Below are 55,184 nucleotides of genomic sequence, written 5' to 3' on the forward strand. Positions count from 1 at the left end.
TCCGGCTCGATGACCGACTCGGTGATCCACTCGGCGGTCACCGCGGCCTGCCTGTGGGGTCTGCCCGGTGTACGCACCCACCTGGTCGCCTTCGACACCGAAGTGGTGGACCTGACCTCCGACGTGGACGATCCTGTGGAACTGCTCATGAAGGTCCAGCTCGGCGGCGGCACCGACATCGCCCGCGCGGCGGCGTACGGCGCCGGACTCGTGGACCAGCCGCGGCGGGCCATCGTCGTGCTGATCTCCGACTTCTACGAGGGCGGCGATCCCCACCGGCTGGTACGCATCGTGCGTAACCTGGTCGAGCAGGGCAGCAAGGTTCTCGGCCTCGCCGCCCTCGACGAGCAGGCCAACCCCGCCTACGACCGGGAACTCGCGCAACGCCTGGCCGACGCCGGGGCGTACGTGGGCGCGATGACCCCCGGCGAGCTGGCGTCCTTCGTCGCGGAGCACGTGGGCCGATGAGAACGGATCTGCTCGGGCTCACCACAGACTCCCTCGCCGCGCTCACCAACCGCGGCCTGGTCAAGCGGGCGGGCAAGGAAGCCGCGCCGGACCTGCGTACCGACGCCGACGGGACCGTGCACGGCGACTTCGCAGGCGGACCGACCGCGAGCCTGCCACCCGGCGGGCTCGACGCGGCCCGCTGCACGTGCGGCGCCACCGGGGTCTGCCGGCATGTCGTCGGGGTGGTGCTCGCGTACCAGCACCAGCACGCCGGACCCGCCGCTGAGATCGCCGATCGCCTGCCCGCCGGGACCGCCGATGTGCCGCCTGCTGGGACCGGCGATGGCCCGTCGGCCGGGACCGGCGATGGCCCGCCCGTCGAGACCGGCGAACATTCGCAGGTTGAGGGCCGTGACCCCGAACCCCCCGCCTGGTCGCCGGGGCAGGTGAGCGACGACGAACTGACCGCCAGGATCGGCGCCCGCCTGATGGCCGCCGCCCGCCGTACCGAAAGGACTGGATACACCGCCCGCGTGCGCCGCGCCACCGCCACCGATCCCGCGCCGCAGGTCGAGCTCGCCACCGCGACCGTGCGTTTCCTGATCCCCGGCGACCTCGGCTTCGTCCACACCGACGCCGTCGCGGGCAGTCGCGACGACGTCATCGCCCTCGCCGTGTGGGCGTTCCGGGTAGCCGACGAGCTGCATCCCGGGATGCAGGAGGTACGGGTCGACGTCGGCGGCGAAGCCGGAACTGGTACCGGATCCGGGCTGGAGCGGGCCCTGGGGCTGGCCGGCGCGGTCCTGCGCGAAGGTGCGGCGCACCTCGGCCAGGGATTCGAAGCCACCATCGCCGACGTACAGCGCCATCTGGACGCCGCCGGATCGCGCTGGCCGCTGCTGGCCGTCGGCGACCTCGCCGAGCAGCTGGCCGCCTACCGCAACCGCAGCGCCCACTACCGTTCCGAGCTGCTCGCGAGCCACCTCGCCGAGCTCCACGCCCGACACCGGGCCGTAACCCGCCCCGACGCCACCCTCCGCAGCAGCGTGCTCGGCACCGCCGAGGCCGCCGAGACCCCGTTGCGCCGGGCCCGGCTGGAGAGCCTGGGCTGCCGGATCCGCAGCCTCGGCGACCGGCGGATCGCCGAGATCTACCTAGCCCACAGCGACAGCGCGATGGTCCTGGTACTCCGCCGCGAATGGGACGGCGACGACGACGGCGCCGCGCTGGCACGGCAACGCATCGCCGGCTCCACGCTGGCCGCCCTCGCCACAGGCAACCTCGTCACGGAATCGGCCGTCCGCAGCGCCAGCCGTGCCGTGCGGCTGGCCACAGGGCGGATCTCCAAGACGACGGTCAGCCCGTCGCGTGGCGACTGGGGTGAGCTCTCGCCGTCCCTGGTGGTGACCGACCTCGCCGCGCTCGGCCGCGAACTCGACGCCCTCACGCTCCGGCCCATCCGCCCGCGCGTCGAAGCGGAGCTGGTACGCGTCGTCGCCGTCTCCCAGGTGGTGGCCATGACCTACGCCGCCGGCGACCAGCGCCTCGACGCCCTCATCGCCGACCAGGCAGGCAACACCGCCACCGTCACCGCCACCCACACCGGTGCCGCCCCCGGCCGCCTCGACTCGCTGGCCGCCGTACTCGCCGGGGAGGAAGGCGAGCTGCGTTTCGTCAGCGGAGTGGCCGGCCGTACTGCGGGCGGTGTCGTCATTGACCCCATCGGCCTGGCTGCCGGCGGCCGTGTCGTCGTACCCGACCTGCAACCCGCCGGAGGCAGCGGCCGGCTCGCGGTCGCCGAGGACGACCAGCACGACCCGCTGACCGCCGTACTGATCGACACCCGCGGGCTGCTCGCAGAAGCGGCCCACCACGGCCTGTCCCACCTGCCGCCGACCTACGACGCCCGCCTCGACACCGCCGCGCGACGGCTGATCACGCTCGGGCTCCACCGGATCGCCCAGGCCGTTACGGCGTTCGCGGCGGCGCGGTCTCAGGACTCGGGCGAGGCGATCGAGCAGACCTGGATCGACGCCTACCTGCGCCTGGAGGTGGCCCTGGATCTGACCTGACCGAATCCTGTGGGGCTCAAGAACTCAAATGACTCCCGGCGCAGAGCCCTTCGTCCGATGGGAGGAAGGATGCAGGGGTGCCGGATGGCTGGTCCGGGTCTTCATAGCTACCTGGCGCACTACAACACGGCCCGACCCCACCGCAGCATCGACCAGTCGGCCCCAGCGCAAGCCGAAACAAGCCCTGTGCGGTGCCAAAACTCACCCATGGCATCTGATCTGGCCTTCTATCCTCGGCACACGTGTTTCCACGCCTGCTGTATCTGCTCATGGTCCGGCTGTTCGGCTAGTTGACGCTACTCTCGCGGGGCGACACCTCCAAGGACGTGGAGATCTTGGTGCTGCGTCATGAGGTCTGCGCCTGCCGATAATTACATCAGCCCCGGTCATGACTCTGCGAGGGCTTCGCGTGGCGTACGCGAGCTCCGGTCCCCCGGGGAGACGGGAGCGCGTACGGCAGGATGATCCGCTGTGCTCCTTCGCTTGGCCTACCTGACCGTCACAAACGCATTCGCCGCACTGCGGTTGCTCCCCATGGGCGATCGGGACAAGGACGTGGAGATACTTGCTCTACGTCACCAGATCACCGTCCTTGAACGTTAACTCGGTCCCGACACCAGAGTGAGATTCGCGCCCGAGGACCGAGCCTTCCTTGCCGCGCTCCTGACGTCGCTGCCCCGCGAGGTCCTGCGCCGGCTGCGGCTCCTCATCCGCCCGGACACGGTTCTGCGCTGGCACCGCGATCTGATGAGGGGAGATCCTCAAGCAAGCGGGGCTCGATCCGGCGCCCGAACGGGTCACCACCACCTGGGCCGACTTCCTGCGCTCTCAAGCCGACGCCCTACTGGCCTGCGATTTCATCGAGACCATCACCCTGAACGGACAGCGCCAGTACATCCTGGCGGTGATCGAGCACGCCACCAGGCGTGTCCGGGTGCTCGGCACCATCGCTCACCCGAGCGCGAGCTGGGTCATCCAAGCGATCAGGAATCTGGTGATGGATCTTGACGATGCGGGCTGTCGGGCACGCTTTCTGCTCCGAGACCGAGATGGGAAGTTCCCGGCCCTCATGGACGAGGTCCTCGCCGAGGTCGGCATCAAGATGGTGCTCACCGGTATTCAGATGCCGCGGATGGACTCGATCATGGAGCGGTGGGTGCAGTCCTGCCGCCACGAGCTTCTCGACCGCTGCCTGATCTGGAACGAACGCCATCTTCGGCACGCCCTGCGCGAGTACGAACACTTCTACAACCCGCACCGAGCACATCAAGCCCTGAACCAAGCAGCCCCGCTGCGCACCGTCCCCGATCCGATAACGGATCCAGAGCGAATCATCGATCTGAATGTACGCCGACGAGACCGGCTCGGCGGCGTCCTCCATGAGTACTCACAAGTGGCTTGACCTGCATGGATGGAATTTTCGGCAGGCGCAATGTGCGGGCTGAGGCTGGCACACCGTGGCACACGCCGAGCGTCAACAGGCAGGCGTTACCGCAGGTCAGGCCCAGGTTTTCTCTGGCCAGGTAAGCGCGCCCTGCAGGATTCGAACCTGCGACCGTCGGATTAGAAGTCCGGTGCTCTATCCAGCTGAGCTAAGGGCGCTTGATGGAGTTGTCAGACGTGCGACAAGGCGAGGACCCCGGCACGGAGCCTCGCGCGCACGCTAAGGGTAAAGCATGCGATGCAGGCATGCGCGCATCGCAAACAGGATAGATCACCACAACCCTGACGGCCTACTCGATTCCTCGGTCTGGCCTTGGAGCCCGCCGACCGGCGCCGGACGCCCGTTGTGCGCCTACCGGGGCACATCATTTCACGACCGCCCCTGCGATGCGTCTCCCGGCACCGAGTGGCGCTGCCCACATGGCGTGAGGGATGGCCGAAACGCCAGGCGGGAGCGGTACAAATAGGTCTAAGCTCTCGTCCCATGGTCGCGACGCTCCTGCATGAGATTCCCCTGCAGGGCGGGGACGTGACAGACGGTGTGGTGCGCGTGGGTGACACCGTGCGCCGGCCCGTCAGCCCGTCCACCCCCGCCGTGCACGCCCTGCTCCGCCACCTCGAGGCCGCGGGCTTCGAGGGCGCGCCCCGAGTAGTGGGCATGGACGGGCTCGGGCGCGAGGTCCTCACCTACCTCCCCGGCACGACCGGGCTCAACCGCACGACCGTCACGGACGAGGCGCTGGCGGGGCTGGCCGGGCTGCTGCGCGGCTTCCATGACGCGACCGCGGGGTTCCCGCTCGGGGACGACGGCTGGGAGGACGGGTCGAACGACGACGCCCCGCCCGAGGTCATCGGCCACTGCGATCTGACCCCGGACAACGTCGTGTTCGAGGGCGCGACGCCGCGGGCGTTGATCGACTTTGATCTGGCGCGGCCGACGACGAGGCTGTTCGACGTCGTCACCACGCTCCGGCACTGGGCGCCGATCGCCGATCCCGTGGACCGCCACCCGTTGCAGCGCGAGCTGGACGTGGGCGCGCGGCTGCGGTTGTTCTGCGACGCGTACGGGGTGCCGCCCCGCGAGCGGCGCCGGCTCGTGGAGTTGTCCAGGCTCCGCCTCCACCGGTCCTACACGGTCATGCGCGACCGGGCGGCCACGGGCGGGGGCTGGGCCAGGATGTGGGCCCAGGGCGCGGGCCAGCGCATCCGCCGGGCGTCCGCGTGGCTGGACGTGCACGAAGATGAGCTGCATGCCCATCTGGTCTGATCATCCCCGCGCGCTCGGCATCGCGATGGGCGTGGCGCTCGACGCGCTCGTCGCCGACCCGCGCACCGGGCACCCGGTCGCGCTGTTCGGCCGCGCCGCCTCCAGGGTCGAGGAGTTCCTGTACGGGGACGCGCGGCCGAACGGGGTCGTCCACGTGATCCTCTGCGTGGGCGGCGCGGCCGGGATCGGCCTCGCGGCCGAACGCGTGCCCCATCCCGCCGGGCGTGCCGCGCTGACCGCGGTCGCCACCTGGGCCGTGCTCGGCGGCACCACGCTGGCCCGTGAGGGCGTCTACCTGGCCGGGGCGCTGGAGGCTGGCGATCTCGACCGGGCACGGGCCCGGCTGCCCCACCTGTGCGGGCGCGACCCCGCCCGGCTGGAGGCTGCCGGGATGGCCAGGGCGACGGTCGAGTCGCTGGCCGAGAACACCTCCGACGCCGTCGTGGCGCCCCTCTTCTGGGGTGCGGTGGCGGGCATCCCGGGGCTGCTGGCCTACCGGGCGGTCAACACGCTGGACGCGATGGTCGGGCACCGTTCGGCCCGCTACGAGCGGTTCGGCTGGGCCGCGGCGCGGCTCGACGACGTGGCCAACTACGTTCCGGCCAGGCTCACCGGGCTGCTGGCCGTGCTGGCCGGGCCCGCTCCGCGCCGCGCGCTGGCCGTACTGGTCAGAGACGGTCACCGGCATCCCAGTCCCAACGCGGGACGGTGTGAGGCCGCGTTCGCCGGAGCGCTCGACGTCACGCTGGGCGGCACGAACGTCTACGACGGCCGGACCGAGCACCGCCCGGTCATGGGCGACGGCCCCGCGCCCGAGGTGAGGGACATCCGCCGGGCCGTCCGCCTCACGAGAGCGGTGAGTCTGGCCGCCGCCGCTATCGCGGTGGCCGCGGCCTGGCGGCTACGGCGCTGATCCGGTCAGGCGACGCGGTCGAGGTCGATGATCAGCCGGAGTGCGACCGCGCATCATGGTCGGCGTCGCATTTGCGTCATGGGGGTCGTTAGCCGACGAATTCGGCCTCTCTGGCGGATGTCAGAGAGGCCGATCTAACGGGCGCCAGAGCAGGCCGATCTGACGGGCGCCAGAGAGGCCGAATCAACGGATGTCAGAGCAGGCCGGTCCTGCGGGCCACGGCCGCGGCCTCGACCCGGGAGGCCACGCCGAGCTTGGCGATGATGTTGGAGACGTGCACGCCCGACGTCCTGGCCGAGATGAACAACCGCTCGGCGATCTGCCTGTTGCTCAGCCCCTCGGCCACCAGGCCCAGCACTTCGCGTTCGCGGGAGGAGAGCCCGTGGCCGGGCGTGAGGCTCACCCGGGTGACGGCCGCCGCCGCCTCGACCTCGCGCCGCAGGGGCTCGGCTCCCAGCCGCGCGGCGATGGAGGCGGCCTCGCGCAGCGGCCCGCCGGCCCGGTCCGGGTCCTGCTCGGCCGCGCGCACCAGAGCCCGCCCCAGCGCATACGGCTGACCGACCGCGCGCCAGGCGGCCACCGCGGGCTCCCATGATCCCCCGCACTCCGCCTCGAACGTGGACCGATGGGCCTCCTGCACGCGCCCGATGGTGGAGATCCCGTCGGGCGCCCGCCGGATCCGGCCCGCCTGGGCGGCCACCACGAGCAGCGGCCAGGCGTAGCGGCGGCTGAGCGTCAGGTCGTGCGCCGTCAGCGCGTGGTCGGCCAGCAGCGCGGCGCGCTCCAGGTCGCCTTCGGCCAACGCGATCCCGCCTTCGAGCAGATCGGGTTCGAGGCAGGAGTCGTAGCCGCGCGAACGCCCTCGCATCAGCGGCCTGGCCTGGCGGGCGATGCCGGCCGCCTCCTTCAGCGAGCCTTCGCAGACCGCGACCGTGCCGAGCACGAGCAGCAGCCAGGCGCGGTGGATCGGCGGCGGGTCGAGCGCGAGTGCCGTCTGGACGACCTCGCGGGCCTCCTTCCAGCGACCGAGCGAACAGAGCGGCTCGGCCAGGTTCGCGGCGATGTGCGCGCCGCGCGACCTGGCCATCCCCACGCGCCTGGCCTGTGCCATCCCGCGGCGGGCCACCTCCTCGGCTCGGGCGTGCTCGCCCGCGGCCTCGAGGACGTCGGCCTCGCTGGCGTAGGCGACCAGCCTGGTGTCGTCGTCGGAGGCCGCGGCCCTGGCCTCGGTGAAGAGGGCCGAGGCGGCGTCGAGGTCGCCTTCGAGCGCGGTGAGCGCGGCCAGGGTGACCAGGGACCTGGTGTCGCCGAGGGCGCGGGCCTGGTGGGCGAGCGCGCGAGCCTCGTCGTCCTGGCCGTTCCAGTGCAGGGTGCCGGCCAGCGCGCCGATCGGCCGGGCCTCCCGTGGCGCGAGCCGTACGGCTTCGCGCAGGTCGTTCAGGCTCTCCTCGCCGAGCAGGTCGCGGACGCCCGCCCTCAGTTCCAGCAGGTGCGCGGCCCGCAGGGGGTCGCCGGTCTCGTCGAGCGCGCGGCTCGCGAGCTCCTCGGCACGTTCGGCGTCCCCCGCGTGCAGGGCGTCCCTGGCGGCGAGCTCCAGCACGCCGGCGCGCTCGCCGGCGGGCACCTGGTCCCACAGCTCCAGGACCCGCTCCCACCTGCGTGCCCGCCGGGCCGCGGCGTAGGCGCGCGGCCGGTCCCCCGCCGCGTGCCAGTGGTCGGCGGCCAGATCGGGCCAGGCCTCGGCGCACCGCGCGTGCAACCGCCTGCGCTCGCCCGGCAGCAGGTCGTCGTAGACCGCGTCGCGGATCAGCGCGTGCCTGAACACGTAGCCGTCACCGTCGACGAGCAGCAGCCTGACCCGCACGATCGGCCTGAGCGCCTCGTCCAGCGCCAGGTCGTCGAGGCCGGCCACGGCCCGCAGCACCTCGTGCGGCGTCCGGCGTCCCGCCACGGCGGCGGTCCGCAGCACGTCGAGACTGGTCCGGCCGAGCCGCTCGGCACCGGCCAGCAGCAGCTCGCGCAGCGAGGCGGGCGTGGCCGTGCCCGCGTCGGCCAGCGCCTCCACGAACAACGGGTTGCCCTCGCTACGGGCCACGATCAGCTCCACGTCGGAGCGGCCCAGCATGCGGGCCACCTCCTCGGGGCGAAGCGGCGGCACCCGGAGCGTCTGGGCGCCGGGCAGCCGCAGGGGCTCACGCGAGGTCGCGACGACCAGGACGCCGGGCCGCATCAGGTTGCGCAGGAGGAAGGCGAGCAGATCGCGGCTGGCCTGGTCGGCCCAGTGCAGGTCCTCGAGCACGAGCACGAGGGGCCGCCGCTCGGCCGCCCGCTCGACCAGCAGCAGCACCTCCTCGAACAGCCTCGCCCGGCCCAGCCCGGGCTGCTCGTCCGCCTCGCCGAGCTCCGGCAGCAGCCGCGCCAGTCCCCAGCGCCCGCCGCCCGGCACCAGCTCCGGCCCGTACTCCCTGACCAGGCGGCGCAGCACGGGCACGAAGGGCGCGTAGGCCGTCGAACCGGGATCCGCGCCGCCCTCGGCGACAAGCGCGCCGACCGTCGCGGTGAACTCCGCCACCAGCCGGGACTTGCCGATGCCCGCCTCACCGACGACCAGCATCGCGGCGGGGGTGCGGGCCCAGGCGGCGGCGAGCGCCGCGAGCTCTGTCTCGCGTCCGACGAACACCACCTCATTATGAAGAGGCGGCTACGCATCATGCCCGATGTGGCCGGGTCGTCCCGGCGTGAGGCTGGGCGGCATGCTCACCCGTTCGATGAACCTCATGATGGCCGCCTCGGTCGGCGGAATGCTCGGCTTCTACCTGCTGTTCGCGGCCGTGCCGCTCTACGCCGCCTCGGGCGGCGCGGGCGAGGTCGGCGCGGGGCTGGTCACCGGCGCCATGATGCTCTCCACGGTGCTGGTCGAACCGGCCGTCCCGTGGCTGCTGTCCAGGTTCGGCTATCGCACCGTGATGGCACTCGGCCTGGCGCTGCTGGGCCTGCCCGCCCTGCTGCTGCCCTTCTCCTCCGGCCTTCCCCTGGTGCTCGCGGTCAGCCTGCTGCGCGGCGCCGGGCTCGGTGTCCTCGTGGTCACCGGCACCGCACTGGTCGCCGAGCTGTCGCCCGCCGGGCGCCGCGGCGAGGGCCTCGGCCTGTACGGCGTGGCGGTCGGGCTACCGTCGCTGGCCGGGCTGCCGCTGGGGCTGTGGGCCGGTGACGCGCTCGGTTTCACGCCGGTGTTCGTGGCGGCGGGGCTGGCGCCGCTCGCCGGTCTGGCCGCGGTGGCCGGGCTCCCCTCTGTCAGGCCGTCGCGGGCGGCCGGCGACCGTGTGAGCGGGCTGCGGGGTCTCGCGGGCCCGGCCCTCGTCTTCGCCGCAGTGACGGTGGCCACCGGTGTCCTGGTGACGTTCCTGCCGCTGGCCGTCTCTCCCGCGCAGGCCTCGGCCGCGCTGCTGGCGCAGTCGATCGGCACGCCGGCGGCCCGCTGGTGGGCGGGCAGGTTCGGCGACAGGCACGGCTCGGCCCGGCTGCTCGCGCCGGGTGTCCTGGCGGCCGCCGGAGGAACCGCGCTGCAGGTGTGGGCGGCGGAGCCGGTCGCGTTGATCGCCGGAATGGCGCTGTTCGGGATCGGGTTCGGTGTGCTGCAGAACGCCACGCTGGCGCTGATGTTCGAGCGGGGGCCGGCCGGACGGGTCAGCGCCCTGTGGAACCTGGTCTACGACGCGGGGATGGGCGCCGGGGCGATGGGGTTCGGCCTGGTCGTCGGGCGCACGGGCTTTCCGCTCGGGTTCGGGCTGGTCGCGGTGCTCGTCGTGACCACCCTGCCCTTGACGTGGACACGGAGGCGTTCTATGGTTCGTTAGTGAAGTAATGAACCATAGAAGCAGGTGCCATGTTCGACGACCGGAGCCCCATCTACCGGCAGATCGCGGAGCGGATCAAAGCCGATGTCCTGAGCGAGACGCTGAAGGGCGACGAGCAGGTGATGTCGACCAACCAGTACGCCGCCTTCTACCGGATCAACCCGGCCACCGCGGCCAAGGCGTTCCAGCACCTCGTCGACGAGGGCGTGCTCTACAAGAAGCGAGGTATCGGGATGTTCGTCAGCCCGGACGCCAGAGACGCGCTCAGGGCCGAGCGCAGGCAGTCCTTCTTCTCCGACGTGGTCGACCCGATGGTGAGCGAGGCCAGGACCATCGGCATCCCGCTGGATGACGTCATCCGGCGCATCGAGGAGCTGAAGCCATGAAGATCGAGGTCGAGGATCTGGTGCTGCGCTACGGCGACGTCACGGCGCTCGACCGGCTCAGCTTCACGCTGGAGAGCGAGAAGATCCACGGGCTGCTCGGCAGGAACGGCTCGGGCAAGACGAGCCTGCTGTCGGTGCTGGCCGCCTTCCGCAAGCAGTCCGGGGGCACCGTACGGATCGACGGGCGGCCGGTGTTCGAGAACGGCGCCGAGGCACCTCGGTCACCGGCCCCGTCGCCCACGTCGAGGCGTTCACCACCGGGCTGACCGTGCTCGACCGGCGGCGGCTCGGCCCCACCTCGTCGGCCATGGTGTACGGCGAGCTCGACGACGCCCAGCGCAGGAAGGCCGCGGCGGCCGGCCTGGAGCTCGGCCCATCGGCATGCAGGAACTGTTCATCCACCTGACCGGAGGCTCCCGATGAGGTTCCCCACCCGCCTGGTGACGGCGCTGTCGGTGTTCGGGGCGATGGTCTGGGCGGGCTTCTACGTCCTGGTCGTCGCGATCACGGTGGCCATCGCGACCTTCGGGACGCTCACGCAGAGCGTGTGGGAGCAGGCCACGCAGGCGCCGCTGATCTTCGTCGAGTATCTGACGGAGTTCCTGGCCTGGACGGGCGCCGGGATCCTCATCGCGGCCGCGTTCTACCGCTGGCGGATCGGCGGGCTGCTGCCGTCGATCCCGCTCGCCGAGGGGGCCGTGGGGCGCCGACCTCGGGCTGCCGCTGAGCACCTTCAGACTCTGGCTGGACCTGTCGCCCACACCTGGAGTGGCGATCGGGGCGGGGTTCGTGGCGTTCGTCCTCGGGCTGGCGCTCAGCTGGCCGATCGTCCGCGACGTGCCGCTGCGCAACAAGGTCAGCTAACCCGCTCGACGCCGACGGTGATCTCGTTGCCCAGCTTGTGGTCGCCCAGCAGGCCGAGGTCGTCGCCGCTCCAGAACCTGCCCGGGTCGTACCAGTTGGGGCGGCGGCCGGGGGCCAGCAGGCCCATCGCCTCGTAGGTGACGGCCACGACCTCGGCGCAGTAGGCCCGTTCGAGCGTGTGCTCGCTGATGCGGCGGCGCAGCCGCGGGATCCGGCCGCGGGCCCAGCGCGCCGCCAGCCGCGCGGTGCTGGGGAACGGGGTGCCGTCGAGCCGGGCCACCGTGCGCAGGGCGGCGTCCTCCATCTCGACCGTCGCCTGCGGCTCCAGCTGGCGCAGCCAGGCGCGCTGGCCGTAGCGGTTGGCCCAGACGGTGACCGCGTCGCGCAGGTCGTGCAGCTGGACCCCGCGGTGGTGGTCGCCGGACCAGAGGTCGGGCAGCGACCTGCCGAGCTCGGCGTGCCACATCATCGGCGGCAGGTCCTCGACCACGATCGCCATGCCCACGTGGTTGACCGGGCTGTTGGTCATCGTCTGGATGGCGCGGTCGGGCACCGAGCGCCCGCGGAAGACCCACAGGTCGCCTGTCCTGGTCAGGTTGACGGCCTCGTCGAGAGTCAGCACACCGCTAGCCTAGGCACATGCGCTGGTGGAAGATACTCGGACTGGCCGGGATGGCGGGGGTCGCGGCCACGGGCGTGGCGATCGCGCGGGCCGAACGCCGCCGCCGGGCCTACACCCCCGAGGAGATCAGGCAACGGCTGCGCAGCCGCGTCGAGCAGCCTCAGGCCGAGGGCCGCAGGTCGTAGACGAAGACCACGTCCGGATAGGCCGGGTTGTCGTCGTAGCCCTGGATCCCGCCGAGGAAGGCCCGCTGATAGTTGACCACCCAGGGCAGGGCCACGGCGGCCTTCTGGTCCAGCACCCTGGTCGTGGCCCGGGCGAAGGCGCGCTGCGCGGCGCTCCGGTCGGTCACCGTGAGCTGGGGCAGGGGGTCCAGCAGCTTGTCCGTGGCCGGGTCGTTGAGGTAGGTCAGGTTGAAGACGGTCGGTGACTGACTGTGGAAGACGTTGCCGAACCACGAGTAGCCGTCGGCGTAGTCGGGCCACCAGTACATGAGGAAGATGTCCTGGCCGCGCTTCTTGCCCAGGTCCCACTGTTCGAGCCAGGGCATCGCCCGGGTCTCCAGCGTGACGTTCAGCTCCTTGAGCGTCTCCGTCAGGCTGGTGGCGAGCAGTTCCTGGTCGGTGTCGCCCTCGGCGTAGGTGAGGCTGAGCCGCAGCGGCTGACCGCCGGGTCCGTAGCCGGCCCGTTGCAGCAGCTGGGCCGCGCCCTCCAGATCCTGTCTCGGCACCCGGTCGGTGACGTGCCCGGGCAGGCCCTCCGGGATGACCCCGCTGATCGGCGCCACCGCGCCCTTGAGCGCCTTGACGATGCCCTGGTAGTCGACGGCCTTCTGCACCGCCCGCCGCACCCGGACGTCGGCCATCGGCCCGCTCTCGGTGTTGAACAGCAGCATCGCGGTCTGGAACGACGGCCGTCGTGAGGTCCGCACGCCCGGGTTGACCTCGGCCTTGGCGTACAGGCGCGGGCTGAGCCGGTCCAAGAAGCTGACCTCGCCGCGCAGCAGCAGCCGCCAGGCCCGATCCTCGTCGGGCACGACGCGGAACTTCACCGTGCCGTAGTGCGGGCCCTCCCAGCCTCCCCAGTAGTCCTCGTACGAGGTGAGCGTGAGCTCCTCCTCCTTGCCCTTGGCCCAGGAGGCGATGGTGTAGGGGCCGGTCCCCGCGTCCCTGCCCGCCTTGAACCAGCTGCCCAGGTCGGCGGCGGCCTGGGTGTCGTAGATGTAGGCCGCGTAGCCGGCGGAGGCGACCAGGTCCAGCGGCACCGGATACTTCAGGGTGAACGTCACGGTCAGCGGGTCGTCGGCCCTGATGCCGGACACGGCGTCCCAGATGTAGGCCGCGCCCTCGCCGAGTTTCATCGTGCGCTCGATCGACGCCTTCACCGCCGCCGCGTCGAGCGGCCTGCCGGTGTGGAAGGTCACCCCGGGGCGCAGGGTGAACGTCCAGACCTTGCCGTCGCCGGACGAGCGCCACGCCGTGGCCAGGCGAGGGCCGGCTTTCGTGGTCACCGGGTTCCAGACGGTCAGGGTCTCGTAGACGTTCTGGTGGGCGATGATCTCGTTGGAGTAGGAGGTGGCGGGGTCCCAGTCGGTCATGACGTCGAGGTTCTGCACGATGACGAACGACGACTCCGCCTTCGGCGCCTGCGTGACCTCCGCGGGGGCTGAGCATGCCGCGATGAAGAGCACCAGCGCGGCAACCGCTACGAGACGACCGCGCAACGCATCTCCCTCTGTGACCGGATGTAGGCGAAACCTACTGCAAGATCATGATGGAGTGCTCAAAAGTCCTGAAAAATTAGGACTTCCGGAGATCGAATTGCTATTCTCGTCCCGCTAGCCGAGATCGTCCCGTCCGGGGTTCACGTACAGGGGACCGACCGGAAGAGGTGCCATGGGTCGCAGCCGCACGATCCGTATGAAGATCATCGGTCTACTGCTGGTCCCGCTCGCCTCGATGGTGGTGCTGTGGGGGGTCCTCACCGCTGTCACGGCGGGCGAGAGCTTGGAACTGCGCCAGTACAAGACGCTCTGGACCAACCTTCGCCATCCCGCCTACCAGCTCACCGCCGAACTCCAGCGTGAACGCCTGGCCTCGGTCAAGCTGCTCCGCTCCGATGCCACGACCGGCGAGTCCGCCGTGGCCGCGCAGCGCTCCCGCACCAACGCAGCCGACGAACGGTTCCGGCAGCTCTCCAGCCACTCCATGAACACCTCCGAGGAGATCCGTACGCAGGTGGAGGCGGTGCTCACGCAGCTCAACAGGCTCGACGCGATCAGAGGCGAGATCGACGCCGGCCTGTCCGACCGCCTGCACGCGATCGAGGCGTACAACGGCATCACCAACGCGCTGTTCAGCCTGCACCGGCACGTCGCGTTCATCGACGACATCCCGATCTACGAGCAGTCGCGCGTCGTGATCGACGTCAGCTACGCCAGGGAACTGCTCACCAGGGAGCAGGCCCTCGCCGCCGGGCCCACCACGGACGTCGAACGCCGCCTGTTCACCCAGCTGGTCGGCAACCGCCGCTTCCTCGTCGACCAGGCGCTGACCGAGCTCGACCCCGGCCTGCGCAACACCCAGGTCTCGATCATCACCTCGCCCGCCTACCAGCGGATGCGGGTGATGGAGGACCAGATCAGCGCGGGCGGCACCCCGCGGGCCTGGCTCAGCACGACCGAGGAGCTCAGCAAGGCGTTCCAGGACGCCCAGATGCAGACCAGCGCGCTGCTGTCCGAGCGGGCCGAGCCGGTGGCCGACTCGGTGCTCACGCGCGCCTTCGTGCTGGCCGGGACCTGTTTCGTGCTGGTGATCGTGTCGATCGTGTTCTCGCTGCGGATGGGCTCCCGCCTGTCGAAGGAGCTGGGCGCGCTCCGGCTGGCCGCGCTCGAGGTGGCCCAGGAACGGCTGCCGCAGGTCGTGGAGAAGCTGCGCAAGGGCGAGACCGTCGAGGTGCCCGAGCTGTCGGTGACCAGCACCACCGCCGAGATCGCCGACGTGGGCCAGGCCTTCTCCACCGTCCAGCAGACCGCCGTCGAGGCCGCCGTCGGCCAGGCGCAGCTGCGCGACGGCGTCGGCCACGTCTTCCGCAACCTGGCCAGGCGCAGCCAGACGCTGCTGCACCGCCAGCGCATCCAGCTCGAGGGGATGCAGCACCGGGCCACCGACCCGCACGCCCTCGACGACCTGTTCCGCCTCGACCACCTGACCACCCGGATGCGCCGCCACGCCGAGGGCCTGATCATCCTGTCCGGCGCCACCCCCGGCCGCGGCTGGAGCAAGCCCGTCTCGCTGCTCGACGTGGCGCGCGGCGCGACCGCCGAGGTCGAGGACTACCAGCGGGTCGTCATCGAACCGATGCCCGGCCACGGTTTGGCCGGACCGGTCGTAGGTGACATGATCCATCTGATCGCCGAGCTCATCGAGAACGCCACCGTCTACTCGCCGCCGCACACCACGGTTCACGTGCGCGGCGAGGTGGCGGCCCGCGGCTTCGCCTTCGAGGTGGAGGACCGCGGGCTCGGGATGAGCTCTGAGGAGCTGGCCGACTTCAACGAGCGGCTGGCCAGCCCTCCGGAGTTCGACCTGGCCGACAGTGACCGGCTCGGCCTTTTCGTCGTCTCCCGCCTGGCCGCCAGGCATGACATCCGCGTAACGTTGCGCGGTTCACCATATGGAGGGACCACCGCCATCGTGCTGATCCCGGCAGAACACGTGAGCGCTCCGCCTGCCGAGCCGACGGAGCCCGCCAAGGATCCCGTCCGTCCCATGCGGGTGGTGCAGGGTGAGTGACGAGCGCTGGCTGGACGAGGCCGCCGGGCCGATCGTCCCCGCCTACCTGCTGACCAAGGGCCGCACCGTCCCCGCGAGCGAGTCGATCGACCTCATCGCGGTGATCATCACGTCCGGCGGGCTCACCCCGCCGGTCGGCCTCGGCCCCGAACACCTGATCATCCTTCAGAAGTGCACGAGACCGACCCGGCTGGTCGATGTGGCGGCCGAGCTCAACCTGCCCATCGGCGTGGTCCGCGTGCTGGTCGGCGATCTGCACGCGCAGCAGCTCGTCCAGGTCGAGCTGCCGCCTCCCGCGCCCGACGCCACCGTGCTGCTCGAGGTGATCAACGGGCTGAAGGCGCTCTGAGCGCCGCTCGGCCGCCCGGCACGTCTCCCGGTTCCCTGAACGCCGCTCGGCCGACCAGTACGGTCACCCGTTCCTGAACACCACTCAGCCGTCCAGTACGTCCTCCGCGCGGTGGCAGGCCACCTGACGGCCCGCCACCTCCCGGAGGGCGGGCGCCTGCTCGCAGGCCGTCACCGTCAGCGGGCAGCGCAGCCGGAACGCGCAGCCCGTCTCCGCCGGCCTGGCCTCCGTCCGGCCCGTGGCCACGGGCGGCTGCCCACCCAGTTTCGGCACGGCGTCGCGGAGCGCGAGCGTGTAGGGGTGGGCCGGCCGGCCGAGCAGCTCGGCCGTGGGCCCGGTCTCGACGACGCGGCCCGCGAACAGGACATGCGAGGTGCGGCAGAGCCGGCCGACCACGGCCAGGTTGTGCGTGATGAGCAGGCGTTCGGTGTCCAGAGCGGCGAGCAGGTCGAGGATCCGGGCCTGGACGGTCACGTCGAGCGCGCTGGTGGGCTCGTCCAGGATGAGCAGCCTCGGGCCCACCGCGAGCGCCCTGGCGATCACCACGCGCTGGCGCTGGCCCCCGGACAGCTGGTGGGGCCTGCGCTGGGCCAGTTCGGGGGCCAGGCCGACCTGGCGGAGCAGCTCGGGCACCCGGTGCCGCTCCGCTCTGGGCAGGGCCTCGGCGACCGAGCTACCGACGCGCATCCTGGGGTCGAGGGCCTCGGCCTGGAAGACGGGCTGGACGTCTTTGCGGAAGCGCCTCTGGTCAGCTTTTTTCAGCGTTTGGTCGCCGTACCAGATATTTCCGGATAGGGGGGTCAGGAGGCCGAGGAAGGCGCGCGCCAGCGTGGTCTTTCCCGAGCCGCTCTCACCGATCAGCCCGACGCCGCCCTCGGTGATGTCGAGGCTGACGTCGTGGACCACCGGCGTCCTGCCGTAGCCGAGCGTCACGCCCTCCGCCCTGAGCATCGTCACGGCAGCGCCTCCAGCAGCTCGCGGGTGTAGGGATGGGACGGCTCCGCGAGCACCACGGCCGCCGGACCGGCCTCCACGACCTCGCCGTCCTTCATGACCAGCACCCGGTCGGCGATCGTGGACACGAGCGCCAGGTCGTGGGAGACGAGCAGCAGGGCCAGCCCGCGCTCCTCCCGCAGCCGCCGCAGCACGCCCACCACCTCGGCCTGCACGGTCACGTCAAGGGCGCTGGTGGGCTCGTCCGCCAGGATCACCCCGGCGCCGAGCGCGATGGCCAGCGCGATGGCGAACCGCTGCGCCTGCCCGCCGGAGATCTCGTGCGGATAGCGGCGCAGGATCCGGGGATCCAACATGACCGCCTCCACGGCCTCCCGCATGACCCGGTCGATCCCGTCGCCGCCGACGCCGTGGAGCCTGAGCGCGCGGCGCATCAGCGTGCCAAGGCGGGTCGCCGGGCTGAGGGCGGCCTGGGGAGACTGCATGACCAGGGCGACCCGGGCGCCGCGGATCTCGCGCAGCCGACGCGGGGCGGCCTGGAGCACGTCGACGCCGCAGACCCGGACATGTCCCGAGACGTGGGCGCCCTCGGTGAGGCCCAGCAGCGACAGCAGCGTGGTCGACTTGCCCGAGCCGCTCTCCCCCACGATCGCCACGCACTCCCCCTCGCGCACGTCCAGCTCGGGGACCCGGGCGACCGTCCGCTCGCCGTACCTCACCTGGAGGTCCCGCACCTCGATCACGACCGTGCCCCCGCACTTCTGGGGTCCAGGGCGTTGCGCAGGCCCTCGCCCAGCACGTTGAACGCGAACGCCGTCACCAGGATGGCCAGGCCCGGGAAGGTGACGGCCCACCAGTTCGTGGTGAACAGCGTCTGACTCTGCTCCACCATCAGCCCCCACTCCGCCGTCGGCTCCTGCGCTCCCAGCCCCAGGTACGACAGTGCCGCCGCGGTGAGGATGACACCGCCGGCGTCCAGCGACATCTGGACCAGCACGGGGGTGAGGGAGTTGGGGAGCACGTGCCTGAGGATGATCAGGGGCGCGGGCACGCCCAGGCAGCGGGCCGCGTCCACGTAACCGCGCGTGGCGATCGAGGCGGCCATGGACGCGGCCAGCCGGGCGTACCAGGGCCACCAGGTGACCGCGATGGCCACGATGACGGTGGTGACGCTCGGCTGGAGCACCACGGCCAGCGCCAGGGAGAGCAGCAGCGCCGGGAACGCCAGGAACACGTCCGTGATCCTCATGATCACGTCCCGGATCCAGCCGCCGGCGTACCCGGCGACGACCCCCAGCGTGACGCCGACGCCCGCCGACAGCGCCAGCACCGCCACGGCGATGAACAGCGAGGTCCGGCCGCCGTGCATGACCCTGGTGAGCAGGTCGCGGCCCAGGCTGTCGGTCCCGAACCAATGCTCGGCGCTCGGCGGCGTCAGCCCGAGGACCGGATCCAGCCGGTCGGCGGGATAGGGGGCGAGCCACGGCGCGAGAACGGCGGCCAGCGTGATCAGCACGATGAGCACCGCGCCGAGCAGCGCCAGCCGGTCGGTGATCCTCGGCAGCGTACGGCGCAGCGGCACGTCCAGCGCCGGCGCGCCCGCCCCCCTCACCGGGTCCTCGCTCTCGGGTCCACCACGCCCTGCAGGATGTCGACCACCAGGTTGGCCAGCACGTACATCATGGCGACGACCAGGGTGACGCCCGCGATCGCCGGCGTGTCCAGGTGCCGGATCGACTCCACGGCGTACCTGCCGAGCCCCGGCCAGTTGAACACCGCCTCCACCAGGAACCCGTTGACGATCGCGTACGCGAAGACCAAGGCGATCAGCGACAGCACCGGGCTCAGGGCGGGCCGCAGGGCGAACCTGGTCAGGATCGACGTCTCGCCGAAGCCGAGGGCGCGCTCCAGCCGGGTGTGGTCCTGGCCGGCCTCCTCGATCAGCGCGGCCCTGGTCATCTGCGCGATCACGCCCGTGGGGTAGGCGGCGACGACCAGCGTGGGCAGCACCAGGTGTTCGAGGGTGCTGGTGAAGATGGGCCAGTTGCCGGTGATGAGCGCGTCCACGACGGTGATGTTGGTCCACAGGGTGAGCGGGCTCGTGGTGTCGAGGGCGCGGTCGTACTCCCCGGCGACGGGAAACCAGTCGAGGTGGCTGGCGAACACCGTCTGCAGGGCCAGGGCCAGCCAGAACACCGGGACGGAGACGGCCAGCATGCTGGTGATCCGTACCCCGAAGTCCGGAAATTTCGTCTTATAGCGGGCGGCGAGCACTCCGACCGGGATGCCCACCACGATCGCGAGGAGCAGGGCCGCGCCGACCAGCTCCAGAGAGGCCGGGAACGCCAGGAACAGGTCGTCCCGGACCGGCTGCCGGGTCCGCAGGCTGGTGCCCCAGTCGCCGGTCACGAGGTCACGGGCGTAGTTCCAGAGCTGCACCGGCAGCGAGGCGTCCAGCCCGAACCTCTCCCGCGCCGCGGCGAGCTGCTCGGGCGTGGCCTTCGGACCGGCGAAGGCCACCGCCGGATCGCCCGGCACCATCCGCATGATGACGAACGTGAGCACGACCACGCCGGCCACGACCAGGAGCGCCTGGCCGAGCCGGCGGGTCAGGTAGGGCAGCATCGGTCAGCTGGCGGACGCGAGGTCGTAGAAGAAGACCACGTTCGGATAGGCCGGGTTGTCGGTGTAGCCCTCCACGTTCGCCGACAGCGCGCGCTGGTAGGTCTGCACGTACGGCACCGCCACCGCGACCTCGTCGTCGATGATCTTCTTTTGCAGGTCGGTGTACGCCTGGGTGGCGGCCAGCGGGTCGGTGGCCGAGAGCTCCGGCAGCGCGTCGATGGCCTTGTCGATCCCCGCGTCCTTCAGGTAGGAGAGGTTGAACTGCGGCTTGTCCGCGCTCCTGAAGACGTTGAAGAACCACGAGTAGGCGTCGGCGTAGTCCGGATACCAGTACATGACGAACACGTCCTGGCCCTGCTTCTTACCGAGGTCCCACTGCGCGTTCCAGGCCATCGGCTTGGCCTGCAGGGTCACGTTGAGCTGCTTGAGCGTCGTGCTGAGCAGCGTCACCAGCAGCTTCTGGTCCTCGTCGCCCTGGGCGTAGGTGAGCGTCAGCTTGAGCTCCTTGAAGTCCGGCCCGTAGCCCGCCTCGGCGAGCAGCTCCTGCGCCTTGGGCAGGTCCTGCTTGGGCTCCAGGCCCGAGGAGTGGCCGAGCAGCCCCTGCGGCACCAGGCCGGAGCCCTTCTGCCCGGCGCCCTTGAGCGCCGCCGTCAGGCCGTCGTAGTCGATCGCGAGCTGGAGCGCCTGCCGCACCCTGACGTCCTTGGCCGGGCCGGTCGCGGTGTTGAAGAGCATGAGCAGGTTCTGGAAGGACGGCCGCTGCGAGGTCCGCACGCCCTCGGTCATGCCGGCCTGCTCGAACAGCTGCGGGTTGAGCCGCTGGACGAAGTTCACCTCGCCCTTCTGCAGCAGCTGCCAGGCCGTGGTGATCTCCGGAGTGACCCGGAAGGCGACCTTCTTGTACTGCTCGGGCTTCCAGCCGCCCCAGTAGTCCTCGTACGCCTTCAGCGTGAGCTCGGTCTCCTTGCCCTTCTGCCAGCTGTCGATGGTGTACGGGCCGGTGCCGGCGTCGATCTTGCCCTTCTCCAGCTCGTCCGCGACGGCGGTGTCGTAGATGTAGGCCGCGTAGCCGGAGGAGGCGACCAGGTCGAGCGGGACGGCGTACTTGAGGGTGAACTTCAGGGTCGAGGCGTCGAGCGCGTCGATCTTGTCGACCGCGCCCCAGATGTAGGCGGCGCCCGCGTTCATCTTCATCGTGCGCTCGATGGCCTTCTTGGCCGCTTCGGCGTCGAGCGTCGCGCCGGTGTGGAACTTCACCCCCTCGCGCAGCTTGAACGTCCACTCCTTGCCGCCGGCGGCCGACGACCACTCGGTGGCCAGGCGCGGCTCGGGCTTCTGCGACTCGGCGTTATACCTGGTCAGGCCCTCGTAGATGTTGGACATGGCGACGATCTCGTTGGAGTACGAGCTCGCCGGGTCCCAGTCGGTCACGACGTCGAGGTTCGGGGCGTAGACGAACGTGGCGTCGTTGGCCTGCGCGGCCGCGGACTGCTTGGTGCTGCCGCTCGGCTGGGGTGTGCCGCCGGCGCCGCGGACCTGGCCGCCCGCGCACGCGGACGCTGCCAGAACCATGGCCCCGGTCACTCCGGCTACGAGCAGACGCTTGTGCCAGCGCATGGTGGGGGGATCCTTTCGATTCGTCACCGGGCGAGAGGTCCGGCGGCTTTGACGTGTACCCGCACGGCGGGCTCCGAGAGGTAGCTCAGCGGCACCTCGAGCAGATCGACGATCTCGACCTGCGCGGGGTCCGCGCCCGCGGCCACGGCCCGGGCCGCCGCCTCCTCCTTGACCCTTTCGATCGCCTTCGACCGGCTTTCGCCCGCAGGCAAGATCGTATCGATTCTGCCGCTCGCCAGGGCGATCGCGGCCCCTACGGCGTTGGCCACCTCGGCGTGCTCGGGCCGGATGACGCGGCTCACACCGGAGATCTCCGCGGGCAGTAGGAAGGCCCCGCCTCCCACCGCCACCAGCGGCCGGTCGGCCCGGCGCAGGGCCATGCGGTCCACCGCGTCGACGACCATCCCGTCGGCGATCGCGATGCCTCTTTCCACAGTGTCTCTGAATATTTCCGATATGTCGGATATCTGGCTAGTCGAGGGATCTTCGCGGATGGCCGCCCGCAGGCGCTCGCGCCAGCCGGTCGTGCCGGGCGGGATACGGCCGGCGGCCACGGCCGCGTCCGTCATCGTGATCGTCGTCCCGCCGAAGACCAGCGCCTCCTCGGAGATCCGGTAGCCCACCGAGTCAGGACCGACGCCGTCGCTCCTCACCACGGTGCCGCCTCCCAGGGCGATGGCCAGGATGTCCGGCATGCGGAAGTTGGTCAGCACGCCGCCGATCTCCACCGCCGCCGCCGACTCCCTGGGGAACCCGCCGACCAGCACGCCCAGATCGGTGGACGTCCCGCCGACGTCGGCCACGATCGCGTCGCCCACACCGGACAGGAACGCCGCCCCGCGCAGCGAGTTGGCCGGACCGGAGCCGATCGTCGACACCGGCAGCCGCGCCGCGTGCTCCACCGTCATCAGCGTGCCGTCGTTCTGCGCCAGGTACGGGCGCGCCGCCAGCCCGCGTTCGGCCAGCGCGGCCACCAGGGCCTCGGTGACATGGGCGGCCACGCCGTACAGGGCCGCGTTGAGCACCGTCGCGTTCTCGCGCTCCAGCAGGCCGAGCGAGCCGATCTCGTGGCTCATCGACACGGGCAGCCCGTACTCCTGCCTGACCAGTTCCTCGACCGCGCGCTCGTGCTCCGCGCTCGCCGGGCTGAACACACCGGTGACCGCGACCGCGTCCGCCTCCACGGTGTCCAGGAACCGGCGGACCGCGCCCAGGTCGAGCGGGGCGATCTCGCGGCCGTCGACGTAGTGGCCGCCGGGGACGATCGCCTCCCCCGCCGACACCGCCTTGCGCAGGTCACCGGGCCAGTCGCAGAGCGGCGGCACCGCCGTGGTGGCGGGGGCGCCGAGCCTCAGCACGGCCACCCGGCCCAGGTTGCGCCGCTCCAGGATCGCGTTGGTCGCGTGCGTGGTGCCCAGCATGACCCGCGAAACGCGCCCCCACCCTCCCTGTGCGGACGCGAGCGCACCTGAGGTGTCCCGTGCGGACATGAGCGGATCCGAACCCGTCCGTCCAGACGCGAGCGGGTCCGACCCGAGCCGTCCAGACGCGAGCGAATCCGAACCCGTCCGTCCGGAAGCCGTCGGGCTCGATCCGGGCAGTTGCGCCAGCACGGCGTCGAGGGCGGCCCGCAGCCCTTCGGTCACATCCGGGGTCGTCGGCCGCTTGGCCTTGGCCACGACCCGGTCGGAGGCGTCGAGGACCACCGCGTCGGTGTTCGTGCCGCCGACGTCGATCCCGATGCGCAGCGCGCCCTCAGCCACCGGAGTCCTCCTTCGCCAGTTCCTCGATCGGCACGTAGTCCATGTCGTAGCCGAACGCCCTCGGCCCCGCCGTGTCGAGGCCCTTCGGCGTGCGCCAGAGCGGGTCGCAGGGCCAGGCGAGCACCGTGACGCGCTGGCCGTACCTGAGGCCCTCGGTCGGGATGGCGGCGGCCGTCTCGGTGTCGACCACCGTGATCAGGTCCGGCACCATGGCCTTGACCTGGCCGTCCTCGACGGCGACGAGGTTCTCGTTCTGGAGTTCCAGGGTGAGGGTGCGGTCGCGGTCGTCGCCGGTGCCGTCGATCGTGGCCGTGCCCCTGACGAACCCGCCGGCGGTGCGCCGTTCCACGTCGGTCAGCTTGCCGGTGATCAGCCTGACCGCGCCGAGTTCGCCACGCAGCGCGCGCAGCGGCTCCGCCGTGCCCTCCGTGGATCTGCCGATGGCGATCGCGCGGGTGACCGTGCCCTCGATGACCGCGCCGCGCGCCCGGGCGGCGGTGAGCACGTAGTCGGCCATGAGCGCGTGCGAGCCCGCCGCCACGCAGACGGCGCGTGCCAGTCGCTCCGACCAGAGGCCATCGATGGGGCGAATCGTCACGACATTCCCCACGATGTCCGACATGATGACGAGGTCGGCAGGCAGCCCCGCCACGTACATCGACACCATCTGCACCTCGGGGAAGGCCCGCCCCATGCCGTCGGCGTCCAGCAACGGCAGCCCGAGCTGCGCGGCCCAGGCGACGGGCGCGACGCCGTTCGAACCGCCGATCTCCGACGACATGACCGCGCTCGGCGGCCGGCCGAAGATCCGTTCGATCTCCTCGGCGATCCGCCTGGGCTCGTCCTCACCGTGGATCATCTCCTGACTGACGGTCGGCGCGCCGATGCCGGACAGCGGCACCACCAGCGCGTCGTCGGGTAGATCCGCCAGCGCGACGAGCGGCACCTCCCCGTATGCCTGGATCGCGCGCTTCGCCGCCAGCGCCCCGGTACGTACGTCTCCTCCGCCGCCGGTGCCCAGCACGGCACACCCTCGGGCGAGCGCCGGAATGTCATCCACCTCAATGCTGCTCATATGGCGACACAACCAAGCACAAACCAACTCATTGCGCCAGTCGGGCAATCGTGGGTGTAGCCGACTTATGCCCGTGAACTCCCGTTTCTCCGTCTGGCATGACCGCCGGCTGGGACCCTTGTCAGGCCATGTCCGAAGCCAGTGAGGCGTTCCGCCGGGTCGCGCTGCTCGCCGCCGAACATCACGCCGACCTCGACGCCGCGGCCCGCCTCATGACCGCGCACGCCTGGGTCGGAGGTGGCGCGCCACACTTCGCAGGCACCCTCGCCACCCACCGCGGCTCTCTCCAGTCGGCGCTCGTCCTCGCCCTGTCCTCGCTGTCCCAGGCCGTGGCACGGGAGGGCCTCCCGGCACCCGCGATCCCGCACCTCACCACCCAGGTGCACCAGGCGGCGGTCGCACCGGCCACACACGGCCCGTTCCGCGGCATCGACATCCGCGCCATGTCCGACCTGGTCGCCATCCTCGACGCCGCCGCCGACCGCCTCACCACGGCGGGCGAACGCCTCCGAGCCGAACTGGCGGCGCTCACCCTTCCCGCCTCCCCCGCCTGGACCGTCCTACGCGCCGCCGAATGGTCGGCCACCCAGTCCCCCGACCTGCGCCGCCGCCTGGCGAAGATCCAGCGCTCACACCCGTGGATCCCCTCCGGCGTCGCCGCCTACGACCTCTTCGGCACCCACTCCATGCCCTGCGACACGCTCCTGTCCAGGCTGGTCACGGGAGATCAGGAAGCCCTGTCCCGGCTCCTCGCCATCCGCGACGCCGCACTGCCCGCCCGGGTCAACGCCTGGTGGCACGCGCTCGCCCCCGACGCGCGGCTCCGGCTCACGACCCTGCCCGGCTTCGGCTCACTCAACGGCCTGCCCGCCGCCGTACGCGACCAGGCCAACCGCCACCTGCTCGCCACCGAGAAGGCCCGGCTCACCGCCCGGCTGAGCACCGTCTACGGCCCGGCCACATTCGCCTCGATCGCCACCGACCTGCGCGGCCTGACCGCACCCCGCGCGCTGCTGGCCCACGAGGAGGCGGTGCGGCTGCTGGCGAGCATCGCGATGATCGAACACGCCCTCTCGGTGGCCGGCACCTCCGGCCATCCCCCGGCCTACCTGCTCTCCTTCGACCTCACCGGTACCGGCCGGCTCGTGGTCTCGTGGGGCGACCCCGACGCGGCCGACATCACCGTCACGTACGTGCCCGGCCTCAACAGCAGGCTGAGCGGCTTCGCCGGCGACATCGACCGCGCCCGCCTCCTGTGGCAGCAGTCCCAGGCCACGGCCGGCACCCGCACGATCGCCTCGATCGCCTGGCTCGGCTACGACCCGCCCCAGCTCGCCGGCACCTTCACCCCCGGCGCCTCGGTCGCGGGCGACGCCCCGGCCTCTCGCGGCGCGGTCGAACTGGCCGCGTTCGCCGACGGCCTGACCGCGGCACGCACCTCCCCGGGACGGCACGTCGTCCTCGGCCACAGCTACGGCTCCCTCGTCACCGGCAAGACCGCCCAGCTCCGGCCCGGAAAGCTGGCCGACGAGCTCATCTTCGTCGGCAGCCCCGGCGTGGGCGTCGACCACGCCACCGAGCTGGGCCTCCCCGCCGGCCACGTATGGGTCGGCGAAGACCGCAACGACCCGGTCGCCATGCTCGGACGCTTCGGCCGAGACCCCGGCTCCTCATCCTTCGGCGCCCGCCACTTCCCCGTAGGCCGCAGCCTCCTCCAAAACGCCCACTCCTCCTACTGGGATCCCTATTCAGCATCTCTTCGAAATCTCGGCCTCATCACAACTCAGCACTATGACGCCCTACAAAGCCCTGGGCGGCCGATTCAACCACAACTCCTCATGCCAGAGCTGGCGCCAGACCTGAGTAAATCGTTGAAAGGATGAGGGGCATGCGTTTCATTGCAACATTTTTCGCCATGGGTCTCCTCATGGGATGTAGCGATACGGGAGATGCCAGCAGCACTCGTTCTATCACGGAGGCCGAGGCCACCTCTCGGGTGGAGGCTCTTATCCACGGCACAGTGGAAATCCTGAAGACGCATCCAACTCTCCAGTTGGTGCCCTATTCTGCTACGCCAACTCCTTGCGCCTTTTCCAATGAAGGCATTCCAGAGCGCTACACCATTGGGCGCGCTTACTGGCTTCACAAAATGCCGTCAGAAGGGCTGGTCGATACCGCCCAACAGGTCGTCTCCAGTTGGAGGCATGACGGCCACGCCATCACTTCCAGCGGCGGATTCGACGTCGGCAAACCTGGTGTCAGCGCGACAACAGCCGACGGCTACCATCTTTCACTTGCGTGGGCCGAGGGGGATGTGCTTTATCTTGCCGCCACATCCCCCTGCCTGTGGCCGGACGGCAAGGCACCGAACCCGGCCGGATAAAACCCGTTGCCCCACGCGACCCCAGCCCGGCAGGCTGAACGGCACCAACTCCGAAAGGACCACGTCATGACCCAGCGGCGAATGCGACGACGCACCGCCGCACCGGCATGCCTGGAAAGCGCTCGGAGTTGAGCTGAGCGCCCCAGGAGCCCGGCGCGTGTCAGGCGGGTGGGGGCGCTGGGGTGCCCGGCGGTTTCATAAGCCGCTCCAGGCGGGTTCGATTCCCGCACCCGCCACGAGGCCTTCGTGGCGCAGTGGATAGCGTGCCTGCTTGCGGAGCAGGAGGTCGCTGGTTCGATTCCCGCCGGAGGCACGAGAAAAGAGATGCGGCATGCGGATCGCGGTGGCGGCCGACAGCCTGGACGGTGTCGCGCGGCGGGTGGTCGAGAGGCTGCGCGACGGGGGCCACGAAGTGATCACCCATGGGGCGCTCAACGGTGACGAGCGTGACGACTGGGCGTGGGCCTCCGAGGCGGCGGCCCGTGACGTGAGCGAAGGGCGGGCCGATCAGGCGGTCGTGTGCTGCTGGACCGGCACGGGAGCGTCGATCGCGGCGAACAAGGTGCCCGGGGTGCGGGCCGCCCTCTGTGTCGACGCGTACTCGGCCGACGGAGCGCGCAAGTGGAACGACGCCAATGTGCTGGCGCTCAGCCTGCGGCTCACGTCGGAGGTGGTGCTCGACGAGATCCTCGACGCGTGGCTGGCGGGCCGGCCGAGCACGGACGATACCGATCGGGCGAACATCTCCCATCTGGACGAGATCTGACAGGTCCGGGTTTTCCCGTATATGCGGGTCTATGCTCGTCCGGTGGCTGACTTACGGTGTACGCACTGCGGCGAGAACGGCCTTGAAGCCGGCTTCATCATGGACTCGGGCGAGGGTGCCAGGGGCTTCTCGCGGTGGGTCGAGGGCCGACTGGAGCGGGGCATCTTCGGCGGCGCCAAGTTGCTGGGACGGCCGAAGTGGGAGATAACCGCGTACAGGTGCCCGAGCTGCTTCCATCTCGAGCTTTTCGCCGGGAGCCCTTCCTGAGCGGCGACGGACCACAGCCTGTCGTGCCCGCTCCGGCGAGCGGCCGGAAGGCAATCCAGACCCAGCCTCGTGGAGGGTCGGAAATCGTCGGTGGCGCCCTCTAGGGTTCTCGGCATGACCGATGTGCTGCTGCGGGGCGGCCGTCCCTGGGGGCGGGAGACGCCCGCCGACATCCTTGTTCGCGGTGGCCTGATCGACCGCGTCGGCTCCGGCGTCGACATGCCGCACGCGCGCGTCGTCGACATCACCGGCCAGTTGGTCCTGCCCGGTCTGGTCGAGGCGCACTGCCACCTCGACAAGACGCTCTACGGCGGGCCCTGGGTGCCGCATTCCGCCGACGACACCCTGACCGGTCGCATCGGCAACGATCTCGCCCGGCGGGCCGAGCTGGGCGTGCCCAGCGTCGAACGCGTCACCGCGCTGCTGCGGCAGATGAGCGCACACGGCACCACCCAGGTCCGCACCCACACCGACATCGACCCGCTGGTGGGCCTGCGCGGTGTGGAGGCCGTCCGGGAGGCGGCGGCGAGCGTCCCGATCGACGTGCGTCAGGTCGCGTTCCCCCAGCACGGTCTGCTCACCAATCCCGGCACCGCGGAGCTGCTCGAGGAGGCGCTGAAGGGCGGCGTCGAAGCAGTCGGCGGTCTCGATCCCGCGGGCATCGACCGCGACCCCGTCCGCCATCTCGATCTGATCTTCGGCCTGGCCGAGAGATACGGCGCGCACCTCGACATCCATCTGCACGACGGCGGCTCGCTCGGCGGGTGGGAGCTGGAGCTCATCACCGAGCGCACCAAGGTGCTCGGCCTGAGTGGCAGGGTGACGGTCAGCCACGCCTACGCGCTCGGCCAGCTCGACGACGCCTACCTCGACCGGCTGGCGCACGGCTTCGCCGACGCCGGGGTGTCGCTGGCGACAGCCGCCGTCTACAGCTTTCCCGTGCCCCCGCTCAAGAGATTGCGCGCGGCGGGAGTCACGGTCGCCTGCGGCCACGACGGCATCCGTGACCTGTGGGGCCCCTACGGCAGCGGCGACATGCTGGAGCGGGCCATGCATCTCGCCTATCGCAGCACGTTCCGCAGCGACGACGACATCGAGCTGGCGCTGGAGGCCGCCACCTACGGGGGCGCACGTGTCCTCGGGCTGGAGGGCTACGGTCTCGCCCCGGGCGATCGGGCCGATCTCGTCGTCGTGCCGGTGAGCGGACCGGCGGAGGCAGTGGTCGTTCACCCTGCGCGCACACTGGTCATGAAGGACGGCACTGTCCTGCACAATTGACCGGCGGGGACCATCGAAAGGCAGGCAAGTGCTCTCTATTCACCAGCGGATCGCGGAAGAGCTCGGCGTACGCGAGGGGCAGGTGCGCTCGGCGGTCGAGTTGCTCGACGGCGGGGCCACGGTTCCGTTCATCGCCCGCTACCGCAAGGAGGCCACCGACGCCCTCGACGACGCGCAGTTGCGCACGCTCGAGGAACGGCTGCGCTATCTACGCGAGCTGGACGAACGCAGGGCGGCGATCCTGGAGTCGATCGAGTCCCAGGGCAAGCTCGACGACGAGTTGCGCGCGCAGATCATGGCGGCCGAGACCAAGGCCCGCCTCGAGGACATCTACCTGCCCTACAAACCCAAGCGGCGCACCAAGGCGCAGATCGCCCGCGAGCTGGGGCTGGAGCCGCTGGCCGATCAGTTGCTCGCCGATCCTTCGCTCGACCCGGCGACGGTGGCCGAGGGGTTCGTCACCGAGGGCGTGGCCGACGCGGGGGCGGCGCTGGAAGGCGCGAGAGCGATCCTGATCGAGCGGTTCGCCGAAGACGCCGACCTCATCGGCGGCCTCCGCGAGCAGTTGTGGAACCATGGCAGGCTGGTCTCCAAGGTGCGCGAGGGCAAGGAGGAGGCGGGGGCGAAGTTCTCCGACTACTTCGAGTTCAGCGAGCCGTTCACCAAGCTGCCCTCGCACCGGATCCTGGCGATGTTCCGGGGTGAGAAGGAAGAGGTTCTCAGCGTCACGCTGGAGCCCGACGACAGCCCCGAGTACGAGATGCGCATCGCGTCCCGCTTCGGCGTCTTCGATCAGGGCCGCCCCGCCGACCGCTGGCTCAACGAGACCGTTCGCTGGGCCTGGCGCACGCGCATCCTGGTGCACCTCGGCATCGACCTGCGGATGCGGCTGTGGCAGGCGGCCGAGGACGAAGCCGTGCGGGTGTTCGCCACCAACCTGCGCGATCTGCTCCTCGCCGCCCCCGCGGGCACCCGGGCCACCATGGGGCTCGACCCGGGCCTGCGCACCGGCGTGAAGGTGGCCGTGGTCGACGCGACGGGCAAGGTCGTCGAGACGGCCACCATCTACCCGCACGAGCCCAGGCGGCAGTGGGACCAGTCGCTGGCCGTGCTCGGCGCACTGGCGCAGAAGCACGGTGTCGAGCTGATCGCGATCGGCAACGGCACGGCCTCCCGCGAGACCGACAAGCTCGCGGGCGAGCTGGTCAAGAACATGCCGTCGATCACCAAGGTCGTGGTCTCGGAGGCGGGCGCGTCGGTCTACTCCGCCTCGGCCTACGCCTCCCAGGAGCTGCCCGAGCTCGACGTCTCGCTGCGCGGCGCGGTCTCCATCGCGCGCCGCCTGCAGGATCCGCTGGCCGAGCTGGTCAAAATCGACCCCAAGTCGATCGGTGTCGGCCAATACCAGCACGACCTGGCCGAGACCAAGCTGTCTCGCTCGCTCGACGCGGTGGTCGAAGACTGCGTCAACGCCGTCGGTGTCGACGTCAACACCGCGAGCGCGCCGCTGCTCACGCGCGTGTCGGGCATCGGCTCGACGCTGGCGGAGAGCATCGTCCGCCACCGTGACGGCAACGGCCCGTTCCGATCGCGAAAGGCGTTGAAGGAAGTGCCGCGGCTCGGGCCCAAGGCGTTCGAGCAGTGCGCGGGGTTCCTGCGCATCCCTGACGGGGACGACCCGCTCGACGCGTCCAGCGTGCATCCCGAGGCCTACCCGGTGGTCCGCCGCATTCTCGGCTCGGTCAAGGCCGACCTCAAGTCGCTGATCGGCAACACGGCGACGCTGCGCTCCATCAAGCCGCAGGAGTTCACCGACGACACGTTCGGTCTCCCCACGGTCACCGACATCCTGCGCGAGTTGGAGAAGCCCGGCCGTGACCCGCGGCCGGCGTTCAAGACGGCCACCTTCAAGGAGGGCGTCGAGAAGATCTCGGATCTGGAGTCCGGGATGATCCTGGAGGGCGTGGTCACCAACGTGGCGGCGTTCGGCGCGTTCGTGGACATCGGCGTGCACCAGGACGGCCTGGTTCACGTTTCGGCCATGTCCCGAAACTTCGTGAAGGATCCCCGAGAGGTGGCCAAGCCGGGCGACATCGTCCGTGTCAAGGTTCTCAGCGTCGACATCCCCCGCAAGCGCATCTCCCTCACCCTGCGCCTCGACGACGATCTTGCCCAGTCGCCCGACGGCCGCCCTCAGCGAGGAGGCCAGCGCGCCCGCACCGAGAGCGGCAGCGGCCAGGCTGACCAGCGCGGCGCCCGGGGCGACGGCCAGCGCACCCGTGGCGCGGCTGCGCAACGCGTGGAAGGCGACGGGGGCCGGAGCGGACGAGGCGACGGCGCCCAGCCCGCACCGAGCGCGGGCGGTCCGCGCGGGCGCGGCGAAGGTGGCCAGGGCGGGCGAGGCGACAGCGGGCGGCGCGGTCGCGGCGACGGCGCTCAGGGCGGACGAGGTGACGGCGGCCAGCGTGGTCAGGGCGGTCAGAGTGGTCAGGGCGGCGGCCAGCGCCGCCAGGAGCGTCCGGCTCCCGGCGGCGCCATGGCCGAAGCCCTCCGCAAGGCAGGTCTCACCGGCGACGGCAAGTAGTCCCACAGCCTGCTTGGGCCGCTTCCTGATCCGAAGCGAAGCCGTGCCCAAGCAGGCGTACTCAAGCAGGCCGTGCATGCCCGGCGCCGGTCGGCGGACTCGGGCACGCCGGTTGGTCGCTCCGCTTCCAGCGGAACACCGAGGCGGGGGGCGCGTCGTCGGGAGCGATACGGTCGGAGGGTGAGCACAACAGCGTTTACCACGGCGATCACCCAGGCTCGCGACCTGCTCAGGTGGCGCTCGCCGTTGCGCACCGAGCTCTGGGCGGCCCGGCTGGCGGCCGGTCTGGAGCCGGACGAGGCGGCGTTGTTCGTGCGCGAGCTGGTCGACGACGGCACCTCCGAGGCACGGCTCACCCTCGCGGCGCTGGCGGTGGTCGACACGACGCCGCTCACGGAGCCCGACGACGTGGACACCGATGGCGCCTTCGCCGACCCGCACGTCCGGCCCGGCAGGTTCGATGCTCTCGGCCGTCCCGACGTGCTGTCCGAGGCTCCCGAAGACCTGACCGGGTCCGGCGCCTCGGAGACTCCCGGCGAGTCCGGAGACCTCGAGGATGCCGGTCAGGCGAGCACGGAGACCGGGCCGGGGGCTTACACCGTGGTGGGGCGGGCGGCGATGCGGACCCTGCCCTCGTGGGTGGCGCGCATGGGGCGGGTGACCTGTGACGGAGCCTGGTACGGCAGAGCCGACCGATACGGGCAGCAGACCCTCGCCGCCCTGCGGTTCCGCTACGCCGGCGGCAAGGAGCCACATCTCCTGGTGGTGGGCATCGACCAGGTCAACGGTGGCCTGGCGGTCGACGCGGTGGTCGAGGAGGTGAAGTTCCTCGACGATCTGGATCTCCACCCGGCGGATCCCGCCGTGGTGGCGGGGCGCGTCCTGGACGCGTTCGAGCTGACGGGACGGGTCATGGGCGCACTGGTCGCCGACACCCTTCCCGCTGTCCGCCCCCTGGCGCTGGCCCGTGCGCGCGCCGTCCCCCATCCTGTACGGCAGGCGCCCGACGACACGATCGCCGGTTTCCGGGACCTGCCCGAGATGGCGGGAGCACGAGAGGCGTTCGAGAAGCTGGTGGAGTTCGTAGGCGATCGTCCTTTGTGGTGGAGCCCGAGCAGGGCGTCCATGTTCCTCACCTCGTGGCTGCCCCGTGAGGCCATCCTCTCGGATGAGGCGGTCGCCGCCATGCCCGCTGTGGTGCGCGCCTGGACCCGGTTCAACGGCGACCATCCCGAAGTGCTCGCCCAGGTCGACGCCGACACCCCGCGCCTGCCCGCCCTGATGGCCGACGAGTCACTCGCCAGTCTGGCCAAGCGCATCGCCCAGGCCCGGCGACCCTCCGCGCCTGATCGTTAGGCCGCCGGGGGCGGGGTGGCGGGACGAGGTGTTGGATTGGGGCGGCTATGCTGCGCAGTGACGTGTACGCCGCCCCCGCTACGGGCGTGACGAGGGAGATCTGCGCAAATGTACAAGGAGTTCGCCGCCGAAGCCGTGGTCTGGCTGGTGCCGATCGTAGTTCTCATCGGGCTTGCCCTGCTGGTCACGGCCTGACACACCCAGGGGCCGGGCATCGCTCGACCCCTGGCGTCCGATCAGCGGTAATACTCGTAGTGCACGGACGTGTTGACCTTCCGGTCCCAGCGGATCTCGCCGTCGAGCCACCGGTTCCACATGCTCGCCAGCGTGCTGGAGCGGACTGTGCAGCGTGCCCAGCGGTGGCGCTTCGAGCGGATGGTGCCCACGTAGTCGTAACACGACCCGACGTTGCGTTTGTTGACCTTCAGGCGTGCGTTGAGGCTCACCGAATAGAGGGTTTTGCGGGAGATGTTCGTGATGCGGACCTTGATGTGGCACGTGTCCTTGCATCGGCCCCAGTAGATTTTGTAGCGGACCAGGTGCGGAGCGGCCGACTCGATTGCCGTGGTGCTCGATTCAACGGCCGCGATGTTCGTCCGGTAAGTAGTCGTGTCCGTTTCGTGAGTGGATGTCGCGTGGGCAGCGAGCGGAGCCGCGACCACACAGGCGGTCGCGACCGAGGTCAATAAGAGCGTGCCGGCAAGACGGTTGCGCATGTTGCCCCCCAGAGCAACGAGCCGTCGCTTCCCCCGTTGAAAGCGATCCCAGGCTTTCTGATCTACCATCAGAAAGGCCGATAGGTCAACAATTAATACAGCATCCCGACATATCCCGTCATGACGCCCAAGCGAGCATGGGACTCCCCCGTCTCAGCCGTTTTAACGCCTGCTTCTCCAGTTGTCTGATGCGTTCCCTGGTAAGTCCGAGACGTTCGGCGATTTCGCCGTAAGTCCTAGTTTCTAGGCCCGCCAAGCCGTACCGGTGCCTGATGACGAAAGCCTCGCGCGGCGGCAGTGAGGTGACCACCGCGTGCAGTTGCGCGCTCATCGCGCGGCGCTCGGCCAGTTCCTGCACCTGCAGCCCGTCCTCGTCGGCGATCATGTCGCCGATGTTGCCCTCGCCGTGCTCGCCGACCGGGAGGTCCAGGCTGACCGTGTCCAGGGCCAGCCGGCGTAGCCCTCTCACCTCGGCGGCCGTTCGTTCGGCGGCTGCGGCGAGCTCTCCGGTCCGTGGTTCGCGCCCCAGGTCCATCCACAGTTGCCGCTCGATCCTGGCCAGCCGCGCCAGCTCCTCCCCGATGTGCGTGGGCAGCCGAACGGTGCGGCTCTTGTCGTGGATGCCACGCTCGATGGACTGGCGGATCCACCACATCCCGTACGTCGAGAACTTGTAGCCGCGTTTGTAGTCGAACTTCTCCACCGCCCGGATGAGCCCCAGGTTGCCTTCCTGGATGAGGTCGAGCAGCGGCAACCCGCGGTGGGCGTAGCGTCTGGCGGCGGACACCACCAGGCGGAGGTTGGACCTGATCAGCAGGTCCAAGGCGCGCTGCCCCTCGCGGCGGACGTGCAGGAGCTCGGGCGTGGCCTCGCCACGGTCGATCAGGTGGCCTGAGTACAGGCCCGCCTCGATCCGCTTGGCGAGGTCCACTTCGTCCGCGGCGGAGAGCAAAGGGGTTTTGCCGATCTGCTCCAGGTACATGCCGAGCAGATCAGGCTCTTCGGCCGACATGCCACGGCGACTACCCGGTAAACGGCGGCGAATTCCCGGCGTCGTTGAGTTCTGCGATGGCGAGCTCGGCCGTGGTGCGGATGTCGAAGAACTTGTCCAGAGCGGTGATCGCGAACAGGTGCTTGCACCTGCCGTTGAGCCCGGACAGCAGCAGCCGGCCGCCGGACGCGGTCACCGCCTTGTGCAGGTAGACGAGCACGGACAGGCCGGACGAGTCACACACGCTGACGGCCTGCATGTCGATGACGAGGAGCGGAGGCTGGGTCAGGTCCAGCGCTTTGGTGACACGATCACGCACCTCGGCAGCGGATCCGAAGTCGAAGTCCCCCGTCAGCCTTGCGATGACACAGGGCCCCTGGAGCCCCAGACTGATCGACAAGGCCTGCTCCGCAGTCACCCAGCTCCACCTGCCCGCATCGCTGTAATCCCCCCACTTTACGCAAAGTGCTTTCTGGGGTTGAACACCAGCATCTGCTCAATGTGGTCTTCGGTCACACCCGCGTCACGCAGTGCGTCCAAGACATCGTCGTGGATGTGATCGTAGCGCCAGTTAGGCGCCAGCGTGCCGAGGGCCTCGTCCCATGTGCCCCCGAAGTAGTCCATGAAGCAGGCGGCGTCGTGGCTGAGCACCATCCGATCCGCGTATCCGCGCTGGCAGAGGGCCGCGATGGTGGCCACGCGCTGAGCGGTCGGATTGTAGACGTCCAGTCCGAACCGGTCCATGCCGAGCGTGGCGCCGGTGTCGGCCAGCCTCATCAGGTAGTCCAGGTCGTTGCTGTCACCCGCGTGCCCGACGACGACCTTGGCCAGGTCGACGCCCTCCTTCGCGAACAGGTCGAGCGCGATCGGCCCACTCCGCGTGAACGAGTTCGTGTGGACGGTGATCGGCGCCCCCGTGCGCAGGTGCGCCTGGGCGACCGCCCGGCAGATGCGTTCGACGCCGGGCGTCAGCCCCTTCTGCTCGACCACGCACTTGAGGAACGCCGCCTTGACCCCGGTGTCGGCGATGCCGACCGTCAGGTCACGGACGAAGTCGTCGATCATCGGATCGGGCACGTCCATCAACAGACCCGGACCGCGATGCTCGTACTGGTGCGGCAGCTCCTCGAAGCTGTAGATGCCGGTGGCGACGATGATGTGCAGGTCGGGCACTTCGGCGGCGATGCGCTGGACGCGCGGAATGTACCTGCCGAGCCCCCACACCGTCGGGTCCACGATCGTCCGGACCCCCTTGGCCGCCACCGCGTTGAGCTTCCTGATCGCGTCGGCCACCCGGAACTCCTCGTCCCACCAGGCGCCTTTGCCGTAGTTGTCCAGGTGCTCGGTGGCGACGACGAACACATGCTCGTGCATCAGGGTCTGACCGAGTTCATCGATGTCGACCGGGCCGCGGACGGTGTTGACGGTGGGCATGCTCGCCTCCATACCGGCTGGTCTGTTCGCGCTAACGTAGGCCGCGCCCAGACCCCCGTCAACCGCCCAGACGCGGGAAGATCGGCTCGGGCCGCGCCAGCCGGGTTCCGCTCACCCCAGCGGCCACGCGCGCCGCCGCCGTGGGCAGGAAGGGCTCCAGTTGCACGGCCAGCGTCCGGCACGCCCGTACGAGCGTGGCCAGCGATACCTCCCGCTCCTCGGGCGGCTGCCGCCACGGCCGGGAGTGCTCGACGTACCTGTTCGCCTGCTCCACGATCGCCCACACCGCGGCGGCGGCCCGGCGGAAGTCGAAGTCGCCCACCCGCGGCACCTCCCGCAGCAGCCACCACCGCACGGCGTCGACGCCGTAGGCGTGCACGAGCGCCACCGGGTCGACGGTGACCCCCGACGACTTGCTGATCTTGCGACCTCCGGCGGTGAGGTAGTCGTGCACGAAGATCTCGCTCGGCAGCGGCAGCCCGGCCGAGAGAGCAGCATGGCGAGCCGGTAGAGCCCCTCGTAGTGGCGCCGGTAGAGGTCGTGGGCCGTGGCCTTCCAGATCCGCTCGACTCCGGCGCGGTGGTTGGGATGGCGACTTGTCCGGATGAAGGAGTCGAAGGACAGGTCCAATGGCTCGCGGAGGGCTTCGAACGCCGCCGCGTTCCGGTCCACCGGCTCCCGTACGGGCACGCCCTCGGCCTCGGCGGCCAGCACGTTCTTCAGTGAGTTGTCGTCGGTGCCGGTCTGGAAACGGACAGGCTCGCCGCGGCGCCGATGATGGCGGGCCAACACGTCACCCTGCACGATCTCCAGGGCGAACCCCAGGTGCGGGCGGGCGTTGACGTAAGGGATCGTGGTTGTGATGAACATCGGGAACCTCCCAAAAGGGGCCCCGGATACGAAGAGAGCCCCGGACAGCGGGGCCTCAACCAGACGTCGTCGGCGCACCCCTTACGGGGCCGTCATCACCAGCGGCGGCGGCGTCGTCGTCGTCATACGCCAATCGTACGCGCGGGAGGCGGATCCGGCCGCTCCATTTCGCCCATGTACGTGTCTCCCGCGCGAGTCATCTGCGAGAGCGGCGCAGCGCCCAGACGGCGAGACCCACGGCGAACACGGCGATCCCGGCGAACACCGACGCCGGCGGCAGGGTCGCGGCGAGGACCAGGCAGAGGGCGAGGCCGAGCACCGGAACCGCTCTGGGCGGCGCGCCCTCGTCGCGGGAGAGCGTGAGCGCGGCGGCGTTGGCGATGGCGTAGTAGAGGAGCACCCCGAACGACGAGAAGCCGATCGCGCCCCGTAGGTCGGCCACCAGCAGCAGCACGATCACCGCCCCGCCCACGGCCAGCTCGGCCCGGCGCGGCACCTGCCTGACCGGGTCGACGGCGGCGAACACGGCGGGCAGATCACGCTCGCGCGCCATCGCGAGGGTCGTGCGGGAGACGCCGAGGAGCAGGGCCAGCAGCGCCCCCAGCGCCGCCACGGCCGCGCCCGCGCCGACGACCGGCCTGAGCCATCCGAAGCCGGACGCCGTGACCACGTCGGCGAGCGGAGCGCCGGACGCGGCGAGCCCCGTGGAGCCGAGCGCGTGCAGGCCGGCGACGGCGACTGCCGCGTAGACCACGAGCGTGATCCCGAGCGCGATGCCGATCGCGCGCGGGATCGTCCTGGCCGGATCGCGGACCTCCTCACCGAGCGTCGCGATCCTGGCATACCCGGCGAACGCGAAGAACAGCAGGCCCGCACCCTGAAGAACCCCCCACAGGTCGGCGCGCCCCTCCTGGGCACCCGAGACCATGGCGCCCGGGACGAGGGTGGTGTCCGAGACCAGGGCGCCCGAGACCTCAGGGCCCGAGACCTGAGGGCTTGGGACGAGGGCGCCCGAGACCTGGGTGTCCGAGACGAGGAGAGGTCTTGTGGCGTCGGCCGCGGAGATCTCCGCGAGGTCGGCGGTCGCCTGCCCGGCGGGGGCCGGAGTGGAGCTGGCCGCCAGGGGCTCCGGGCCGCCCAGGAGCCCCACCACCACGACCAGGGCCAGCACGGCCAGCACGAAGGCCACCGTGACCCGGGCCATCATGGCCGAGCGGTGCACGCCGTAGAGGTTGAGCACGGTCACCGCCACGACGGCGGAGATGGCGAGCGGCCGGGCCAGCGCGGGGGCCACGTAGGCGCCGAAGGTGAGGGCCATCGCGGCGCAGGAGGCCGTCTTGCCCACCGTGAAGCCCCAGCCCGCCAGGTAGCCCCAGAGCGGGCCGAGACGCCGCCTGCCGTACACGTAGGTGCCGCCGGACTCCGGGTAGAGCGCGGCGAGACGGGCGGAGGAGGTCGCGTTGCAGTAGGCCACGACGGCGGCCAGGGCGAGGGCGGCGAGCAGCCAGGGCCCCGCTGCCGCCGCCGCGGGAGCGAACGCGGCGAAGACCCCGGCGCCGATCATCGCGCTCAGTCCCACCACGACCGCGTCCGCCGTGCCCAGCCTCCTCGCCAGACCTTCGCCCACCACGCCCCTTCCGCCAGTAGCCACTTTGGACCACGCCACCGACATTCACGGCCACCCGGCACGGACGGCCATCCGGCGTTCACCCACCTGGCATCCAGACCATCCGGCGTTCACCCACCTGGCATTCAGGCCATCCGGGGTTCACGCCCGCCTGACACTCACGCCCACCCGGCGCCCACGACACTCTAGGCCGCACGCCCGCCAGACACTCAGACCACCCACTGCCCACGCCCACCCGACACGCACACCAACCCGAGGCCCACCACACCCTGGCCGCACGCCCGCCAGACACTCAGACCACCCACTGCCCACGCCCACCCGACACGCACACCAACCCGAGGCCCACCACACCCTGGCCGCACGCCCGCTCAGCGGTGATCACGCCGTAGGCCGCGGGCTGGCCTATGGGCCTCAGGAACCGGTCTGCGGGGCGGGGACGACGAGTACGGGACGGCCCGCGTGGTGGAGCACCCTGTCCGACGTGCTGCCGAGCAGCAGCGACCGGACGCCGCCGAGCCCGCGGGTGCCGGTCACGATCAGCGTGGCGTCGATCTGCCCGGCGACGTCCACGATCGTCGACCACACGGCGACGGAGTCGATCTCGACCCGAGGGGTGGCGTCCAGACCGGCCTGTCTGGCGAGGGTCGCTCCCTCTTCCGCCAGCTCGGTCATGGCCCGCGCGACCGCCTCGTCCTCGATCGCGGAGTTGTCGACGGTCATCAGCAGCCCCGCGGACGAGCGGGCCGCGGTCAGCGCCAGCCGCTCCCACACGGTGAGCACGACGGCGGGCTGCCCCTTCAGGATCGTGCCCGCGAAGGCGATCGCCGCCTTGGCGTCGTCGGAGCCGTCGTATGCGATCAGAACACTCATGCCTGCTACTCCCTGGTCAGCTATTTCCCCTTTCCTACCTGCGCTGATCGGTTTCACTCCTTTCGCGGGGGTATCCGACGGTCATGACCGCAACCCAGTTCAAGGATCTGCCCTTGGCCGACCACGAGTACGAGTGGGACGCCGCCGAGGCGGACAAGCGGGTGCGCGCGTGGGCCGGCGCGGAGGAGCAACCCAACGCGAAGTACCGCGAGGCCCACCTCTGGTACGACAGCGACGACCCCGGGCTCTTCGGCTCCTACAAGCTGCCGATCGCCGACGTCGTCGACGGTGAGCTGAAGGTGGTCCCGCGCGCCGTCTTCTCCGCGGCGGCGATCATGGACGGCGCGAGGGGCGGTGTCGACCTCCCGGAGAGCGACGTCGCCGGGGTCAAGGAACACCTGGCCCGCTACTACGCCAAGATGGGCGAGACGGCGCCCTGGGACCGCTGAACCGACGGCCTGAGCGACGACAGTCCGGCCAGTGCCAGCACACCCAGCTCGCTGATCACGACGAGCCGCTGGGTCAGCCCGGCGGGGATGTCGTCGTTGGTCAGCGGAATCCCGAGCATCCGCACCACGTACGGGACCACGACGAGCAGCAGTGCGCCGAGCGCGATCGCGCTCAGGATCCGCACGGCCCTGGCGTAACGGGTCCGGCCGCGGGCCAGCAGCATCCCCGCGGCGGGCATCACCAGGAAGGCGGCGAAGGCGGCGTAGCGATGGATGCCTCCTGACATCGACAGCGGCACGCCCGGCCGGTCCGTGGGAAAGGCGCCGATCAGGAACATGCTCACCGACCACGCCACCAGCAGCATGACCACCCAGTGGCCGGCGCCGGCCCTGCGCAGCGCTTCCGCGGTCAGCACCCCGCCGATCGCGAACAGCGTCAGCGAGGTGGGCAGCAGCCAGCCGGCGGAGTGGAAGGCGTACTCGCTGATCACGGTGCGCATCGGGTCGAGCCCGGTCCGCGCGTGCAGGATGAGCATGGCGCCGGTGCCGGCGCCGGTGGCGGTGAGTCCGGTTGCGAGCAGTGCCTTCATGCTTCAAAGCTCGTGGAACGCGGCCTTCCGGAGTATCGGAGATCGGCCCGAACGTGCCCTGAACGATCCCTTAATACCTTGGTCGTAACACCCCGGTGGCGGCCGGGCTGACCTGGGCGAACACGACCCTGGGTAGGGCTCGCCCCCTCAGGGTGGCTGCGGCCGGCGCCACCTGATTTGACGTGGAGCGCACTCCAGGGGCAACCCTGGAAGGACGACGACCCGGAGGGGAACTGGCATGCACAAGCGCACGCTCGGCAACGGCGGCCCGCAGGTTTCGGCACTCGGCCTCGGTTGCATGGGGATGTCCGAGTTCTACGGCCAGGGGGACGAGAAGGAGTCGATCGAGGTCATCCACCGCGCCCTCGACCTCGGCGTGAACTTCCTCGACACGGCCGACATGTACGGCGTCGGGCACAACGAGCGGCTGGTCGGGCGGGCCATCGAGGGCCGGCGCGACGAGGTCGTGCTGGCCACCAAGTTCGCCATCAGGCGTGAGGGCGGCACCCGCACGATCGACAACAGTCCCGAATACATCAGGGCCGCCTGCGACGCCTCACTCCAGCGCCTCGGCGTCGACCACATCGACCTCTACTACATGCACCGGCGCGACCCCAAGGTGCCGGTCGAGGAGTCGGTCGGCGCGATGGCGGAGCTCGTACGGCAGGGCAAGGTCCGGCACCTCGGGCTGTCGGAGGTGAGCGCGGAGACGCTGCGCGGGGCGTCGGCCGTCCACCCGATCGCCGCGCTGCAGAGCGAGTACTCCCTGTTCGCCAGGGAGTTGGAGGAGGGGATCCTGCCCGCGGCCCGCGAGCTCGGCATCGCGCTGGTGGCCTACTCGCCGATCGGCCGCGGCCTGCTGACGGGTACGGTCCCGCCCGCGGACCAGTTGCCCGACGACGACTTCCGCAGGTTCCAGCCGCGCAACATCGGCGAGAACGCCGAGCACAACGCGGCGCTGGCGGCCGAGGTGCGGAAGATCGCCGAATCGATGGGGATCACCGCCGCGCAACTGGCCCTGGCCTGGCTGCTCGCCCAGGGCGATGACATCGTGCCGATTCCCGGCACCAAGCGGCTGAGGTATCTGGAGGAGAACGTCGCCGCGGCCTCGGTCGAGCTGACCCCGGAGGTGGTGGCCGAGCTGGATCGGGTCGTGCCGGTCGGGGCGGTGCGCGGCGCTCGCTACCCGGACATGACGGGTATCGAGTCGTAGACCGGCAGGTCGAAGTAGGTGCGGATCGTGGTGCCGCCCGCGCGGGTGTGCACCCGGACCAGGTCGCTGAGCAGGTTGACGATCAGCAGCCCGCGCGAGCCGGCGATGCGCGCGTCGACGGGCTCGCGCCCGGCCAGCGGGTCGGTGATATGACCGGTGTCGCTGACCTCGCAGACCAGCCGGCCCCCCTCGACCCAGATCCTGATCAGGCCGCTGCCGCCGCCGTGGTCGAGGCTGTTGGCGCCGAGCTCCGCGATCACCAGGCGGATGTCGTCGAGCCTGTCGCCGGCGAATCCCAGCTCGGCGGCCCGCTCGGCGGCCAGCCCGCGCGCCCTGGTCAGGTTGGTGCGGCCGAAGCGGAGCGAGACGAACTCGCCGGGCTCGGCGAAGGGCTGGTTGTGGCGGTCGACGACCCGCTCGGGCGCGTAGTCGTCGCTGTGCCGCTCGGGGCCGCCGCCGTCGCGGAGCACCGGATGGGTCAGCGCCGCGTCGTGGAGGATCTCGGAGTCGAGCCGCTCGGCGTCGTAGGGGCAGAGGATCGTGACACGCCGCCCGGAGAACGCGTAGTTGATCAGCGCTTCGTGCTGGACGCAGGCGGGGTATTCGGTCGTCGTGCGGCCGGGCCAGATGGGCTCGCCGACGATCCGGACGTGGTCGCCGGGATGGCGGTCGGCGAAGTCACGCAGCACGGCGGGGATGATGCGGCCGGGATTGCGGCCGGCCTCGGACATGTCCAGCAGCTGGACGCTGGTGGCTTCGCCGCCCAGCTCGGCCTCGATCAGCTTGAGGTTGGACGCGGGCACCGCCACGGCCACCGGCTCACGTGACTCCAGCCCTTCGCGGATGAAGGCGGCGACGGCGGTCACGTATTGCCGAGCGCCCCTGTAGAAGAGGGCCGGGTGCGCGAAAGGATCTGCCGACATCAGTCTCCACCGTACCCTCCCATGAGGACTTCACGGCAATTCGTTGGGTATCTGTCCGCTGTGACCAGAGTCCAGATCGTCCGCCGCCCGCAGCCGGTCCGACGTCCGCTTCCGCTCGATTTGCGGACTCCTTCCGGACGGCGCCTCCCGTTCTGATCCCCGCGAACTATGCTCAGGACATGTCGGAATTGGAAATGCGCGTCTCCGACGAGGATCGGGAACGCACCGCGCAGCAGTTGCAACGCGCATTCACCGAGGGACGTCTCAACCAGCTGGAGCTGGAGGACAGGCTCGAGGTGGCACTCACCGCGAAGACCTACGGCGACCTGCTCGGGCTCATCGCCGACCTTCCCCCCGAACTACCCGCCGTGGACGACGTGGTCCTCCTGGAGTCGAAGAGCGGCCACATCAAGCGGTCCGGCGACTGGGCGGTGCCGCGGCGGCTGAGAGCCGTCTCCAAGTACGGCAGCGTCGAGATCGACTTCTCCCAGGCCACCATCCCGTATCCGGTCGTCGAGCTGGAGCTGGAGCTGAAGTACGGGTCCGCCACGATCGTGCTGCCCGAGGGAGGGGCCGTCAACGTGGACGGCTTCCAGAACACCTGGGGCAGCACGACCACCACGAACGTGCCGGGCAGACCACGCCCGGGAGGCGTCCACGTCGTGGTGAGCGGGGAGAGCAAGTACGGCCAGCTGGTGGTCCGCTATCCCCGCAGGCGCTGGTTCACCCATTGATGGAAGAGCGAGATGTGGTGCTCGCTCGGCACCAGCACGCCACCCCGGCGGTAGGCGCGTGAGGACATGCCGGGCTGCGTGCGCTCGCAGGCGTCGAAGTCCTGCAGGTTGACCCGGTGGAACAACTCCACCGACAGGGACAGGTCGGCGCCAGCGGCCACCACGTCGGGGTGGTAGAGCCAGTCGCACTCCACCACCGTACGGTCCACGGCCAGCGGGAACATCCGGTGCAGGATCACGTGGTCGGGCACCAGGTTGACGAACACCTGCGGCTTGACGGTGATCGCGTAGTAGCGCCGGTCCTGCTCGGGCGACACGTCGGGCAGCTTGCCGAACCCGGGGCTGCCGTCCACGGTGAAGCCCTCGGCCTTGGGGGCGAACTCCGCGCCGTGGCCCACGTAATACTGCGCGGCGAAGCCCCCGGCGAACTCCGGCAGCACGGCCGTCAGCTCCGGGTGGATGGTGGCGCAGTGGTAGCACTCCATGAAGTTCTCGACGATGAGCTTCCAGTTGGCTTTCACGTCGTAGACGACGCGGCGGCCGAGGGCGAGCCGGTCGGCGTGGTAGTGGTCGATCGCGGCCGGGTCTCCCAGGCGTTCGGTGGCCGCGTGGGTCACCGTCTCCTCGAACGACGGCGGCTCGTCGGCCAGGCAGACCCACGCGTATCCGAGCCATTCGCGTAGATGAACCGAGATCAGCCCGTACTCGACCCGGTCGATGTCGGGCATCTTCACCAGATTGGGCGCGGCGGCGAGTCTCCCGTCGAGGTCGTAGGACCAGGCGTGGTAGGCGCACCTGATGGTCCGCTTCACCTCACCGGACTCCTCCGTGCAGAGGCGGGCGCCGCGGTGCCTGCAGACGTTGAGGAAGGCCCGCAGCGCGTCGTCGCGCCCACGGACCACGATCACGTTCTCCCGGCCGACCTGGACGGTCTTGAAAGCGCCGGGTTTGCGGAGGTCGTCGGACCTGACCGCGCAGAACCACAGGGACTCGAAGATTTTCGCCTGTTCCTCCAGGAACACCGCGGGATCAGTGTAGGAGGATCCGGACAACGTGGGGATCAAGCTCGACGTGATGGCCAATCGACACCTCTTGTTGCGTAATACGCACCGAGTTGCCCTACATGCGCCATGGTCCGGTCGGGCTCCCGAGACTGTCAAGAGGCAGCCGCCCGCCCCGCGCACGACTTCACGTATCGACCCCACGCACGCCTTCACGCACGCCTTCGCGCACGGCTGATGAGGAACTTGTTAGTTTCGTGCAAGCGACCCTCAAGAGCACGTCCATAATGTCCCTTCATCTCCATCCCAACGAAGGGCATGACCATGACACCCCCTCGTCGTCGGATCGCCATGGCGATCGCGACGCTTACCCTCGCCGGCCTCACCACCGCGTGTGGAGCCATCGGCACCGCGGTCGACTGCAACGCGGTCGCCCAGGAGATCACCAAGATCTCCAACGAGTTCAGCGCCTCACTGGGCAACGCCGCCACGGACCCCGACGCGCTGAAGAACGCCGCCACGGTCGCCTCCGACAAGGCCAAGGCGCTCGCGGCCAAGTACGACGGAGAGCTCGGCGCCTCGCTCAACGAGTTCGCGGGCGTGTTCGACAGCTTCAAGAGCAACGACGTCAACGAGATGACGGCCGCCACGACCAAGCTCTCCAGCTTCCAGACGAAGATCACGAGCGCCTGCTCCTGATCGGATCTCAGGCCGTCGCGTCGTACGCGGGAGACATCGCGACGCGGCGGCCGTGCACGTGCCAGGGCAAATCGGTCTACTCTTGCTGCCCGTGACGGGCGACATGCTGGTGGCCGAGACGGGGGCCGCCACCGCTACCAGCGCGCGCTGGAAGATCGCGGTGGGCGGCCACCGGCTCCGTGTCGGACTGATCGCGCTGATCGCCGCCGCGGCCTACGCCGTGATCGGCCTGGTGAAGCTGGCCACCTTCCGAGCCTCCACCTTCGACCTGGTCATCGTCGACCAGGCGGTGCGCAACTACTCCCGGTTCCGCCCGCCGTACGTGCCGGTGGTCGGGGGCTTTCACGACCGGGGGCTCGACTACGTCCAGCTGGCCGACCACTTCTCACCGATCTACGCGCTGCTCGCGCCGTTCTACTGGATCCACGACGGCCCGGCGTCGCTGGTCGTCGCGCAGGCGCTGCTGTTCGCCGCGGCCATACCGTTCATCTGGCTGTTCACCCGGCGGGTGCTGGGGACGGTCCCGGCCTACCTGGTCTCCGTGGCCTACGCGCTGTCGTGGCCGGTCGCGCAGGCGATCGCGTTCGACGTGCACGAGGTGATGTTCGTGCCCGTGCTCACCGCGATCATGATCGAGCGCTACCACGCGGACCGCCCACTGCCCGCCTTCCTGGCGATGTTCGGGCTCCTCCTGGTCAAGGAGGACATGGGGCTGATGGTGATCGGCTTCGGGCTCTACCTCCTGCTCGTCGGCGACAGGTTCCGCGGGCTGTGCTGCGCCGCGATGGGCGTCGGCGGGGTGCTGATCACCCGGGGCGCGCTCATCCCCATGCTGGGCGGCGACACCGACGACTTCTGGGCCTACGGCCACCTGGGCCCCGACCTGCCCGGCGCGGTCCTGGCGCTGCTGGCCGACCCCCTTGGCTCGCTGTTGCTGCCGTTCGGCGACGAGGCCAAGGTCGACACGTTGTTCCTGCTGGTGTGGCCCACGTTGCTGCTCTGCCTGCTGTCGCCGCTGTCGGTGGTCGCGCTGCCGCACGTGCTGGAACGGATGCTCTCCGACCGCGCCCTGTGGTGGCAGGCGGACTTCCAGTACAACGCGTTCACGGTGGTGATCCTGCTCCTAGCGGGCGTGGACGGCCTGGCCAGGCTGCTGCGCCGGATCAGGCGGCCTGACGTCCGCTCGCCGGCACTGGTCTGGTCGGTGGCCGTCTGCGTGGTCGCGCTGACGCTCGTGCCGAGGTTCGCGCTGGACCAGCTCTACCACCCGGACTTCTACAAGGGCGACGAGGCCAAGAGCGCCGCCGCCCGCGAGGCCGTGGCCCAGGTGCCGTCCGGTGTCACCGTGGAGGCGGCCAACTCGGTCGGGCCGGCGCTGACCTCGCGGACCACGGTCCTGCTGTGGACCGGCGAGTCTCGCGGCGCCCCCTGGGTGGTGGCCGACACGGCGCGCTGGGAGTTCCCGTTCGGCTCGGCCGAGGACCAGGCGGCCCAGGTCGACCGGCTGGTGAGCGAGGGCTACGCGAAGGTCTTCGAACGCGACGGCTACGTGGTGCTGCGGCGCCGGTGACCGCGCCGTTCCGCTACGGCCGCCCGGCGGGGTCGGAGGAACGCGGCCCGAATCGGGCGGCGATCGCCTCCTGCCACGACGCCAGGAACTCGGGGTAGCCGGCCGCGAAGTCACGCAGCTCCCGCGCGCCCTGTGGGGAGAGCGCGGTGAGCTCGTAGGTGACCTGTACGGCGCTGCCGCCCGCGGCGTCGGAGGTCACGACGACGGTGACGGTCCCGGCCCGGGAGCCCGGGGTCACCCGCGCGTAGGAGATGCGCCGCCCCGGCCGGCGGTCGAGCACCACCCAGGTGGTGCGCTCGCCGTGGACGTCGACCTCGAAGACCGTGCCCGGCTCGGCGTCGTCGTCGGCGGGCATCGGGAAGCGCGGCCGCCAGCCCTTCACCCACTGCTCCTCGCCGCGCGGCGTGAACAGCCGGAACGCCGCCTCGGGGGGCAGCGCCACCGCGATCTGCCCGGTGAGCGAATATTGCGCCCCGCTCACCTGTCCACCAGCCGGTGCGCGTCGGCGATGGTCAGCGTCATCCCGTAGACGACCTTGAGCTGCTCGATCTTGCCGAGCGTCTCCGGCGAGAACGGCGCCCGCCCCTCGAAGGCGTGCAGCGTGATGCCCTCGACCAGATCGCCGAGCGACATGTCGAGGTATTCGGCCAGCCCCTTGAGCACCTTGAGCAGGTTTCTCTCCAGCCGCAGCCCGGTCTGCGTGCGCTCCGTTGTTACCATGGTAACAATATACATATGCAGACCATCGTATTGACGGGTGCCGCGGGACTGGTCGGCTCCGTGCTACGCGCCCCGCTGCGCCGCGCGGCGAAGCGGCTGATCCTGGTGGACCGGGCGCCGCTGACCGCCGAGGCGCCGAACGAGGACGTCCGGCAGGCCGACCTGACCAGCGCCGAGACGGTGGCGCCGATCATCGAGGGCGCCGACGCGGTCGTCCACCTGGCCGGCATCCCGGACGAGGCCCCGCTGCCGAGCCTCCTCGAGGCCAACGTCCTCGGCGCCCACCACGTGCTCGAGGCGGGCCGGCGCACCGGCGTGCCACGCGTCGTGCTGGCCAGCAGCAACCGCCTGACCGGCTGCTACCCCGTCACCACGACGGTCTCCCCCGAGATGCCGCCCCGCCCCGACGGCCTCTACGGGGTCAGCAAGGTGGCCGTCGAGGCGCTGGGCCGTCTGTACGCGGACAAGTTCGGCCTGCGCGTGGTCTGCCTGCGCATCGGCAGCCTGGAAGCCGAGCCCACCGAGCCACGCCACCTGGCGACCTGGCTCAGCCCGAGAGACTGCGCGGGATTCGTGCTGGCCGCCCTGACCCATCCCGACGTGCGATTCGCCGCGGCCTACGCCGTCTCGGCCAACACCCGCGCCTTCTGGGAGCTGACGGACGACCTCGGCTACCGGCCGCTGGACGACGCCGAGAGCCACGGCATCGCGGGCGGCGAGTCCTTCTTCGCCGAGGGCACGCCCCAGGGCGGGGGCTACGCCGACCCGGTCTACACGCTCCTGCGCGGCGGCTTGGCGGCCTCGGCGTAGGCCCGGTCGAAGCCGGCCAGCACCGTGGACCACGAGCCCGCGGCCGGCTCGACCGTCCGGTTGTGCGCGGTGATGCGCTCACGCAGCTCGCGATCGACGCACAGCCGGGCCAGCGAGTCGGCCAGCTCGCCGAGGTCGCGGCCGAGCAGCCCCTCGGTGCCGTGCCGGACGAAGTCGGCCACCCCGCTCTGCGCCCGCGCCACCACCGGCAGCCCGGCGGCGCGGGCCTCCAGCGCGGCGATGCCGAACGACTCGCGCGGCGCGGGCGCCACGAACACGTCGGCCGACTCCAGGATTTTGGCGATCTGCTCGCGGGTGTGGCGGCCGGGCAGCGACACCCAGCCGGACATGCCGTGCCTGGCCAGGTAGCGCTCCATCGACGCGCGCGCGGGCCCGTCGCCCACCACGGTGGCGCGCAGCGGGACGGACGCGGGGACCCGGGAGCGCACCAGGTCGAGCAGCCTCAGCAGGCGCACCGGCTGTTTGCGGGGCGCGAGCCGGCCGACCGCGACGATGTGCACCTCCTCACCGTGCGCCTCACCGTGCGCCTCACCGTGCGCCTCCTCACGGCGGCCCTCCTGCCGGCGCGCCTGCTCACGGCGCGCCTGCTCACCGTGCTTCTCCTCGCGCCGGTCCGGCGCGCCCGCGGCCGGGGCGGGACGCCAGCCCGACAGGTCGAGGCCGTTGGACACCACGTGCACGGGCACTCCGGGCCCGGCGACCGAGCGGATCGGCGCCGCCGCGGCGTTGCTCACCGTGGTGGCCACCAGGCCCCAGCGCTGCCAGCCGTACGCCAGGCGCAGCAGCCGGTAGACGCCGCGCGTGACCGGGTCCCACATGCTGTGCACGGTCACCACGCAGGGCAGCCCGGCGCGCGCGGCGGCGCGCACGCCCATCCAGGCGAACGGCGAGACCGCTCCCGTGTGCACGTGGACCACGTCGGGCCGCGACGCGGTCATCCGCCGGGTGAGATGCCCCACTCCTAACGGGTGCACCGGCAGGTCGAACGGCATCCGGGCGACGATCCGGTGCACGCCCGGCCGCGCCTCGCCACGCGTGGCGGTGGCCACCTCGACGTCGTGTCCGGCCTCTCGCTGGGTGCGCACGAGATCGGCCACCTGGACCTCGATCCCGCCGAGTCGTGGCAGGTAACAGTCACTCACGTGAAAGATCCGCACCCCTCCCAGACTAATCTGGGCCTGTGCCTCCACGTACCGCTGTGTTCTTCCACGCCCACCCCGACGACGAGGCCCTCCTGACGGCGGGCACGATGGCGATGCTCGCGGCCGAGGGACATCGCGTGGTGCTCGTGGTGGCGACCGCGGGCGAACGCGGCCTGGCCGACATGGAGCCGGGCGAGGAGCTCGGCCGCACCCGGCTCGAGGAGCTGTACGAGTCGGCCGCCCTGCTGGGGTGCGCCCGCGTGGAGTGCCTGGGCTACGGCGACTCGGGGCTGAGCCCCGTGGGCGGCGTCGCCGACGAGCGGCCCGACAACGCCTTCATCGACGCCGACACCGAGGAGGCGGCCGGGATGCTGGCCGCGATCCTGCGGGAGGAGCGGGCGGACCTGCTGTCGATCTACGATCCGGCGGGCGGCTACGGCCACCCCGACCACGTGCAGGTGCACCGGGTGGGCAGGCGGGCCGCGGAGCTCGCGGGCACGGAGATCGTCCTGGAGGCGACGGTCAACCGCGATCCGCTGGTCAAGCTGCTGAGGATGGCGGGCAAGGTCTACCGGTTCCCGCCGGAGTTCGACGTGCGGACGTTCGAGAGCGCCTACTCGTCGAGCGAGACCATCACCCATCGGGTGAACGTGCGGAAATACACGAGACAGAAGCGGGCCGCCATGTCGGCGCACGCCTCCCAGGCCAGCGGCGGCGACAGCGACCGCACGCTGGCGGTCATGCTGAAGGTCCCCGGCCCGCTCTACCGCCTGGTCTTCGGCACCGAGTGGTTCGTCCGCCGCGGTCTTCCACCCGGCACCCGGCTGCGTCATCCCCTGGACCCATCTCCGAAATGAAACCCCCGGACGATCCGCGGCGGCGCCGAGAGGGGCAGACTGGGCCCCGATGAAGAACAAGTGGCTCCAGATCACGCTGTCGGTCCTGTCGCTCGCGCTGGCGGTGCTGCTCGTCGTCTACCTGCCGGAGATCGTCCAGTCGCTCACCGGCAAACCGGTCTCCTGGCGGCAGATCGGCGAGGTGTTCGGCGGGCTGAGCCTCGGCATGATCGCGCTGATGGCGGCGGTGTGGCTGCTGAGCCTGCTGGCCTACACGTTCGTGCTCACCGGCTCGCTGCCGGGGCTGAGCCATGCGCAGGCCCTCACGCTCAACGCGGCGGGAAGCGCGGTGAGCAACCTGCTGCCGTTCGGCGGCGCGGCCGGGGTGGCGCTGACGTTCGCGATGACCAGGGGGTGGGGCTTCGCCAACCGCCCGATCGTGGCCATGACGCTGGTCAGCGGCATCTGGAACACCTTGTTCAGGTTCATCCTGCCGGCCATCGGCATCGTCGCGCTGCTGATGGCGGGCGAGGTGCCCGACGCGAAGGTGGCCCAGGCCGGATGGGTGGGCGCGGCGTCGATCCTGGCTCTGTGCGCGGTCGTGGCGGCGGCGCTCTACTGGGACCGCGCCGCCGCGCTCCTCGGCCGGGTCCTCGACTTCCTGGCCCGCCCGTTGCGCCTCAAGGTGCGCGCCTCCGAGGCGTTCGGCAAGCTGCGCGAGGACACCGCCGAGATCCTCCGGACCAGGTGGCTCGGGCTGTCGCTGGGCATGGTGTTCTTCCTGGGCTTCCAGTGGGCGATCATGGTGATCTGCATGCGCGCCACCGGGGCCTATCCCGGCCTGGCCCAGTCGATCGCGGTCTTCGCCCTGTCACGGGTGCTGACCAGCGCACTCGTCACGCCGAGCGGCGCGGGGATCATGGAGACCGGCGTGGCCGCGCTGCTGCTCGCGTTCGGGGTCGGCGCCCCGCAGGCGACGGCCACCGCACTGCTCTTCGGCTTCTGGACTTACACTATCGAGATCCCGTTCGGCGGCCTCGCGTTGGGTGCGTGGGCGCTTCTGCGCAGGCGCAACGGCAAGAGTGCCGCCGCGGAGCCCCCGTCAGCGATCTCGAAGGCCTCCCCGTGACGATCCAAAACAGAACATGTGTCAATCATCCACGGGCCTTGTGCGTGATTCGGAAGCCCGCATAGCGTGGCGGCTGACATGGTGGCGTTCCGGGTTCTGGGGCCAGTCGAGGCGTACGAAAACGACGAACTCGACCTCGGCGGGTTGCGGCAACGGGCCGTCCTCGCCCGACTTCTCGTGGCCAGAGGTCAGGTCGTGCCGGTCGACACGCTGCTCTACGACCTGTGGGTCGACGACACGGCCAAGGGCGCCCAGTCGGGCCTGCAGGTCTACATCTCGCGGTTGCGCAGGGTGCTGGAGCCGGGCCGGCCGCGTGGCGGGCCCAACCGGCTGCTGGTGACGGTCGCCTCGGGCTACGCGTTGCGAGTGGCGGCCGACCAGGTCGACGCGCTCAGGTTCGAGCAGCTCGTCCGGGCGGCGGGCGAGCATCTCGAAGAGGGCGATCCGCACTCGGCGCGCGGCCGGCTGGAGAAGGCGCTCGGCCTGTGGCGCGGCACCCCCTACTCCGACTTCGCCGACCAGCAGTGGGCCGAGGCCGAGGTCAACAGGCTGACAGAGCTGCGGCTGGTGTCCCGCGAGCGCCACGCCGACACCGGGCTGCGTCTCGGCCTGCCCGCCGAGACCGTGCCCGACCTCGAGGCGCTCACCACCGAGCACCCCTTGCGCGAGGAGGGCTGGCGGCTGCTCGCCCTCGGCCTCTACCGCTGCGGCCGGCAGGGCGACGCGCTCGCCGCGCTGCGCCGGGCCAGGGGCATCCTGGCCGACGAGCTGGGCATCGATCCCGGGCCCGCGCTGCGCAAGCTCGAGTCCGACATCCTGGCCCAGTCGCCCGAGCTGGAGCTGGCCGTGACGCCCCGCACGACCAGGCCGGCGCCGGTCGCCGACACCTGGCCGCCACGGCCCGCCACGCCCGTCGAGCCGCCGCCGCTGGAGCCCGAGCCGTTCGTCGGCCGCGACGCCGAGCTGGCCAGGCTGACCACGGCCGCCGGCCGCACCGGCAGGCTCCAGGTCGCGATCGTCACCGGCGTCGCGGGCGCGGGCAAGACCACGCTGCTGCGCCAGCTCGAGGGCAGGCTCTCCGGCGACGGCTGGATCACCGCGTCGGGCGCCTGCCCCGATTCGAGCGCCACCCCGCCCGGCTGGGCCTGGGTCGAGATCCTGCGCTCGCTCGTCGGCCGCACCGGCGCGGGCGAATACGCCCACCTGCTGGCCCCTCTGCTCGACGACGCCGACCCCGATCCCGACGACGACGAGGCGTCCGGCGGCTTCCGCCTGCACCGCGCGGTCGGCGGCTACCTGGCCGGGGTCTCGCGCCGCGCTCCCGTGCTGCTCACGCTCGAAGACCTGCACTGGGCCGACGACCAGACCCTCGCCCTGCTGCGGGCGCTGCCCAGCCTGCTCGCGACCAGCCGGGTGCTGCTCGTGGTGACCTGCAGGGAGAGCGAGCTCGACGACCGCCAGTCCGACGTGCTGGCCGCCCTGGCCCGTCTCGGCCCGCTCCGGGTGGGCCTGAGCGGGCTCGACCCGAAGGCCGTGGCCGAGCTGGTCAGGGCGACGTGTGTGCGCGAAATCGACGAGGACGCGGTCGAGTCGATCGTCGAGCGCACCGGCGGCAACCCGTTCTTCGTCCGCGAGACGGTGCGCCTGCTCGACTCCGAGGCCGCCGCCGACCGGGCCAGCGCGACCGAGGTGCTGTCGCGCGTGCCCTCGGGGGTCCGCGACGTGCTGCGGCGGCGCATCTCGCGCCTGCCGGCCGGGGCGCAGCAGATCCTGCTGCAGGCCGCCGTGATCGGCCGCGACGTCGACGTCGACGTGCTGGTCGACGTCGCCGGCGAGGAGGACACGGTGGTGGAGGCGGTCGAGGCCGCGCTGCTGGCCGGGCTGGTGACCGAGCCGGGCCCCGGGCTGCTCAGGTTCGACCACGACCTCGTGCGCGACACCATCTACTCCGACGCCTCGCGGCTGCGCCGCACCCGGCTGCACGCGGCGGTGGCCGCGGCCATCGAGCGGCGGGCGCCCTCCGACGTGGCGGCGCTGGCCCACCACTACTTCCTCGCCGACGCCGCCGAGAAGGCCGTCCACTACGCCGGGCTCGCCGCCGAGCAGGCCGAGCGGCGCTTCGCGCACCGCGAGGCGGCCACGCTGTGGGAGCAGGCCATCGCGGCGTTCGAGCGCCGGAGCGCGCGCCGGGAGAGCGACGACGGGCAGGACCGCGCGAGCGCCGACACCCGCGAACGCCTGCAGCTGATGCTGCGCCAGATCAGGGCGCTGGCGCTGTGCGGCGACATGTCGGCGGCCCGGCTGCTGCGGCGCGAGGCCATGGACGCCGCGCTGCCGCTGGGCGACCTGGAGATCACCGCGCGGGTGGCGGCGTCGCTGGCCGTGCCGCACAAGGGCATGGCGCGCGACTTCACCCGCACCGCGTGGGAGATCGTCGACGTCACCGAGCAGGCGCTGATGGCGTTGCCCGAGGGGGAGCAGACGCTGCGCGCGAGCCTGCTCACCACGCTGGCGCTGGAGCTCGAGGGCTCCTCCTCTCCCGAGCGGGGGCGGCAGGCGTCGCTGGAGGCGCTGGAGCTGGCCCGGCAGAGCGGCGACCCGGTGCTGCTCGCCGCCGCGCTCAGCGGGCGGCTACGGCAGTCCTACGACATCCCGGCGGTCGACACCCGCGAGAGCATCGGCCGCGAGCTGCTGGAGGTCGCCCAGCGCTCCGGGCAGATGGCCACCCAGGCGCTGGCCCACCTGGTGCTGCTGGAGTGCGCCGCCGCCCGCGGTGAGTTCGGGGTGGCCGACGAGCACGCGGCCGCCGCCAACCAGCTGGCCAGACAGTACGACCTGTCGGCGCCCGCGGCGGTGTGCGCCTGGTATTCCGGCCAGCGGCTGATGATCTCCGGCGACTACCAGGGCGCCGAGCGCGCCTACCGCGACGCCGCCCGGATGACGGCGCGGGCCGGCATGCTGGAGGGCCGCCAGGACCTCCCGCTGATCACCACGTTCTGCCTGCACCTGGTCGACGGCCGGGCGGCCGAGACGGTCGAGCTGCTGGCCGAGGCCCACCAGCGTGGCGCCAAGTGGACTCTCGACGCCTACGCGCTGGCGCTCGCCTCCGCGGGGCACCTGGCCGACGCCAAGGCCGTGGCCGCGATCAGGCCGCCCGTGCGGCCCGACTTCCTCTACGAGCTGGCCATGACGTGGCGGGCGCTGGCGGGGATGCTGCTCGACGACCGGGAGCGGATGGTCGACTGCTACGACAAGCTCAAGCCGTTCTCCGACCGCGTCGCGGGCGCGGGCACCGGTGTCGTGGCCCTGTGGCCAGTGGCGCTGACGCTCGGGGATCTCGCGATCCGGCTCGGCCAGCCCGACGCGGCGCGCGACCACTACGAGAAGGCTCTGGAGGTGGCCGAGCGGGTCGGCGTGCCCCGCTGGGTGGAGGCGGCGCGGCGGTCGGTCAGCAACTCACCTGGAAGCGCTGGCTCTTGACGGTCTTGGCGCCTTCCACGGTCAGCTCGACGCGATACCAGCCCGGGTTGCCGGTGATCCTGGGCTGCCAGGCGACGGCCTTCCGCGCCCCGGCGAAGCCGGAGTAGTCGACCAGGTAGGTGTCCCAGGTGTTGGTGCCGGGGCTCCAGCGGGCCAGCTTCCAGCTGTAGAGCACGGTCTGGCCGGACACCGGGTTGACCACCACGCTGCGGGCCGCGTACGTCTTGGCGCATCCCGCCTCGGTCGCCTGCGGGCCGACGCTGATCCGGCCGGCGCCGGCCGGGGCGATCTCGTAGGTGGCCGGGGTCGTGATGGGCATCGCGCGGGCCGACAGTGTGACGGTCTGCGTAGGCTGAGGAGCGGAGTTGGCGGTGTCGTAGGCGGAGAACCCGACGTAGGCACCGGTGAAGGCGAGGGCCGCCACGAAGAGCTTGGCTGTGCTCGCCGAGCCCGTGGCCAGAATCGCTGTGCTTCTCGTTGCCATGATCAACACTCCTCTTTGCTCACATACAGGTGTAAGCGAGGATGGTTGAGGTCTGGTTGTCGACTGCTTGCACCCTTTGTGGCCCTCTTGCAAGCCGGTGTGGCGGCCGGGTAACCGGTGAACTAAGGTAAGGCTGACCTTTGTACAAGGAGGGGACGATGTTCCTCATGCGCCACGTCGCGCTGGCCGT

The 55,184-nt window shown here is 70.9% G+C and carries 53 protein-coding genes, 3 tRNA genes and 1 pseudogene (2 of these 57 cut by a window edge); 30 read left to right on the top strand and 27 right to left on the bottom strand.

The genetic code is table 11. The annotated features are described in order from the left end of the window. The 3 genes from AB0C16_RS06605 to AB0C16_RS06615 all read left to right on the top strand — a co-directional run. Window positions 1-468: the 3' portion of a VWA domain-containing protein gene (locus AB0C16_RS06605; protein ID WP_357679612.1), read on the top strand. It extends 654 nt beyond the left edge of the window; the window shows 468 of its 1,122 coding nt (coding positions 655-1,122); its start codon lies beyond the left edge, outside the window; the stop codon is at window positions 466-468. Beyond that, window positions 465-2,522: a hypothetical protein gene (locus AB0C16_RS06610; protein WP_357679614.1), complete on the top strand. Its 2,058-nt coding sequence runs from the start codon at window positions 465-467 to the stop codon at window positions 2,520-2,522. The genes AB0C16_RS06605 and AB0C16_RS06610 overlap by 4 nt, the downstream gene beginning before the upstream one ends. Window positions 2,523-3,666: 1,144 nt before the next feature. After that, on the top strand, window positions 3,667-3,924 hold the full coding sequence (locus AB0C16_RS06615; RefSeq protein WP_357679906.1) for a hypothetical protein: 258 nt from the start codon (window positions 3,667-3,669) through the stop codon (window positions 3,922-3,924). 126 nt (window positions 3,925-4,050) lie between these two features. Here AB0C16_RS06615 and AB0C16_RS06620 read toward each other — a convergent pair. Beyond that, window positions 4,051-4,124: transfer RNA gene (locus tag AB0C16_RS06620), tRNA-Arg, on the bottom strand. A 325-nt stretch (window positions 4,125-4,449) separates the two neighbouring features. On the opposite strand from AB0C16_RS06620, the gene AB0C16_RS06625 reads away from it, so the two are divergent. Both AB0C16_RS06625 and AB0C16_RS06630 read left to right on the top strand, forming a co-directional pair. Further along, entirely contained in the window at window positions 4,450-5,232 is a 783-nt protein-coding gene (locus AB0C16_RS06625; protein WP_357679616.1) for an aminoglycoside phosphotransferase family protein, read from the top strand. Further along, window positions 5,216-6,145 (top strand): cobalamin biosynthesis protein, encoded by a 930-nt coding sequence (locus tag AB0C16_RS06630; protein ID WP_357679618.1) that lies wholly within the window; start codon window positions 5,216-5,218, stop codon window positions 6,143-6,145. The genes AB0C16_RS06625 and AB0C16_RS06630 overlap by 17 nt, the downstream gene beginning before the upstream one ends. A gap of 193 nt (window positions 6,146-6,338) precedes the next feature. Here the strand turns inward: AB0C16_RS06630 and AB0C16_RS06635 are convergent, their stop codons facing one another. Then, window positions 6,339-8,825, bottom strand: a complete 2,487-nt coding sequence (locus AB0C16_RS06635; protein WP_357679620.1) for an AAA family ATPase — start codon at window positions 8,823-8,825, stop codon at window positions 6,339-6,341. 73 nt (window positions 8,826-8,898) lie between these two features. Between AB0C16_RS06635 and AB0C16_RS06640 the strand changes: the two genes are divergently transcribed. Genes AB0C16_RS06640 through AB0C16_RS06655 form a run of 4 tightly spaced genes read left to right on the top strand, consistent with a single transcriptional unit; the run spans window position 8,899 to window position 10,794 of the window. Beyond that, window positions 8,899-10,002 (top strand): MFS transporter, encoded by a 1,104-nt coding sequence (locus tag AB0C16_RS06640; RefSeq protein WP_357679623.1) that lies wholly within the window; start codon window positions 8,899-8,901, stop codon window positions 10,000-10,002. Between the two features lie 29 nt (window positions 10,003-10,031). Then, entirely contained in the window at window positions 10,032-10,388 is a 357-nt protein-coding gene (locus tag AB0C16_RS06645; RefSeq protein ID WP_357679625.1) for a GntR family transcriptional regulator, read from the top strand. Continuing rightward, complete coding sequence (locus AB0C16_RS06650) at window positions 10,385-10,654, top strand: ATP-binding cassette domain-containing protein (RefSeq protein ID WP_357679627.1); 270 nt, start codon at window positions 10,385-10,387, stop codon at window positions 10,652-10,654. Before AB0C16_RS06645 ends, AB0C16_RS06650 begins: the two co-directional genes overlap by 4 nt. Window positions 10,655-10,656: 2 nt before the next feature. Further along, the gene (locus AB0C16_RS06655; protein WP_357679630.1) at window positions 10,657-10,794 is read left to right on the top strand and encodes a hypothetical protein; all 138 of its coding nucleotides are present in this window, start codon (window positions 10,657-10,659) and stop codon (window positions 10,792-10,794) included. A gap of 78 nt (window positions 10,795-10,872) precedes the next feature. On the opposite strand, the gene AB0C16_RS06660 is transcribed toward AB0C16_RS06655, so the two are convergent. Both AB0C16_RS06660 and AB0C16_RS06665 read right to left on the bottom strand, forming a co-directional pair. Then, a complete protein-coding gene (locus AB0C16_RS06660; protein WP_357679633.1) occupies window positions 10,873-11,019 on the bottom strand; it encodes a hypothetical protein in 147 nt (48 codons plus the stop codon). A gap of 225 nt (window positions 11,020-11,244) precedes the next feature. Then, a complete protein-coding gene (locus tag AB0C16_RS06665; protein WP_357679908.1) occupies window positions 11,245-11,871 on the bottom strand; it encodes a hypothetical protein in 627 nt (208 codons plus the stop codon). 20 nt (window positions 11,872-11,891) lie between these two features. Here AB0C16_RS06665 and AB0C16_RS06670 point away from each other — a divergent pair, with 20 nt between their 5' ends. Continuing rightward, on the top strand, window positions 11,892-12,059 hold the full coding sequence (locus AB0C16_RS06670; RefSeq protein WP_357679636.1) for a hypothetical protein: 168 nt from the start codon (window positions 11,892-11,894) through the stop codon (window positions 12,057-12,059). Here AB0C16_RS06670 and AB0C16_RS06675 read toward each other — a convergent pair. Further along, window positions 12,035-13,597 (bottom strand): ABC transporter substrate-binding protein, encoded by a 1,563-nt coding sequence (locus AB0C16_RS06675; RefSeq protein ID WP_357679639.1) that lies wholly within the window; start codon window positions 13,595-13,597, stop codon window positions 12,035-12,037. The two genes, AB0C16_RS06670 and AB0C16_RS06675, sit on opposite strands and share 25 nt — an antisense overlap. 172 nt (window positions 13,598-13,769) lie before the next feature. Between AB0C16_RS06675 and AB0C16_RS06680 the strand changes: the two genes are divergently transcribed. Further along, the gene (locus AB0C16_RS06680) at window positions 13,770-15,668 is read left to right on the top strand and encodes a nitrate- and nitrite sensing domain-containing protein (RefSeq protein ID WP_357679641.1); all 1,899 of its coding nucleotides are present in this window, start codon (window positions 13,770-13,772) and stop codon (window positions 15,666-15,668) included. Next, window positions 15,661-16,017 carry a DUF742 domain-containing protein gene (locus tag AB0C16_RS06685; protein ID WP_357679644.1) on the top strand — a complete coding sequence of 119 codons (357 nt, stop codon included), beginning with the start codon at window positions 15,661-15,663 and terminating at the stop codon, window positions 16,015-16,017. The genes AB0C16_RS06680 and AB0C16_RS06685 overlap by 8 nt, the downstream gene beginning before the upstream one ends. A gap of 84 nt (window positions 16,018-16,101) precedes the next feature. On the opposite strand, the gene AB0C16_RS06690 is transcribed toward AB0C16_RS06685, so the two are convergent. Genes AB0C16_RS06690 through AB0C16_RS06720 form a run of 7 tightly spaced genes read right to left on the bottom strand, consistent with a single transcriptional unit; the run spans window position 16,102 to window position 24,051 of the window. After that, window positions 16,102-16,968 carry an ABC transporter ATP-binding protein gene (locus tag AB0C16_RS06690; protein ID WP_357679910.1) on the bottom strand — a complete coding sequence of 289 codons (867 nt, stop codon included), beginning with the start codon at window positions 16,966-16,968 and terminating at the stop codon, window positions 16,102-16,104. 2 nt (window positions 16,969-16,970) lie between these two features. Beyond that, window positions 16,971-17,714: an ABC transporter ATP-binding protein gene (locus tag AB0C16_RS06695; protein WP_357679646.1), complete on the bottom strand. Its 744-nt coding sequence runs from the start codon at window positions 17,712-17,714 to the stop codon at window positions 16,971-16,973. Then, on the bottom strand, window positions 17,711-18,583 hold the full coding sequence (locus tag AB0C16_RS06700; RefSeq protein WP_357679648.1) for an ABC transporter permease: 873 nt from the start codon (window positions 18,581-18,583) through the stop codon (window positions 17,711-17,713). Before AB0C16_RS06700 ends, AB0C16_RS06695 begins: the two co-directional genes overlap by 4 nt. Continuing rightward, window positions 18,580-19,596 (bottom strand): ABC transporter permease, encoded by a 1,017-nt coding sequence (locus AB0C16_RS06705; protein WP_357679651.1) that lies wholly within the window; start codon window positions 19,594-19,596, stop codon window positions 18,580-18,582. Before AB0C16_RS06705 ends, AB0C16_RS06700 begins: the two co-directional genes overlap by 4 nt. A gap of 3 nt (window positions 19,597-19,599) precedes the next feature. Then, complete coding sequence (locus tag AB0C16_RS06710; RefSeq protein WP_357679653.1) at window positions 19,600-21,213, bottom strand: ABC transporter substrate-binding protein; 1,614 nt, start codon at window positions 21,211-21,213, stop codon at window positions 19,600-19,602. Window positions 21,214-21,236: 23 nt separating this feature from the next. Next, complete coding sequence (locus tag AB0C16_RS06715; protein WP_357679655.1) at window positions 21,237-22,976, bottom strand: hydantoinase/oxoprolinase family protein; 1,740 nt, start codon at window positions 22,974-22,976, stop codon at window positions 21,237-21,239. Next, a complete protein-coding gene (locus tag AB0C16_RS06720) occupies window positions 22,969-24,051 on the bottom strand; it encodes a DUF917 domain-containing protein (RefSeq protein ID WP_357679657.1) in 1,083 nt (360 codons plus the stop codon). The genes AB0C16_RS06715 and AB0C16_RS06720 overlap by 8 nt, the downstream gene beginning before the upstream one ends. Window positions 24,052-24,179: 128 nt before the next feature. Here AB0C16_RS06720 and AB0C16_RS06725 point away from each other — a divergent pair, with 128 nt between their 5' ends. The 8 genes from AB0C16_RS06725 (at window position 24,180) to AB0C16_RS06760 (ending at window position 32,685) form a co-directional block, all read left to right on the top strand. After that, window positions 24,180-25,934, top strand: a complete 1,755-nt coding sequence (locus tag AB0C16_RS06725; RefSeq protein WP_357679660.1) for an alpha/beta hydrolase — start codon at window positions 24,180-24,182, stop codon at window positions 25,932-25,934. 5 nt (window positions 25,935-25,939) lie between these two features. Beyond that, on the top strand, window positions 25,940-26,434 hold the full coding sequence (locus AB0C16_RS06730) for a hypothetical protein (protein WP_357679662.1): 495 nt from the start codon (window positions 25,940-25,942) through the stop codon (window positions 26,432-26,434). Between the two features lie 163 nt (window positions 26,435-26,597). After that, window positions 26,598-26,670, top strand: a tRNA-Met gene (locus AB0C16_RS06735). 4 nt (window positions 26,671-26,674) lie between these two features. Beyond that, a tRNA-Arg gene (locus AB0C16_RS06740) sits at window positions 26,675-26,747 on the top strand. An 18-nt stretch (window positions 26,748-26,765) separates the two neighbouring features. Further along, window positions 26,766-27,200 carry an RpiB/LacA/LacB family sugar-phosphate isomerase gene (locus AB0C16_RS06745; RefSeq protein ID WP_357679665.1) on the top strand — a complete coding sequence of 145 codons (435 nt, stop codon included), beginning with the start codon at window positions 26,766-26,768 and terminating at the stop codon, window positions 27,198-27,200. Window positions 27,201-27,581: 381 nt separating this feature from the next. Further along, on the top strand, window positions 27,582-28,745 hold the full coding sequence (locus AB0C16_RS06750; protein WP_357679667.1) for an amidohydrolase: 1,164 nt from the start codon (window positions 27,582-27,584) through the stop codon (window positions 28,743-28,745). A gap of 28 nt (window positions 28,746-28,773) precedes the next feature. After that, window positions 28,774-31,329 carry a Tex family protein gene (locus AB0C16_RS06755; protein WP_357679670.1) on the top strand — a complete coding sequence of 852 codons (2,556 nt, stop codon included), beginning with the start codon at window positions 28,774-28,776 and terminating at the stop codon, window positions 31,327-31,329. Between the two features lie 180 nt (window positions 31,330-31,509). Continuing rightward, window positions 31,510-32,685: a hypothetical protein gene (locus AB0C16_RS06760; protein ID WP_357679672.1), complete on the top strand. Its 1,176-nt coding sequence runs from the start codon at window positions 31,510-31,512 to the stop codon at window positions 32,683-32,685. Window positions 32,686-32,921: 236 nt separating this feature from the next. Here AB0C16_RS06760 and AB0C16_RS06765 read toward each other — a convergent pair whose 3' ends face one another. From AB0C16_RS06765 to AB0C16_RS06800, 8 genes and pseudogenes are all read right to left on the bottom strand, one after another. Beyond that, a complete protein-coding gene (locus AB0C16_RS06765; protein WP_357679675.1) occupies window positions 32,922-33,401 on the bottom strand; it encodes a hypothetical protein in 480 nt (159 codons plus the stop codon). Window positions 33,402-33,519: 118 nt separating this feature from the next. Further along, complete coding sequence (locus AB0C16_RS06770; protein WP_357679677.1) at window positions 33,520-34,413, bottom strand: sigma-70 family RNA polymerase sigma factor; 894 nt, start codon at window positions 34,411-34,413, stop codon at window positions 33,520-33,522. Window positions 34,414-34,423: 10 nt separating this feature from the next. Continuing rightward, entirely contained in the window at window positions 34,424-34,810 is a 387-nt protein-coding gene (locus AB0C16_RS06775) for an STAS domain-containing protein (RefSeq protein WP_189123536.1), read from the bottom strand. Window positions 34,811-34,848: 38 nt separating this feature from the next. Further along, window positions 34,849-35,826 (bottom strand): phosphotriesterase-related protein, encoded by a 978-nt coding sequence (locus tag AB0C16_RS06780; protein ID WP_357679680.1) that lies wholly within the window; start codon window positions 35,824-35,826, stop codon window positions 34,849-34,851. A 58-nt stretch (window positions 35,827-35,884) separates the two neighbouring features. After that, window positions 35,885-36,280 carry a class I tRNA ligase family protein gene (locus AB0C16_RS06785; RefSeq protein WP_357679683.1) on the bottom strand — a complete coding sequence of 132 codons (396 nt, stop codon included), beginning with the start codon at window positions 36,278-36,280 and terminating at the stop codon, window positions 35,885-35,887. 110 nt (window positions 36,281-36,390) lie between these two features. Continuing rightward, window positions 36,391-36,696 (bottom strand): annotated as a pseudogene (locus AB0C16_RS06790) (class I tRNA ligase family protein); the annotation flags it as partial. A gap of 196 nt (window positions 36,697-36,892) precedes the next feature. Further along, window positions 36,893-38,368 carry an APC family permease gene (locus tag AB0C16_RS06795; protein ID WP_357679685.1) on the bottom strand — a complete coding sequence of 492 codons (1,476 nt, stop codon included), beginning with the start codon at window positions 38,366-38,368 and terminating at the stop codon, window positions 36,893-36,895. A 366-nt stretch (window positions 38,369-38,734) separates the two neighbouring features. Beyond that, window positions 38,735-39,193, bottom strand: coding sequence for a universal stress protein (locus tag AB0C16_RS06800; protein WP_357679687.1), 459 nt, complete (start codon window positions 39,191-39,193; stop codon window positions 38,735-38,737). Between the two features lie 83 nt (window positions 39,194-39,276). Here AB0C16_RS06800 and AB0C16_RS06805 point away from each other — a divergent pair, with 83 nt between their 5' ends. After that, entirely contained in the window at window positions 39,277-39,642 is a 366-nt protein-coding gene (locus AB0C16_RS06805; RefSeq protein ID WP_357679689.1) for a hypothetical protein, read from the top strand. Here the strand turns inward: AB0C16_RS06805 and AB0C16_RS06810 are convergent. Beyond that, window positions 39,603-40,232, bottom strand: a complete 630-nt coding sequence (locus AB0C16_RS06810) for a DUF998 domain-containing protein (RefSeq protein WP_357679691.1) — start codon at window positions 40,230-40,232, stop codon at window positions 39,603-39,605. The two genes, AB0C16_RS06805 and AB0C16_RS06810, sit on opposite strands and share 40 nt — an antisense overlap. A gap of 238 nt (window positions 40,233-40,470) precedes the next feature. Here AB0C16_RS06810 and AB0C16_RS06815 point away from each other — a divergent pair, with 238 nt between their 5' ends. Beyond that, entirely contained in the window at window positions 40,471-41,445 is a 975-nt protein-coding gene (locus AB0C16_RS06815; protein ID WP_357679693.1) for an aldo/keto reductase, read from the top strand. Here the strand turns inward: AB0C16_RS06815 and AB0C16_RS06820 are convergent. Then, on the bottom strand, window positions 41,415-42,368 hold the full coding sequence (locus tag AB0C16_RS06820; protein WP_357679695.1) for an anti-sigma factor RsbA family regulatory protein: 954 nt from the start codon (window positions 42,366-42,368) through the stop codon (window positions 41,415-41,417). The two genes, AB0C16_RS06815 and AB0C16_RS06820, sit on opposite strands and share 31 nt — an antisense overlap. Before the next feature lie 179 nt (window positions 42,369-42,547). On the opposite strand from AB0C16_RS06820, the gene AB0C16_RS06825 reads away from it, so the two are divergent. Further along, window positions 42,548-43,102, top strand: coding sequence for a DUF1707 domain-containing protein (locus AB0C16_RS06825; RefSeq protein WP_357679697.1), 555 nt, complete (start codon window positions 42,548-42,550; stop codon window positions 43,100-43,102). Here the strand turns inward: AB0C16_RS06825 and AB0C16_RS06830 are convergent. Then, window positions 43,072-44,166 (bottom strand): aromatic ring-hydroxylating dioxygenase subunit alpha, encoded by a 1,095-nt coding sequence (locus AB0C16_RS06830; RefSeq protein ID WP_357679699.1) that lies wholly within the window; start codon window positions 44,164-44,166, stop codon window positions 43,072-43,074. The two genes, AB0C16_RS06825 and AB0C16_RS06830, sit on opposite strands and share 31 nt — an antisense overlap. A gap of 261 nt (window positions 44,167-44,427) precedes the next feature. Between AB0C16_RS06830 and AB0C16_RS06835 the strand changes: the two genes are divergently transcribed. Both AB0C16_RS06835 and AB0C16_RS06840 read left to right on the top strand, forming a co-directional pair. Next, on the top strand, window positions 44,428-44,802 hold the full coding sequence (locus AB0C16_RS06835) for a hypothetical protein (RefSeq protein ID WP_357679701.1): 375 nt from the start codon (window positions 44,428-44,430) through the stop codon (window positions 44,800-44,802). Window positions 44,803-44,893: 91 nt separating this feature from the next. After that, window positions 44,894-46,372 carry a DUF2079 domain-containing protein gene (locus AB0C16_RS06840; protein ID WP_357679704.1) on the top strand — a complete coding sequence of 493 codons (1,479 nt, stop codon included), beginning with the start codon at window positions 44,894-44,896 and terminating at the stop codon, window positions 46,370-46,372. A gap of 13 nt (window positions 46,373-46,385) precedes the next feature. On the opposite strand, the gene AB0C16_RS06845 is transcribed toward AB0C16_RS06840, so the two are convergent. Together AB0C16_RS06845 and AB0C16_RS06850 are read right to left on the bottom strand one after the other, a co-directional pair. Beyond that, window positions 46,386-46,853: an SRPBCC family protein gene (locus tag AB0C16_RS06845; protein ID WP_357679707.1), complete on the bottom strand. Its 468-nt coding sequence runs from the start codon at window positions 46,851-46,853 to the stop codon at window positions 46,386-46,388. Continuing rightward, on the bottom strand, window positions 46,850-47,092 hold the full coding sequence (locus tag AB0C16_RS06850) for a hypothetical protein (protein WP_357679709.1): 243 nt from the start codon (window positions 47,090-47,092) through the stop codon (window positions 46,850-46,852). Before AB0C16_RS06850 ends, AB0C16_RS06845 begins: the two co-directional genes overlap by 4 nt. 15 nt (window positions 47,093-47,107) lie before the next feature. Here AB0C16_RS06850 and AB0C16_RS06855 point away from each other — a divergent pair, with 15 nt between their 5' ends. Continuing rightward, window positions 47,108-47,902, top strand: a complete 795-nt coding sequence (locus tag AB0C16_RS06855) for an NAD(P)-dependent oxidoreductase (protein ID WP_357679711.1) — start codon at window positions 47,108-47,110, stop codon at window positions 47,900-47,902. On the opposite strand, the gene AB0C16_RS06860 is transcribed toward AB0C16_RS06855, so the two are convergent. Then, window positions 47,863-49,065, bottom strand: a complete 1,203-nt coding sequence (locus AB0C16_RS06860) for a glycosyltransferase (RefSeq protein ID WP_357679713.1) — start codon at window positions 49,063-49,065, stop codon at window positions 47,863-47,865. The two genes, AB0C16_RS06855 and AB0C16_RS06860, sit on opposite strands and share 40 nt — an antisense overlap. A 38-nt stretch (window positions 49,066-49,103) precedes the next feature. On the opposite strand from AB0C16_RS06860, the gene AB0C16_RS06865 reads away from it, so the two are divergent. The 3 genes from AB0C16_RS06865 (at window position 49,104) to AB0C16_RS06875 (ending at window position 54,510) form a co-directional block, all read left to right on the top strand. Further along, a complete protein-coding gene (locus tag AB0C16_RS06865; RefSeq protein WP_357679715.1) occupies window positions 49,104-49,922 on the top strand; it encodes a PIG-L family deacetylase in 819 nt (272 codons plus the stop codon). 49 nt (window positions 49,923-49,971) lie between these two features. Further along, a complete protein-coding gene (locus AB0C16_RS06870; protein ID WP_357679717.1) occupies window positions 49,972-51,030 on the top strand; it encodes a lysylphosphatidylglycerol synthase transmembrane domain-containing protein in 1,059 nt (352 codons plus the stop codon). 66 nt (window positions 51,031-51,096) lie between these two features. Beyond that, entirely contained in the window at window positions 51,097-54,510 is a 3,414-nt protein-coding gene (locus tag AB0C16_RS06875) for a BTAD domain-containing putative transcriptional regulator (protein ID WP_357679719.1), read from the top strand. On the opposite strand, the gene AB0C16_RS06880 is transcribed toward AB0C16_RS06875, so the two are convergent. Further along, a complete protein-coding gene (locus AB0C16_RS06880; RefSeq protein ID WP_357679721.1) occupies window positions 54,479-54,994 on the bottom strand; it encodes a hypothetical protein in 516 nt (171 codons plus the stop codon). The two genes, AB0C16_RS06875 and AB0C16_RS06880, sit on opposite strands and share 32 nt — an antisense overlap. A gap of 158 nt (window positions 54,995-55,152) precedes the next feature. Here AB0C16_RS06880 and AB0C16_RS06885 point away from each other — a divergent pair, with 158 nt between their 5' ends. Further along, window positions 55,153-55,184, top strand: the start of a protein-coding gene (locus AB0C16_RS06885) for a VTT domain-containing protein (RefSeq protein WP_357679723.1). Its footprint extends 496 nt past the window's final position; 32 of the gene's 528 nt are visible here — the first part of the coding sequence; it begins with the start codon at window positions 55,153-55,155; its stop codon lies beyond the right edge, outside the window.

The organism is Nonomuraea sp. NPDC048916 (genome assembly GCF_040649575.1).
In the GTDB taxonomy this organism is placed as follows: Bacteria; Actinomycetota; Actinomycetes; order Streptosporangiales; family Streptosporangiaceae; genus Nonomuraea.

Excerpts from the sequence above, each read along its gene's own strand:
- AB0C16_RS06610 (WP_357679614.1), top strand. The coding sequence starts at position 465 with ATGAGAACGGATCTGCTCGGGCTCACCACAGACTCCCTCGCCGCGCTC.
- AB0C16_RS06615 (WP_357679906.1), top strand. The coding sequence starts at position 3,667 with ATGGAGCGGTGGGTGCAGTCCTGCCGCCACGAGCTTCTCGACCGCTGC.
- AB0C16_RS06625 (WP_357679616.1), top strand. The coding sequence starts at position 4,450 with ATGGTCGCGACGCTCCTGCATGAGATTCCCCTGCAGGGCGGGGACGTG.
- AB0C16_RS06630 (WP_357679618.1), top strand. The coding sequence starts at position 5,216 with ATGCCCATCTGGTCTGATCATCCCCGCGCGCTCGGCATCGCGATGGGC.
- AB0C16_RS06640 (WP_357679623.1), top strand. The coding sequence starts at position 8,899 with ATGCTCACCCGTTCGATGAACCTCATGATGGCCGCCTCGGTCGGCGGA.
- AB0C16_RS06645 (WP_357679625.1), top strand. The coding sequence starts at position 10,032 with ATGTTCGACGACCGGAGCCCCATCTACCGGCAGATCGCGGAGCGGATC.
- AB0C16_RS06650 (WP_357679627.1), top strand. The coding sequence starts at position 10,385 with ATGAAGATCGAGGTCGAGGATCTGGTGCTGCGCTACGGCGACGTCACG.
- AB0C16_RS06660 (WP_357679633.1), bottom strand. The coding sequence starts at position 11,019 with ATGAGGATCCCGGCGCCCGTCCAGGCCAGGAACTCCGTCAGATACTCG.
- AB0C16_RS06670 (WP_357679636.1), top strand. The coding sequence starts at position 11,892 with ATGCGCTGGTGGAAGATACTCGGACTGGCCGGGATGGCGGGGGTCGCG.
- AB0C16_RS06680 (WP_357679641.1), top strand. The coding sequence starts at position 13,770 with ATGGGTCGCAGCCGCACGATCCGTATGAAGATCATCGGTCTACTGCTG.
- AB0C16_RS06690 (WP_357679910.1), bottom strand. The coding sequence starts at position 16,968 with ATGCTCAGGGCGGAGGGCGTGACGCTCGGCTACGGCAGGACGCCGGTG.
- AB0C16_RS06705 (WP_357679651.1), bottom strand. The coding sequence starts at position 19,596 with ATGCTGCCCTACCTGACCCGCCGGCTCGGCCAGGCGCTCCTGGTCGTG.
- AB0C16_RS06710 (WP_357679653.1), bottom strand. The coding sequence starts at position 21,213 with ATGCGCTGGCACAAGCGTCTGCTCGTAGCCGGAGTGACCGGGGCCATG.
- AB0C16_RS06720 (WP_357679657.1), bottom strand. The coding sequence starts at position 24,051 with ATGAGCAGCATTGAGGTGGATGACATTCCGGCGCTCGCCCGAGGGTGT.
- AB0C16_RS06725 (WP_357679660.1), top strand. The coding sequence starts at position 24,180 with ATGTCCGAAGCCAGTGAGGCGTTCCGCCGGGTCGCGCTGCTCGCCGCC.
- AB0C16_RS06730 (WP_357679662.1), top strand. The coding sequence starts at position 25,940 with ATGCGTTTCATTGCAACATTTTTCGCCATGGGTCTCCTCATGGGATGT.
- AB0C16_RS06745 (WP_357679665.1), top strand. The coding sequence starts at position 26,766 with ATGCGGATCGCGGTGGCGGCCGACAGCCTGGACGGTGTCGCGCGGCGG.
- AB0C16_RS06750 (WP_357679667.1), top strand. The coding sequence starts at position 27,582 with ATGACCGATGTGCTGCTGCGGGGCGGCCGTCCCTGGGGGCGGGAGACG.
- AB0C16_RS06765 (WP_357679675.1), bottom strand. The coding sequence starts at position 33,401 with ATGCGCAACCGTCTTGCCGGCACGCTCTTATTGACCTCGGTCGCGACC.
- AB0C16_RS06770 (WP_357679677.1), bottom strand. The coding sequence starts at position 34,413 with ATGTCGGCCGAAGAGCCTGATCTGCTCGGCATGTACCTGGAGCAGATC.
- AB0C16_RS06780 (WP_357679680.1), bottom strand. The coding sequence starts at position 35,826 with ATGCCCACCGTCAACACCGTCCGCGGCCCGGTCGACATCGATGAACTC.
- AB0C16_RS06795 (WP_357679685.1), bottom strand. The coding sequence starts at position 38,368 with ATGTCGGTGGCGTGGTCCAAAGTGGCTACTGGCGGAAGGGGCGTGGTG.
- AB0C16_RS06800 (WP_357679687.1), bottom strand. The coding sequence starts at position 39,193 with ATGAGTGTTCTGATCGCATACGACGGCTCCGACGACGCCAAGGCGGCG.
- AB0C16_RS06805 (WP_357679689.1), top strand. The coding sequence starts at position 39,277 with ATGACCGCAACCCAGTTCAAGGATCTGCCCTTGGCCGACCACGAGTAC.
- AB0C16_RS06810 (WP_357679691.1), bottom strand. The coding sequence starts at position 40,232 with ATGAAGGCACTGCTCGCAACCGGACTCACCGCCACCGGCGCCGGCACC.
- AB0C16_RS06815 (WP_357679693.1), top strand. The coding sequence starts at position 40,471 with ATGCACAAGCGCACGCTCGGCAACGGCGGCCCGCAGGTTTCGGCACTC.
- AB0C16_RS06820 (WP_357679695.1), bottom strand. The coding sequence starts at position 42,368 with ATGTCGGCAGATCCTTTCGCGCACCCGGCCCTCTTCTACAGGGGCGCT.
- AB0C16_RS06825 (WP_357679697.1), top strand. The coding sequence starts at position 42,548 with ATGTCGGAATTGGAAATGCGCGTCTCCGACGAGGATCGGGAACGCACC.
- AB0C16_RS06835 (WP_357679701.1), top strand. The coding sequence starts at position 44,428 with ATGACACCCCCTCGTCGTCGGATCGCCATGGCGATCGCGACGCTTACC.
- AB0C16_RS06850 (WP_357679709.1), bottom strand. The coding sequence starts at position 47,092 with ATGGTAACAACGGAGCGCACGCAGACCGGGCTGCGGCTGGAGAGAAAC.
- AB0C16_RS06855 (WP_357679711.1), top strand. The coding sequence starts at position 47,108 with ATGCAGACCATCGTATTGACGGGTGCCGCGGGACTGGTCGGCTCCGTG.
- AB0C16_RS06870 (WP_357679717.1), top strand. The coding sequence starts at position 49,972 with ATGAAGAACAAGTGGCTCCAGATCACGCTGTCGGTCCTGTCGCTCGCG.
- AB0C16_RS06880 (WP_357679721.1), bottom strand. The coding sequence starts at position 54,994 with ATGGCAACGAGAAGCACAGCGATTCTGGCCACGGGCTCGGCGAGCACA.